The organism is Rheinheimera mesophila (genome assembly GCF_000986865.1).
In the GTDB taxonomy this organism is placed as follows: domain Bacteria; phylum Pseudomonadota; class Gammaproteobacteria; order Enterobacterales; family Alteromonadaceae; genus Pararheinheimera; species Pararheinheimera mesophila.
In genome coordinates, this window is record NZ_LAVS01000098.1 from 1 (window position 1) to 53,452 (window position 53,452).

At 47.9% G+C, this 53,452-nt stretch carries 57 protein-coding genes and 2 tRNA genes; 48 read left to right on the forward strand and 11 right to left on the reverse strand.

The window, feature by feature from the left end; genetic code table 11:
- On the forward strand, positions 1 to 240 hold a 240-nt coding region (locus SD53_RS18825), incomplete at its 5' end, for a hypothetical protein (RefSeq protein WP_046521505.1).
- A 339-nt stretch (positions 241 to 579) separates the two neighbouring features.
- Here SD53_RS18825 and SD53_RS17560 read toward each other — a convergent pair.
- Both SD53_RS17560 and SD53_RS17565 read right to left on the reverse strand, forming a co-directional pair.
- Positions 580 to 656: transfer RNA gene (locus SD53_RS17560), tRNA-Met, on the reverse strand.
- A gap of 91 nt (positions 657 to 747) precedes the next feature.
- Positions 748 to 824 (reverse strand) — tRNA-Met (locus SD53_RS17565).
- Positions 825 to 1,065: 241 nt separating this feature from the next.
- Here SD53_RS17565 and rlmKL point away from each other — a divergent pair.
- From rlmKL to rmf, 5 genes are all read left to right on the forward strand, one after another.
- Complete coding sequence (gene rlmKL, locus SD53_RS17570) at positions 1,066 to 3,198, forward strand: bifunctional 23S rRNA (guanine(2069)-N(7))-methyltransferase RlmK/23S rRNA (guanine(2445)-N(2))-methyltransferase RlmL (protein ID WP_046521506.1); 2,133 nt, start codon at positions 1,066 to 1,068, stop codon at positions 3,196 to 3,198.
- Positions 3,195 to 3,428, forward strand: coding sequence for a glutaredoxin family protein (locus tag SD53_RS17575; protein WP_046521507.1), 234 nt, complete (start codon positions 3,195 to 3,197; stop codon positions 3,426 to 3,428). The genes rlmKL and SD53_RS17575 overlap by 4 nt, the downstream gene beginning before the upstream one ends.
- Before the next feature lie 6 nt (positions 3,429 to 3,434).
- Positions 3,435 to 5,345, forward strand: coding sequence for an ATP-binding cassette ATPase Uup (gene uup / locus SD53_RS17580; protein ID WP_046521508.1), 1,911 nt, complete (start codon positions 3,435 to 3,437; stop codon positions 5,343 to 5,345).
- Between the two features lie 12 nt (positions 5,346 to 5,357).
- Complete coding sequence (locus SD53_RS17585) at positions 5,358 to 7,004, forward strand: DUF3466 family protein (RefSeq protein WP_046521509.1); 1,647 nt, start codon at positions 5,358 to 5,360, stop codon at positions 7,002 to 7,004.
- A 296-nt stretch (positions 7,005 to 7,300) separates the two neighbouring features.
- Positions 7,301 to 7,483 carry a ribosome modulation factor gene (gene rmf / locus SD53_RS17590; protein WP_046521510.1) on the forward strand — a complete coding sequence of 61 codons (183 nt, stop codon included), beginning with the start codon at positions 7,301 to 7,303 and terminating at the stop codon, positions 7,481 to 7,483.
- A 197-nt stretch (positions 7,484 to 7,680) separates the two neighbouring features.
- Here rmf and SD53_RS17595 read toward each other — a convergent pair whose 3' ends face one another.
- Positions 7,681 to 9,990, reverse strand: a complete 2,310-nt coding sequence (locus SD53_RS17595) for a TonB-dependent receptor domain-containing protein (RefSeq protein ID WP_206539974.1) — start codon at positions 9,988 to 9,990, stop codon at positions 7,681 to 7,683.
- A gap of 261 nt (positions 9,991 to 10,251) precedes the next feature.
- Here SD53_RS17595 and SD53_RS17600 point away from each other — a divergent pair, with 261 nt between their 5' ends.
- The 5 genes from SD53_RS17600 to SD53_RS17620 all read left to right on the forward strand — a co-directional run bounded on the left by SD53_RS17600 (position 10,252) and on the right by SD53_RS17620 (position 13,785).
- Positions 10,252 to 10,902 (forward strand): LysE family translocator, encoded by a 651-nt coding sequence (locus tag SD53_RS17600; protein WP_046521512.1) that lies wholly within the window; start codon positions 10,252 to 10,254, stop codon positions 10,900 to 10,902.
- Positions 10,903 to 10,937: 35 nt separating this feature from the next.
- Complete coding sequence (locus SD53_RS17605; protein WP_046521513.1) at positions 10,938 to 11,474, forward strand: YaeQ family protein; 537 nt, start codon at positions 10,938 to 10,940, stop codon at positions 11,472 to 11,474.
- A 99-nt stretch (positions 11,475 to 11,573) separates the two neighbouring features.
- The gene (gene trhO / locus SD53_RS17610) at positions 11,574 to 12,491 is read left to right on the forward strand and encodes an oxygen-dependent tRNA uridine(34) hydroxylase TrhO (RefSeq protein ID WP_046521514.1); all 918 of its coding nucleotides are present in this window, start codon (positions 11,574 to 11,576) and stop codon (positions 12,489 to 12,491) included.
- Between the two features lie 161 nt (positions 12,492 to 12,652).
- Complete coding sequence (locus SD53_RS17615) at positions 12,653 to 13,192, forward strand: cytochrome b (protein ID WP_046521515.1); 540 nt, start codon at positions 12,653 to 12,655, stop codon at positions 13,190 to 13,192.
- Between the two features lie 17 nt (positions 13,193 to 13,209).
- Positions 13,210 to 13,785 carry a YceI family protein gene (locus SD53_RS17620; RefSeq protein WP_046521516.1) on the forward strand — a complete coding sequence of 192 codons (576 nt, stop codon included), beginning with the start codon at positions 13,210 to 13,212 and terminating at the stop codon, positions 13,783 to 13,785.
- Between the two features lie 51 nt (positions 13,786 to 13,836).
- Here the strand turns inward: SD53_RS17620 and yfaE are convergent, their stop codons facing one another.
- The 5 genes from yfaE to ubiG form a co-directional block, all read right to left on the reverse strand.
- A complete protein-coding gene (gene yfaE, locus SD53_RS17625; protein WP_046521517.1) occupies positions 13,837 to 14,091 on the reverse strand; it encodes a class I ribonucleotide reductase maintenance protein YfaE in 255 nt (84 codons plus the stop codon).
- Positions 14,092 to 14,106: 15 nt separating this feature from the next.
- On the reverse strand, positions 14,107 to 15,237 hold the full coding sequence (nrdB, locus tag SD53_RS17630; RefSeq protein ID WP_046521518.1) for a class Ia ribonucleoside-diphosphate reductase subunit beta: 1,131 nt from the start codon (positions 15,235 to 15,237) through the stop codon (positions 14,107 to 14,109).
- A gap of 63 nt (positions 15,238 to 15,300) precedes the next feature.
- The gene (gene nrdA / locus SD53_RS17635; protein WP_046521519.1) at positions 15,301 to 17,586 is read right to left on the reverse strand and encodes a class 1a ribonucleoside-diphosphate reductase subunit alpha; all 2,286 of its coding nucleotides are present in this window, start codon (positions 17,584 to 17,586) and stop codon (positions 15,301 to 15,303) included.
- A gap of 370 nt (positions 17,587 to 17,956) precedes the next feature.
- The gene (locus SD53_RS17640) at positions 17,957 to 18,625 is read right to left on the reverse strand and encodes an HAD-IA family hydrolase (protein WP_046521520.1); all 669 of its coding nucleotides are present in this window, start codon (positions 18,623 to 18,625) and stop codon (positions 17,957 to 17,959) included.
- Positions 18,622 to 19,332, reverse strand: a complete 711-nt coding sequence (gene ubiG / locus SD53_RS17645) for a bifunctional 2-polyprenyl-6-hydroxyphenol methylase/3-demethylubiquinol 3-O-methyltransferase UbiG (RefSeq protein ID WP_046521521.1) — start codon at positions 19,330 to 19,332, stop codon at positions 18,622 to 18,624. Before ubiG ends, SD53_RS17640 begins: the two co-directional genes overlap by 4 nt.
- A gap of 177 nt (positions 19,333 to 19,509) precedes the next feature.
- On the opposite strand from ubiG, the gene gyrA reads away from it, so the two are divergent.
- The 10 genes from gyrA to SD53_RS17695 all read left to right on the forward strand — a co-directional run bounded on the left by gyrA (position 19,510) and on the right by SD53_RS17695 (position 31,570).
- Positions 19,510 to 22,134, forward strand: coding sequence for a DNA topoisomerase (ATP-hydrolyzing) subunit A (gene gyrA, locus SD53_RS17650; protein ID WP_046521522.1), 2,625 nt, complete (start codon positions 19,510 to 19,512; stop codon positions 22,132 to 22,134).
- 258 nt (positions 22,135 to 22,392) lie between these two features.
- Positions 22,393 to 23,472, forward strand: coding sequence for a 3-phosphoserine/phosphohydroxythreonine transaminase (gene serC / locus SD53_RS17655; protein WP_046521523.1), 1,080 nt, complete (start codon positions 22,393 to 22,395; stop codon positions 23,470 to 23,472).
- Complete coding sequence (gene aroA, locus SD53_RS17660; protein WP_046521524.1) at positions 23,472 to 24,758, forward strand: 3-phosphoshikimate 1-carboxyvinyltransferase; 1,287 nt, start codon at positions 23,472 to 23,474, stop codon at positions 24,756 to 24,758. Before serC ends, aroA begins: the two co-directional genes overlap by 1 nt.
- Before the next feature lie 115 nt (positions 24,759 to 24,873).
- On the forward strand, positions 24,874 to 25,554 hold the full coding sequence (gene cmk / locus SD53_RS17665) for a (d)CMP kinase (protein WP_046521525.1): 681 nt from the start codon (positions 24,874 to 24,876) through the stop codon (positions 25,552 to 25,554).
- Between the two features lie 101 nt (positions 25,555 to 25,655).
- On the forward strand, positions 25,656 to 27,332 hold the full coding sequence (rpsA, locus tag SD53_RS17670; RefSeq protein ID WP_046521526.1) for a 30S ribosomal protein S1: 1,677 nt from the start codon (positions 25,656 to 25,658) through the stop codon (positions 27,330 to 27,332).
- A 69-nt stretch (positions 27,333 to 27,401) separates the two neighbouring features.
- On the forward strand, positions 27,402 to 27,686 hold the full coding sequence (ihfB, locus tag SD53_RS17675) for an integration host factor subunit beta (protein WP_046521527.1): 285 nt from the start codon (positions 27,402 to 27,404) through the stop codon (positions 27,684 to 27,686).
- Between the two features lie 35 nt (positions 27,687 to 27,721).
- On the forward strand, positions 27,722 to 27,964 hold the full coding sequence (locus SD53_RS17680; RefSeq protein WP_046521528.1) for a LapA family protein: 243 nt from the start codon (positions 27,722 to 27,724) through the stop codon (positions 27,962 to 27,964).
- Between the two features lie 59 nt (positions 27,965 to 28,023).
- Positions 28,024 to 29,100, forward strand: coding sequence for an N-acetylglucosaminyl transferase (locus SD53_RS17685; protein ID WP_241481859.1), 1,077 nt, complete (start codon positions 28,024 to 28,026; stop codon positions 29,098 to 29,100).
- A 22-nt stretch (positions 29,101 to 29,122) separates the two neighbouring features.
- Positions 29,123 to 29,830, forward strand: coding sequence for an orotidine-5'-phosphate decarboxylase (gene pyrF, locus SD53_RS17690; RefSeq protein WP_046521530.1), 708 nt, complete (start codon positions 29,123 to 29,125; stop codon positions 29,828 to 29,830).
- Positions 29,831 to 29,848: 18 nt separating this feature from the next.
- Positions 29,849 to 31,570: a potassium/proton antiporter gene (locus SD53_RS17695; protein ID WP_046521531.1), complete on the forward strand. Its 1,722-nt coding sequence runs from the start codon at positions 29,849 to 29,851 to the stop codon at positions 31,568 to 31,570.
- Between the two features lie 242 nt (positions 31,571 to 31,812).
- Here the strand turns inward: SD53_RS17695 and SD53_RS17700 are convergent, their stop codons facing one another.
- Positions 31,813 to 32,121, reverse strand: coding sequence for a hypothetical protein (locus SD53_RS17700; RefSeq protein WP_052749459.1), 309 nt, complete (start codon positions 32,119 to 32,121; stop codon positions 31,813 to 31,815).
- Between the two features lie 253 nt (positions 32,122 to 32,374).
- Here SD53_RS17700 and SD53_RS17705 point away from each other — a divergent pair, with 253 nt between their 5' ends.
- From SD53_RS17705 to SD53_RS17760, 12 genes are all read left to right on the forward strand, one after another.
- On the forward strand, positions 32,375 to 32,665 hold the full coding sequence (locus tag SD53_RS17705; RefSeq protein WP_046521532.1) for a hypothetical protein: 291 nt from the start codon (positions 32,375 to 32,377) through the stop codon (positions 32,663 to 32,665).
- The gene (locus SD53_RS17710; RefSeq protein ID WP_046521533.1) at positions 32,662 to 32,904 is read left to right on the forward strand and encodes a hypothetical protein; all 243 of its coding nucleotides are present in this window, start codon (positions 32,662 to 32,664) and stop codon (positions 32,902 to 32,904) included. Before SD53_RS17705 ends, SD53_RS17710 begins: the two co-directional genes overlap by 4 nt.
- Positions 32,901 to 33,293, forward strand: a complete 393-nt coding sequence (locus SD53_RS17715; protein ID WP_046521534.1) for a hypothetical protein — start codon at positions 32,901 to 32,903, stop codon at positions 33,291 to 33,293. The genes SD53_RS17710 and SD53_RS17715 overlap by 4 nt, the downstream gene beginning before the upstream one ends.
- Complete coding sequence (locus SD53_RS17720) at positions 33,290 to 33,937, forward strand: hypothetical protein (protein ID WP_046521535.1); 648 nt, start codon at positions 33,290 to 33,292, stop codon at positions 33,935 to 33,937. The genes SD53_RS17715 and SD53_RS17720 overlap by 4 nt, the downstream gene beginning before the upstream one ends.
- The gene (locus SD53_RS17725; protein ID WP_046521536.1) at positions 33,934 to 34,191 is read left to right on the forward strand and encodes a hypothetical protein; all 258 of its coding nucleotides are present in this window, start codon (positions 33,934 to 33,936) and stop codon (positions 34,189 to 34,191) included. The genes SD53_RS17720 and SD53_RS17725 overlap by 4 nt, the downstream gene beginning before the upstream one ends.
- Entirely contained in the window at positions 34,188 to 35,000 is an 813-nt protein-coding gene (locus SD53_RS17730; RefSeq protein WP_046521537.1) for a Dam family site-specific DNA-(adenine-N6)-methyltransferase, read from the forward strand. The genes SD53_RS17725 and SD53_RS17730 overlap by 4 nt, the downstream gene beginning before the upstream one ends.
- On the forward strand, positions 34,997 to 36,043 hold the full coding sequence (locus SD53_RS17735; protein ID WP_052749460.1) for a DNA sulfur modification protein DndB: 1,047 nt from the start codon (positions 34,997 to 34,999) through the stop codon (positions 36,041 to 36,043). The genes SD53_RS17730 and SD53_RS17735 overlap by 4 nt, the downstream gene beginning before the upstream one ends.
- Complete coding sequence (locus SD53_RS17740; protein WP_046521538.1) at positions 36,040 to 36,423, forward strand: hypothetical protein; 384 nt, start codon at positions 36,040 to 36,042, stop codon at positions 36,421 to 36,423. The genes SD53_RS17735 and SD53_RS17740 overlap by 4 nt, the downstream gene beginning before the upstream one ends.
- Positions 36,420 to 36,632, forward strand: a complete 213-nt coding sequence (locus tag SD53_RS17745) for a hypothetical protein (protein ID WP_046521539.1) — start codon at positions 36,420 to 36,422, stop codon at positions 36,630 to 36,632. Before SD53_RS17740 ends, SD53_RS17745 begins: the two co-directional genes overlap by 4 nt.
- Before the next feature lie 7 nt (positions 36,633 to 36,639).
- On the forward strand, positions 36,640 to 38,616 hold the full coding sequence (locus tag SD53_RS17750) for a replication endonuclease (protein WP_052749461.1): 1,977 nt from the start codon (positions 36,640 to 36,642) through the stop codon (positions 38,614 to 38,616).
- A gap of 132 nt (positions 38,617 to 38,748) precedes the next feature.
- Positions 38,749 to 38,997, forward strand: coding sequence for an ogr/Delta-like zinc finger family protein (locus tag SD53_RS18980; protein WP_046521540.1), 249 nt, complete (start codon positions 38,749 to 38,751; stop codon positions 38,995 to 38,997).
- Between the two features lie 49 nt (positions 38,998 to 39,046).
- A complete protein-coding gene (locus SD53_RS17760) occupies positions 39,047 to 39,793 on the forward strand; it encodes a hypothetical protein (protein ID WP_046521541.1) in 747 nt (248 codons plus the stop codon).
- Positions 39,794 to 39,860: 67 nt separating this feature from the next.
- Here SD53_RS17760 and SD53_RS17765 read toward each other — a convergent pair whose 3' ends face one another.
- Together SD53_RS17765 and SD53_RS17770 are read right to left on the reverse strand one after the other, a co-directional pair.
- Positions 39,861 to 40,901 (reverse strand): phage portal protein, encoded by a 1,041-nt coding sequence (locus SD53_RS17765; protein ID WP_046521542.1) that lies wholly within the window; start codon positions 40,899 to 40,901, stop codon positions 39,861 to 39,863.
- Positions 40,883 to 42,688, reverse strand: a complete 1,806-nt coding sequence (locus SD53_RS17770) for a terminase large subunit domain-containing protein (protein ID WP_046521543.1) — start codon at positions 42,686 to 42,688, stop codon at positions 40,883 to 40,885. The genes SD53_RS17765 and SD53_RS17770 overlap by 19 nt, the downstream gene beginning before the upstream one ends.
- Positions 42,689 to 42,888: 200 nt before the next feature.
- Between SD53_RS17770 and SD53_RS17775 the strand changes: the two genes are divergently transcribed.
- The 15 genes from SD53_RS17775 to SD53_RS17840 all read left to right on the forward strand — a co-directional run.
- On the forward strand, positions 42,889 to 43,821 hold the full coding sequence (locus SD53_RS17775; protein WP_046521544.1) for a GPO family capsid scaffolding protein: 933 nt from the start codon (positions 42,889 to 42,891) through the stop codon (positions 43,819 to 43,821).
- Between the two features lie 54 nt (positions 43,822 to 43,875).
- On the forward strand, positions 43,876 to 44,910 hold the full coding sequence (locus tag SD53_RS17780) for a phage major capsid protein, P2 family (protein ID WP_046521545.1): 1,035 nt from the start codon (positions 43,876 to 43,878) through the stop codon (positions 44,908 to 44,910).
- An 83-nt stretch (positions 44,911 to 44,993) separates the two neighbouring features.
- Positions 44,994 to 45,548 carry a hypothetical protein gene (locus SD53_RS17785; protein WP_046521546.1) on the forward strand — a complete coding sequence of 185 codons (555 nt, stop codon included), beginning with the start codon at positions 44,994 to 44,996 and terminating at the stop codon, positions 45,546 to 45,548.
- A 53-nt stretch (positions 45,549 to 45,601) separates the two neighbouring features.
- Positions 45,602 to 46,246: a phage terminase small subunit gene (gene gpM, locus SD53_RS18440; RefSeq protein WP_082101913.1), complete on the forward strand. Its 645-nt coding sequence runs from the start codon at positions 45,602 to 45,604 to the stop codon at positions 46,244 to 46,246.
- A gap of 181 nt (positions 46,247 to 46,427) precedes the next feature.
- Positions 46,428 to 46,889 (forward strand): head completion/stabilization protein, encoded by a 462-nt coding sequence (locus SD53_RS17795; RefSeq protein ID WP_046521547.1) that lies wholly within the window; start codon positions 46,428 to 46,430, stop codon positions 46,887 to 46,889.
- Entirely contained in the window at positions 46,886 to 47,374 is a 489-nt protein-coding gene (locus SD53_RS17800) for a phage tail protein (protein WP_046521548.1), read from the forward strand. Before SD53_RS17795 ends, SD53_RS17800 begins: the two co-directional genes overlap by 4 nt.
- Positions 47,371 to 48,030, forward strand: a complete 660-nt coding sequence (locus tag SD53_RS17805) for a hypothetical protein (RefSeq protein WP_046521549.1) — start codon at positions 47,371 to 47,373, stop codon at positions 48,028 to 48,030. The genes SD53_RS17800 and SD53_RS17805 overlap by 4 nt, the downstream gene beginning before the upstream one ends.
- A gap of 2 nt (positions 48,031 to 48,032) precedes the next feature.
- The gene (locus SD53_RS17810; RefSeq protein ID WP_046521550.1) at positions 48,033 to 49,136 is read left to right on the forward strand and encodes a DUF2586 domain-containing protein; all 1,104 of its coding nucleotides are present in this window, start codon (positions 48,033 to 48,035) and stop codon (positions 49,134 to 49,136) included.
- A gap of 15 nt (positions 49,137 to 49,151) precedes the next feature.
- A complete protein-coding gene (locus tag SD53_RS17815; RefSeq protein WP_046521551.1) occupies positions 49,152 to 49,601 on the forward strand; it encodes a phage protein in 450 nt (149 codons plus the stop codon).
- Between the two features lie 154 nt (positions 49,602 to 49,755).
- Positions 49,756 to 50,304: a pesticin C-terminus-like muramidase gene (locus tag SD53_RS17820; RefSeq protein WP_046521552.1), complete on the forward strand. Its 549-nt coding sequence runs from the start codon at positions 49,756 to 49,758 to the stop codon at positions 50,302 to 50,304.
- A complete protein-coding gene (locus SD53_RS17825) occupies positions 50,301 to 50,855 on the forward strand; it encodes a hypothetical protein (RefSeq protein ID WP_046521553.1) in 555 nt (184 codons plus the stop codon). The genes SD53_RS17820 and SD53_RS17825 overlap by 4 nt, the downstream gene beginning before the upstream one ends.
- On the forward strand, positions 50,846 to 51,115 hold the full coding sequence (locus tag SD53_RS17830; protein WP_046521554.1) for a hypothetical protein: 270 nt from the start codon (positions 50,846 to 50,848) through the stop codon (positions 51,113 to 51,115). The genes SD53_RS17825 and SD53_RS17830 overlap by 10 nt, the downstream gene beginning before the upstream one ends.
- Positions 51,112 to 51,378 carry a putative phage tail assembly chaperone gene (locus SD53_RS17835; RefSeq protein ID WP_046521555.1) on the forward strand — a complete coding sequence of 89 codons (267 nt, stop codon included), beginning with the start codon at positions 51,112 to 51,114 and terminating at the stop codon, positions 51,376 to 51,378. Before SD53_RS17830 ends, SD53_RS17835 begins: the two co-directional genes overlap by 4 nt.
- Positions 51,379 to 51,419: 41 nt before the next feature.
- On the forward strand, positions 51,420 to 51,563 hold the full coding sequence (locus tag SD53_RS19105) for a DUF6890 family protein (protein WP_436197681.1): 144 nt from the start codon (positions 51,420 to 51,422) through the stop codon (positions 51,561 to 51,563).
- Positions 51,564 to 51,645: 82 nt separating this feature from the next.
- Positions 51,646 to 53,452: phage tail tape measure protein (locus tag SD53_RS17840; protein ID WP_206539975.1), on the forward strand; the 1,807-nt coding region annotated here is incomplete at its 3' end.

Consider the following 53,452-nt stretch of genomic DNA (forward strand, 5'->3'; position numbering starts at 1 on the left):
GTTATAGCCTTATTAACCATTTCGTTTTTTTTAGTTTCATGCGGAAAATCCGAGAAGGACGTAAAAGCAGCTGAAATGCTTTATCACGAATGTGTTAGCAATGGAGTGGAATACTTCAAGGAAATAGGGGCTTATCCCACACTACAATCTGAGCCGAATAAGGGACGACACGCTATTGAAGTGGCCCGTGAGCGATGTGAGCGGGCTCCGGCGACCGCTTTCTCTAGGCCAAATCAATAAATAGAGCGCCATAAAATTACAAAATAACATTCTGCAGGTATAACCTCGTAAGCAAAAGAGGCACAGCGAAGAACCAGAATTGGCTTTGACCGTCATTCGCTCCTTGCAGCCATCACGTATTTCAGAGGGGGGCTTTTGAACGGTCAAACTCCAAATTTCAGACACAAAAAAACCGACTATTAAGTCGGCTTTTTTAAAGTTGGTTGCGGGAGCCGGATTTGAACCGACGACCTTCGCCACGGGGTTATAAAGAGGAGACCGACGGGCTACCAGGCTGCTCCATCCTTTCAAGCCCTAAATTTAAGGCACAAAAAAACCGACATTAAGTCGGTTGATTGTTGGTTGCGGGAGCCGGATTTGAACCGACGACCTTCGGGTTATGAGCCCGACGAGCTACCAGGCTGCTCCATCCCGCGTCCGTAACTTAACACCGAGCAGTGTGTGTTAAGTATCTACTGCATTCACGTTATTCACTTAAATATTCAAACTAAATTTGTTTGCTTAAGTTGGTTGCGGGAGCCGGATTTGAACCGACGACCTTCGGGTTATGAGCCCGACGAGCTACCAGGCTGCTCCATCCCGCGTCCGTGTTTGCGGGGCGCATAGTAGAGCTTTTGCCATGGCAGTGCAAGGCTTAATTCTGGTAAATCTGCAAGAAACTGACTGACTGCGCAATTATTAAACGCATAGAGCATTAAGCATACGATCTGGTTGAGTTCTTAACCGAGTACAACGCAAATCTTTGTTTTTGAGCTGAAAAACATCCCAATGCTTTCGAAAGCGCTTCTGTTATAATGTGCGCCATTTTATTGCAGGGCAGATCATATGTTGGAATTCTGGGCCTTAACATCCAAAGGTGTTGAAGAGCTGTTGGCGGACGAAATCCGTCGTTATCAGGGCGAAGTGATTAAATTAGGCATGGGCGTGGTGCGCTTTAAGGCTGAACTTAAAGATGCGTATCAGCTATGCTTATGGTCGCGTTTAGCAACCCGTATTTTGCGCCTGGAACAATCCATCGACATTGATGCCAATTCAGACCTGTATCAGGTGGCTATGCGCATTAACTGGCCTTCGTTAATGCGGATGGAGCAAAGTTTTGCCGTCGAGTGTGTCGGTAAACACCCCACCATCGACAACACCCAATATGGTGGCATGCGCGTCAAAGACGCCATCGTAGACCAGTTCCGCGAGCGGTATGAGGCACGACCTAATGTCGACCGTATCGACCCGGACGTGCGGTTTCAGGTGCGTTTAGAGCGTCAGCATTTTCATTTCTTGCAGGATTTCTCAGGCCCATCCTTACATCAGCGGGGTTATCGCAAAGAGCAGGGGGACGCGCCATTAAAAGAGCATTTAGCTGCGGCTTTATTAATTCGCTCCGGCTGGAAGGCGGATCAGCCCTTGTACGACCCATTTTGTGGTAGCGGTACTTTATTAATAGAAGCTGCGCTGATGGCACGTCAGTTAGCGCCTGGCTTAAAGCGTGAAAAGTTCGCTTTTGAAAGCTGGGGCGATCATCAGCCAGAACTCTGGCAACAATTACGTGCTGAAGCTTTAGGCGCACGTCAGGCCATAGCCGAAGGCGTGACTTTTGTCGGGAGCGATACCGATGAGCGCACTTTGCAAAAGGCCCGTCAAAACGCGGCCCGTGCTGGTGTAGCGGACTACATTGAATTTATTACCCAGGATGCGACCCAAATTCAGTCGGCCGTCTGCGCCGGTAAAGGCGTGATTATCACTAACCCGCCCTACGGCGAGCGGTTAGGCGACTTGCCACAGCTTATTCCTGTCTATGCGGAATTCTCCTTAGGCCTGAAAAAACATTATCAGGGCTGGCGTTTAGCCATTATTACCTCAAGCCCGGATTTATTGCGGGCGTTGAAGCTCTCCAAAGCCAAAAGTTATAAGTTCACCAACGGTCCACTGGACTGTGAATTTACTATGTTTGATTTGACCGAACAGCAAGTACAGGTCAATGCGAATAGTCAAACTGCAGCTTTGTTTTATGCGGAAAGTGAATCTTTTGGTAATCGGCTGAAGAAAAACGTCAAGCAGCTCGAGAAGTGGGCCAAACGCGAACACATCAGTTGTTATCGAATGTACGATGCTGATATTCCGGAATACAACGTGGCGGTTGACTGGTATGACGGCGAAGTAGTGATCCATGAATACGCCGCGCCTGCTAATGTCGATGAACAAATAGCGCAAAAACGTTTGTTTGATGTGGTGAACTTAGTGCCCAAGGTGCTTGGCATTAGCAGTGACAAACTGGTGTTAAAGGTCCGTGAAAAACAAAAAGGCAAAGAGCAGTATCAGCCGCTAGCCAAGGCCGGGCAGTACAAAGAAGTCACAGAGTACGGCGCTAAGTTTTTAGTCAACCTGCGTGATTATCTCGATACCGGCTTGTTTTTAGACCACCGCGTCACCCGTTTGGCGATTCAACAGCAAGCCAAAGGCAAAAAAGTATTGAATTTATTTGCCTACACAGGCACAGCGTCAGTTCATGCCGCTTTAGGTGGCGCTTTGTCTGTGACTACAGTGGATATGTCCAATACCTATCTGGACTGGGCTAAACGCAATTTCCTGATCAATGGTTTGGAAGGTAAGGCCTATCAGTTTGTGCAGGATAACTGCCTGGATTGGCTAAAAGGCTGTAAAAACCAGTTTGATTTAATTTTTGTCGATCCTCCGACCTTTTCCAACTCCAAACGGATGGAGGATACCTGGGATGTACAACGCGATCATGTTAAGTTGCTGACCATGGTGGGACGTTGTCTGGCACCCAATGGCAAAGTGATTTTCTCCAACAACAAAAGACGGTTTAAGCTGGATAAAGCCGCGCTGGAAGAGGCGGGTTGGACTATTAAAGATATTTCAGCGCAAAGCCTGCCAGAAGATTTTAAGCGTAACCCGCATATTCACGTTTGTTTTGAGCTGTTAAAACGGGTTGAAGCATGAGGTTAACGCTTTACAGCACCTGGGGTTGTCATTTATGCGAACAAGCCGAGCAGCTTTTGCTGCAGGCAGGCCTCGCAGGTGCTGTGGAAATTATTGATATTGTGGACGATCCGGCGGCCTTCGAGCGTTATCGCGTCCATATTCCAGTGTTTAAAGTGAACGAACAGGAACTGTTCTGGCCCTTTGACCTTGTACAGATAAAACAACTGCTTGCGCAGTCTGCAGGATAATACAGAGTGGAATTATTACGTTTTCAGCAAGCCAGCCTGGCTTTTGGTACCCATCCGATTTTAGATAAAGTGGATTTCAGCTTATTCGCTGGAGAACGGGTCTGTTTAGTCGGTCGTAACGGTGCGGGTAAATCGTCCTTTTTAAAAATTCTGACCGGACATCAAAATCTGGATGACGGCCAGGTGGTACGGCAAAATAATTTAGTCATCAGCCGCTTAGAGCAGGACCCGCCAGCCCGGGTGGATATTAAGGTGGCGGATTTTATCCGGGAAGGCGCTGGTGATTTAGCCGAAAAACTGCAGCGTTTTTACCAGTTGGCCGATCATTTTTCTGAGGCGACAGAAGCCGAACAACGTGAATTTACTGCTTTACAGGCGGAGCTTGATACCCGTCAGGGCTGGCAGTTAGAAAGCCGGATTGAAGAGCTGTGCCTGCAGTTTGAAATGGACCCCAATACCACACTTGCTTCATTATCCGGTGGCTGGTTGCGTAAGGCCGCGCTAGCTAAAGCCTTGGTGTCGCAGCCAAACGTGCTACTGCTGGACGAACCGACCAACCATTTGGATGTGGCGGCTATTCAGTGGCTGGAACAGTTTTTTCTGAACTTCAAAGGCGCCATTATTTTTATCTCGCACGACCGGGCTTTTATCCGTGCTTTGGCCAGCCGTATTATCGATTTAGACCGTGGCGAGCTCACTTCGCATCCGGGTAATTACGCCGAGTATCTGGAGCGTAAGCAAAAGATGCTGGAAACCGAGCAGCAGCACAATGCACTCTTTGATAAAAAGCTGGCCGAAGAAGAAGTCTGGATCCGTCAGGGCATTAAAGCCCGCCGCACCCGTAACGAAGGCCGGGTTCGGGCGTTAAAAGCGCTACGGAATGAACGCGCGGCCCGTGTTGAACAAATGGGCAAAGTGGAATTTGCCATTGAGCAATCGCAAAAATCCGGCAAGCTGGTGTTTGAAGCCAAAGGGGTGAATGTCAGCTTCAAAGGCGAAGCGGTGTTAAAAGACTTAAACCTCCTGGTGATGCGGGGCGACCGCATCGCGCTGGTGGGCCCGAATGGTGTAGGTAAATCGACCTTAATCAAAACCTTACTGGGTGAATACCAGGCCGACAGCGGCGAGATTAAGCGCGGCACAAACCTCGAAGTGGCTTATTTTGACCAGCACCGTATTCAGTTGGATTTAGACGCCACAGTGCAGGATAACGTTGCCGATGGCAAACAGGAAATCACCCAAAACGGCCAGACCCGCCATGTGTTAAGTTACTTGCAGGACTTTTTATTTGCACCAGCCCGGGCCAGAACGCCGGTGCGGGCTTTATCGGGTGGTGAGAAAAACCGTTTATTACTGGCACGTTTATTCGCCAAACCCAGTAATTTATTGATCCTTGACGAACCAACCAACGATTTAGATGTAGAAACTCTGGAGCTGCTTGAGGATATTCTGCAGCAGTATCAGGGCACTGTATTATTGGTCAGCCACGACCGCGAATTTGTCAATAATACAGTCACCAGTTCACTGTATTTTGCCGGTCAAGGCAAAGTGGTGGACATAGCAGGTGACTACGAAGATGTGGTCGCTTACCAAAAACGGCAGCAGAACCAGGTAAAAGCTGTTGCAACAGTGCAAAAAAGTGTAAAAGCTGTCGAAGAAAAGCCAGTTGAGCTTTCATCCAACAGCAGTAAGAAGTTATCATACAAAGAGAAACGTGAACTGGAACTATTGCCCGCTTTAATCGAGACGCTTGATGCAGAATTAAGTGCCTTGCAGCAGCAAGTGAATGATCCACAGTTTTTCCGGCAAAGTGCCGAGAGCACCCAAAAAACGTTGAACCTATTGCATGAGACCGAGTCGAAGCTCGCGCACGCTTATGAGCGTTGGGAACAATTAGAAGCATTAAATCAGCAGTAACAGGGGACCTGAATGAGATTATCGCCCGTAGTATTAGCCTTATTACCCGGCCTGGCCGCCAGCTCAGCCTATGCCGCTGTTTATCAGGTTCAGGAGTTGCCGGAAGTCAGCACTGTTCAATCTCAGTTTGCTGCAGCTATCAATGACAATGGTGATGCGGTAGGTAATGGTAGTTTTATCTACAATTTTCCGGTTGATGTCAGCCGCTTAGATTTTGAAGATGCCAGTTTGACCGCCTTGTTAACGGCAGAAGAAATTGAACAGGTCAAATTAGGTAATGTTACTGCTGCTGCATTAACCAAACTGTTAGGCTACCTACGTACTGCCAATAACAACGGCAATTACACTATCCAGCGTTACAGTGATGTTCTGGCCTTAAATTTAACCACAGGCGCACAGGTGAAGATCCGTGAGCAGGCTGCTGTCCCGACCAACAGAGAATACATTTACGATATTAACAACAGCTCAAATGCAATTGCTTTAGCAACCACGCCTTTTACACTGCAAAGTTTTACTCCAGCGGCCACAGAAACAACCCCGTCACCTGAAACTGTCGAGTTATGGGTACCGGATTTAGGCTATATCAAGTCTTACGTCGTCAATGGCAATAGCGTCACGGCCTTACCTATTCCTTATGAGGAATTGGGGGGCGGATTTTCCAATGCGGTAAAAATCAGCGAATCAAATTATATCGCTGGCTCAGGTAGTGTCGGCATGGACGAGACCACCAAAGAAGCGATAGAGACCGCCTGTAAGGGCGAAACAGCACCAGTTAATATCTGCTACTACAGTGCAGCACCCACGGCGTATTATGAAAGAGCCTTAGTCTGGAAGATGAATGAATCAGGCCAAATTTCTGCTCCTGTAGAGTACGGCTTCTTAGGTCCGGTGATCGAGGGCTCCAGTTTGTCTGGCTACATCAGTCGGGCGTTATCTGTCAATGATGATGGCATAGCTGTTGGTTTTTCTACCTACACAGACGCAGAGCGTCGGGTGAGTCCAACCCATGCCACAGTGTTTGATGAGGGCGAAGTGTCTCCCATTATCAATCCACTGGACTGGGATTTCAGTTCGGCAAATGATATCAACAATCAAAACATCATCGTCGGCAGCGCCAATAAGCGCTTTAACGGCATAGCCCGTAACCGGATGTTTATCTTTGATTACAATACCAAAACTGTAACTTATCCCAATGGTTTTTTCAGTAGCTCTGGCACCTTGCCATCTGCTATTAACGAAAATAACCTGGTGGTGGGTGCGGCGGAGATAGTGCCTGAAGACGGTACGACCCGCAGGCAAGTGGCGTTTTTATACAACATACAAGACCAAAGTTTTGTCGATTTAAATACCTTATTGCCCTGTGGCACTAAGTTTAATCTGGTCGAAGCCAAAGACATCAATAACAACAACGAGATTATCGCTAATGCTATTTTCTCCGTTGAGCAGCGCGACAGTAAGGGTGAATTGGTCAAAGACTCTGCTGGCAACCCCGTGATGGAAAACGTGACGCGTCCGGTGAAATTAACACCTGTACCTAACGGCACTATTGAAGACTGTAACGTAGCCGAAGAGGTAACTTATGAACGTCAAGGTGGCTCTTCAGCTTGGTTCAGCCTGTTGCTGTTGCCTTTACTGATGCTCAGAAGACGCTTGAAGTAACGGCTATTGCGTCTGATAAAACCTGCTCCGGCAGGTTTTTTTAACTTTGAATTTCAGCCCCGGCGCCTGATGATCCAGACTCTATGCTGCAAAACGCTGAGCGCATAACGGTTTGCCAGGTAATATTTCAAAAAAAATAAATTATTTTGTCATCAAATCTTAAATAAGTTCAGTTCTTTACTTAATGTCAATAGGGGGCAGCTAAGTTTATTAGTGGAACCTTTTGGGCAACTCAACTATCTATTAAAGTGCAACGCAAGTTGTTTGTTATTTATCAGATCGAGGAAGATTGCCTTATGAAAAGACAGAAAAGAGATCGTTTAGAACGTGCTCATGCTCAAGGTTATCGCGCCGCTGTCACAGGTCGCTCAAAAGAGATTTGTCCTTATCAGAATTTAGACACCAGATCGCAGTGGCTCGGAGGGTACCGGGAAGCGATGGAAGACAAAGGGATTGGCCTGTTTGCCAGAGGTCAATAATTAACGAATTCAGATAACAAGGCCCCGATAACCGGGGCCTTGTGCGTTTTGGCTGCTGAACAGTTCTATTTATACCCAAAGTAATTGGAGTTGCAGCGAGGCGACAAGAGCGTGAGACCCCAGGAGCATAGTAGACCTATGTGGCTGGGGCTATGCTCGCAGTCAACAAAGCTGCGGCTTCAAGTACGAAGGGTATACTAGAAGCGGGCTTTCAGACCTAAAGTAAAAGAGCGGCCCGGCAGAGGCGCATCTTCTTTGATAAAGGAGCTGTGCACAAAACCAAGTTCGTCTGTCAGGTTGTTGGCTTTGGCAAAAGCTGTCAGGTCCAGATCGCTCAGATTAAAGTAATAACTGAAGGCGAAGTCGAGGATCTGATAAGAGCCTGTGCTGCTTTCTCCCTCTGCGATCCGATTTTGTTTCATATAATGAGTCCAATCCAGGCTGGCAGACCAGTCTTGCGCTGAATAACTGTAGCCAATGCCTGTTTTCACAGGTGGGATCCGGGGTAAATTACCGCCGTTGTCCAATTTTGCCCGGACGGAGTCGATAAAGAGCTCCAGCTCCTGCTCAGCGGTCAGTTGATAAGCCATAGCGAATTCAGCGCCATATAGGGTAGCGTCTTGCTGCCGATACTGGAAAATGGCGAATTCTTCGTCCTCATGGGCGTGATCAGGGTCTTCTTCATGACCTTCGTCCTCATGAGCGTCCAGATCAGCCATGGTTAAGCCCGAATCCTGCATATACAGATAATCATCAACTTTGTTGTAGAACAGGTTGTAGGTGAAGGTGAAATCTCCTTCAAACTTACGCAGCGTCAGATCAATGTTATTTGCGACTTCTTTTTTGATATCAGACGCTGATTTGCTGATTTCTCCGTCGTCATCCAACGCATAAGCCAGACCCAGTTCATAGGTTTGAGTAGCAATGTGGGCACCGTTGGAATATAGCTCTGCTGCGCTTGGAGCACGCTCTGAACGACTGACCGATAAGGCCCAGTTGTAACCTGGTTGGAAATTCCAGACTAAACCGGCAGACAGACTGCCAGCGGTAAAATCATTCTTTACGTTTTCAGCGGCGTGTTGTTCTTCTGCTTCGTCGTCATGATGATGTTCAAATTCAATGCCTGAAGCTTTGTATTGCACCTGCTCGATGCGAGCGCCTAACTGAGCAGTGACCTCACCGAAACTGCGTTCTTCCAACACAAATAGTGCATGAGAGTCGGTTTTTGTGTCCGGTGTAAAAGCTTCATCACCTATGGCCTGATAATCACTGTTTTGTAAATGATAACCCACCACACCATGCCAACCCGCGAAGGTTTCATGTTCAGCGGTGAAGCGACTTTCAATGCTGTCATTTTTAAAACTGGTTCCTATCGCGCCATCTTCAATTTCATGATGCTGATAGCGGGTCAGGGCACTGTTAAAAGACAAGGTTTCAACACCTGCGAAAGGTTTGTACAGTTCACCAGCCAGACCGTATCTGTCTTGTTTTACCCGGGCAAACACACCCGCTTCCTGATGACCTTCCTCTTCTTCATGTTCTTCACCTTCATGCTCTTCTTCGTGCTCTGCATGATGGTGATGGCCAGGAATGCCATACTCGCTGTCAATATGACCGATAGAAAAGCCCAGTAAGCCTTTGTCGGTGATCCAGCTTAATCCACCATTGACGGCCGAATTATCCAGCCATGAGTTGGCGAGTTTATCGCTGTTTTCGCCTTCATCATTGGTAAAGTCGGGGACATCATAGTCATTGGTTTTGCGTTTGAATCCATCAAAATGCCAGGCGACCTGCTCCTGCCCACCATCGTGAGCTAAGGCTGCTGTTTTCTCATCAGCACCTGAGCCATAGCGGGTCTCAATTTGCGTATTGGCAGGGCGTAGCTGACGCGGCAGTCTGTTGTCTACCACATTGACAACACCACCCACAGCGCCGCTACCGTATAACAAGGTTGAAGGACCACGCAGCACTTCAATCTGCTCAGTGGTTATGGCATCCGCACTGATCGCATGATCCGGGCCAATACGGGATACATCTGCCGTATCCAAACCGTTGCTTAAAATACGGACTCTCGGGCCATCCAGGCCACGTAAAATAGGGCTTGCCGCGACAGGACCGTAATAGTTGCTGTGAACACCAGGCAAAGACTTCAGTGTTTCGCCTATGGTCGGTTCGGTTTTACGGCTTAGCTCTTCACCAGACAACACAGACACCGGATTTGCCATTTCCAGATCGTAATGATGCAAACCGGAAGCTGCGACGACAATACGCTCAAGACCACCAGCCTGAAGCTGCACGGTAAGCTGGTTAGTTTGTGTTGCGCTGACCTTAATAAATTGATCGCCATAGCCTTTGGCCGAGATATGTAATTCCGAATCAGCCGGCGCCTGAATAGTAAAACGGCCGTCTTTATCGGCGTACACATATTGCTGGCGACCATGCACGTGTACTCTGGCCTGTTCAATGGCTTGTCCATCGCTGTCCAGCACAAGCCCTTGAATGGTCATGTTTTGGGCTTGAACCTGCGTAGAAAAGACGGAGGCGACCAGCAGTGCCACTGGAGAAAGTTGAAAAAGAGAAGGGCGCATCGAAAAACCTTTTTTGCGTTAATTAATCAGTGTGATGTTATAACATTTTTGCGGATTCACCATCGAAGTGCAAGTACTTTTGTGATGAAGTAACATTTTCTCGAGATTTTACTTCGAAACACTTTCGCCTCATGTTTTAATAACCACTGAATAATCCAAGAAAAATCAAAAGGATAAAGCATGGAGTTTTGGCCTGAGTTTATTTTAATCGCCTCTGTGCACTTGGTGGCTGTCGCCAGCCCCGGGCCTGATTTCGCTATTGTTTTACGTTATGCGGTGCGTTATGGACGCCATGTTGCTTTGGCTGCCAGTATGGGTATAGGAATGGCGATTTTTTTACATGTCTGCTATTCATTGCTGGGCTTGGGCTTGTTGATAAAAACTACGCCCTGGCTGTTTACCTTGTTTAGTCTGCTGTCAGCCAGCTATCTGGCTTATATAGGCTGGCAAGCTATTGGTAGTGGAGTGCCAGTCAATTCCACGTCAGAAAGCGTGGCAGAGCCGTTTTGTGAAACGCCATCCATGCTCAAAGCCTTTAGTTCAGGCTTTGTTACTAATGGCCTGAACCCCAAAGCCACTTTGTTCTTTTTATCACTTTTTGCCGTCATTATTTCGCCGCAGACACCAGTTTCGTACAAAGTGATCTACGGCTGTTATATGGCTTTTGCGACAGCAGCCTGGTTCGCTTTTTTATCTGTGATCTTAACCCGCGACAATATAAGAACTTTTTTATTAGCCAAAGGATATTGGTTTGATCGTTTAATGGGTGTTGTATTGCTGGCATTGGCTATGCATCTGATCTACGGCGCAATTCAATCTCAGCTACACTAATCAGAGGTTGTTGCCGATACCAACGAGGTGTCTGTATGCAAGTGGTCAGTAAAGTGATTCGGCTGGATCTGAATTATGCGTCAGAGGTCAGCCATGTGTACCAAAAACGTACCTGTTACATCGCGCCTTACAAAACAGAGCTGGCTGAACATTTTGCCCGTCGCTTGCTGGCTTATCTGTCTTTTTTCGAAGTCTCCCCTCAACTGGCAAAAGCAGAAGGAGCCGGTAAAACACCCGATCTTTATGTCAGTGATGCGACAGATCATATTAAACTCTGGTGTAACGTTGATTTACTCAGTGAAAAGCATATGCAACGGGCCAGCCACCAGGCCGATCAGGTTGTACTGTTTCTGGATGAGGAGGATCAACGTAAAGTAAAAAGTCAGTACAAACAGCACTTTAGTAATGTGCAGTTTCATACCTTGTCGCATCAACAGCTATTGGATTTTTGCAGTATGCTCAAAAGTCATATGCAGTTGGATTTATGGCGTGAAGATGACAAGTTACTGATCACGGATGGCGAGCAAACTTTTGAATTGCCTTTGATCCAATCAACCGTGACTCAGCATTAAGCCAGACTTACCTTGTTATTTCATTTTCTGTAGCTATAATAGCGGCCCGTATTTTTGCCCCGGATTTACGGTCCGGCTTTGCAGAAGGTGAGTCAATAAATGTACGTTGTTGCTGCTTTATATAAATTCGTCGCTTTACCTGATTATGTCGCGTTGCGCGATAACCTTTATCAACACCTGGTACTGAATAAAGTCAAAGGCACTTTGCTGCTGGCCGAAGAAGGCATTAATGGCACTATTTGTGGCCCGCGTGCAGGCATAGACGCCATGTTACAGTGGTTTGCCGCAGATAGCAGGTTTGATGGCATGTCTTATAAAGAGTCTTTTGCTGATGAGCAGGCGTTTTACCGCACTAAGGTCAAGCTGAAAAAAGAAATTGTCACTATGGGCGTGGAAGGCATCAATCCAGCCCACATAGTCGGCACCTATGTCAAAGGCGAAGCCTGGAATCAATTGATTTCCGACCCTGAGACTATTGTCATTGATACCCGCAACGATTACGAAGTGGCCATCGGTACTTTTAAAAATGCCATTAATCCAAATACCAGCAGTTTCCGTGAATTCCCGCAGTGGGCGCAGCAAAATCTGGACAAAACGAAGCACAAAAAAGTGGCTATGTTTTGTACCGGTGGCATTCGCTGTGAAAAATCTACCGCCTTTTTGAAAGAACAAGGCTTTGAGGAAGTGTACCACCTCGATGGCGGTATCCTGAAATACCTGGAAGAAGTACCAGAGCAGAACAGTTTGTGGCAGGGCGAGTGTTTTGTGTTTGATCAGCGTGTAGCGGTCAAACATGGCCTTGAACAAGGCAGTTATGATCAGTGTTACGCCTGTCGTATGCCGTTGTCGCAGGATGAGATGAAATCACCACTTTATGTTCAGGGGCTAAGTTGTCCGCATTGCCACGATAAAATTACGCAAGAGCAAAAAGCGTCATTTGCAGAGCGTCAAAAGCAAATTGCTTTGGCCAAAGAGCGGGGTGAACAACATATCCGCGACGGTAAAGTTGAATTCTAAACTCTGCTATCTTTGAAAAGAGCCTTTACGGCTCTTTTTTTATATCTACAGTTTGGCTATTGCAGACTGATCTTCTATTAAATAGAACAAAATGTGCTTATTTTTGTTATTTTAAACCATCTTCTGGAAAGATAAGCTATTTCTATCAAGAGAGGTGAGTTATGACATCTGAAACGAAAGGATACGATCGCACCAGCAGAGTGTTGCACTGGTCAGTGGCTGCGATAGTGATAGGACTGTTTGCGTCAGGTTTTTGGATGGTGGATTTAAGTTACTACAGTAGCTGGTACAGAACTGCACCTTTTTGGCATAAAAGCGTGGGGGTGTTGTTGTTCCTGATGATGGGATACAGAGTGCTATGGCGGCTTTTGAATGGCACAGCCACACCTTTAGCCAGTCACAGTAAAGCCGTACAACGTGTCAGTCATCTTACCCATTTACTGTTGTATGTACTGATCTTTTTGATTATCTGCAGTGGTTACCTGATTTCTACTGCAGATGGCCGGCCGATAGAGGTGTTTGGTCTGTTTGACTTGCCTTCGGCAGGTGAGCTTTTCGCTGAACAGGCTGACAGGGCAGGTGTAGTGCATAAATTCGCCGCTTATGGCTTGATTGCACTTGCTGTTATACATGCTTTGGCTGCGCTGAAACATCATTTTTTTGACAAAGACGAAACGTTAAAACGTATGCTCAACCCTTAGTGTAAAAGGAGATCGAAATGAAAAAACTATTCATAGCCAGCCTGATGGCATCGATGTTAGCAGCACCAGCTTTACAGGCTGCAGAGTATGAAATTGATACTCAAGGCGCTCATGCTTTTATTCAGTTTAAGATCAGCCATTTGGGTTATAGCTGGTTGTATGGTCGTTTCAATACTTTTAAAGGTAACTTCAGCTACGACGCTGCCAAGTTGGCTGATTCTAAAATTCAGTTAGAAATTGACACCAAAAGCATCGATTCGAATCATGCGGAGCGCGATAAGCACTTGCGCAGCCCGGATTTCCTGAACGTGGATAAACATAGCAAAGCAACTTTTGTTAGCACCAAGATAGTGCCAAAAGCCGGTGCTGATTTTGATGTGGTAGGTAACTTCACGTTAAACGGCGTAACCAAAGAAATCGTCATTAATGCCACTAAGCTGGGTGAGGGCTCAGACCCATGGGGCGGTTACCGTGCCGGTTTTGCTGGCACTACCAGCATCAACTTAGAAGATTTCGCCATTAAAAACATTCTTGGCCCAGCCTCTGCTACAGTGCACTTAGATCTGAGCGTGGAAGGCATTAAAAAGTCTTAATTCCACATTGAGACATTAATGATAAGCTTGCCCTGATCTATCTTACGATGGTCAGGGCAATTCTATTTCTATATCTGTGGTCGGAATACTGCAGCAGGGCAGAATTTCACCCTTACGGACAAAAGCTAAAGGTTCGTTCAAATAACTCACCGTACCTGAGAGCAGTTTACAACGGCACGCGCCGCAATAGCCCTCACGGCATTGGTAATTCACTTGCTGTTGCTGCGCTTCCAGTGCATCAAGCAGGGTGCGCTGCTCAGGCCTGAATTCCAGGCTGAGCACATCTTTCACCACTACTTTAACCATTGCTGTCGACGCAGATCAGAGATCAAAATCGCCGAAGTCAGCGCCATCCATTTCGTTGTCGATTTGACCCACTAAATAAGAGCTGATTTCAGATTCCTGTGGCGCTACCTGCACGTTGTCTGATACCAACCAGGCATTGATCCACGGAATTGGGTTTTGTGTAGTGCCGAAGATGGGTTTTAAGCCAACAGCCTGCATTCTGTTGTTGGTGATGTACTCCACGTATTGGCAGAGAATATCTTTGTTTAAACCAATCATCGAGCCGTCTTTAAACAAGAATTCAGCCCAGTCTTTTTCCTGCTCAGCGGCTTTACGGAAAATAGCGTAAGCTTCTTCTTCGCATTCTTTGGCGATCTCTGCCATTTCGGCATCGTCTTCACCCGCCGCCATAATATTCAACATATGCTGAGTGCCGGTTAAATGCAGCGCTTCGTCGCGGGCAATCAGTTTGATAATTTTTGCATTGCCCTCCATCAGCTCACGCTCAGCAAAGGCAAAACTGCAGGCGAAGCTGACATAAAACCGGATGGCTTCGAGTACGTTCACCGACAGAAGACAAATGTAGAGCTTACGCTTCAGATCGCGCAGGCTGATGCTGTGAGTTTTACCTGCAACCTGATGAGTACCTTCACCAAACAGATGATAGATATTGACGGAGTGTATTAAATCGTCGTAATAGCGGGTTACATCGTCAGCCCGTTCAATAATACGTTGATTCAGCAGAATGTCGTCAAATACCTTATGTGGCTCGTTGGTGATATTACGGACGATATGGGTGTAGCTTCGACTGTGGATGGTTTCACTAAAAGCCCAGGTTTCAATCCAGGTTTCCAGCTCTGGTAACGACACTATTGGCAGGAAAGCCACGTTAGGTGAACGCCCTTGCACAGAATCCAGTAGCGTCTGATATTTTAAGTTACTGATGAAAATGTGTTTTTCATGTTCTGGCAACTGCTGAAAATCGATACGGTCTTTACTGACATCCACTTCTTCCGGACGCCAGAAAAAACTTAGTTGTTTTTCAATCAGCTTTTCAAAGATGCCGTATTTTTGTTGATCATAACGGGACACATTCACCGGATTGCCAAAAAACATCGGCTCTTTCATTTGGTCGTTATTTGTGCGGCTAAAAGTGGTGTAGCTCATCAGCGATATCCAGATTATTATTTGTTATGCATACAAAAAGAGGGCTGCAACGCAGCCCCAGACTTAAATTTTACAGGCGCCACCGGCACAACCATCATCCTCCGGCGCTGCCTTGATATCTTCCTGCATATCGGACGCACCATCGCGGGTATTGTGGTAGTACATGGTTTTGACACCTAATTTATAAGCTGTCAGTAAATCTTTCAGTAAGATCTTCATCGGCACTTTACCGCCTTCGAACTTGCCTGGATCGTAGTTGGTATTGGCCGAAATGGTCTGATCAACAAACTTCTGCATGATAGCCACCAGACTGATATAACCATCGTTGTTTGGCATATCCCATAACAACTCGTATTGGTTCTTCAGGCGTTCGTACTCAGGTACCACCTGCTTCAAAATACCGTCTTTACTGGCTTTTATACTGATATGACCCCGGGGTGGTTCAATACCATTAGTCGCATTTGAAATTTGTGACGAGGTTTCTGATGGCATCAGCGCTGACAAGGTCGAATTACGTAAACCATACTGCACCACGTCTTTACGTAACTGATCCCAGTCGTAATGCAAAGGTTCAGCACAGACTTTATCCAGATCCTTTTTATAGGTATCAATAGGCATAATGCCCTCTGAATAGGTCGTTTCGTTAAATTTAGGGCAAGGACCAAATTCCTGCGCCAGCTTGTTCGAGGCTTTCATCAGGTAATACTGAATCGCTTCAAAAGTGCGGTGCGTTAATGCATTGGCTGATCCATCAGAGTATTTCACGCCATTTTTCGCCAGATAATAGGCATAGTTAATGACGCCTATACCTAAAGTACGACGGTCCATACTGGCGCGTTGCGCCGCAAGGATAGGGTAATCCTGGTAATCCAGCAGACTGTCCAGCGCACGGACCGCTAAGTCAGCCAACTCTTCCAGCTCATCCAAATGCTCAATAGCACCTAAGTTGAAGGCCGATAAAGTACAAAGCGCAATTTCACCATTTGGATCGTTGATGTCATTCAGTGGTTTGGTTGGCAGCGCAATTTCTAGACAGAGGTTGCTCTGACGCACAGCAGCAAATTTAGGATTAAATGGGCTGTGTGTATTGCAGTGGTCAACGTTCTGCAAATAAATACGGCCTGTGCTGGCGCGCTCTTGCATGAAGAGGGTGAACAGCTCTACGGCCTTGATACGTTTTTTACGAATAGAGGTATCGGCCTCGTATTTGACGTACAGCTCTTCAAACTTTTCCTGATCTTCAAAAAACGCATCATACAACCCTGGTACGTCAGAAGGACTGAACAGAGTGATCATTTCATCTTTAATCAGGCGCGTGTACATCAGTCGGTTAAACTGCACACCATAGTCTAAATGACGTACCCGGTTTTCTTCCACACCTCTGTTGTTCTTCAGCACCAGCAGCGATTCGACTTCCAAGTGCCACAATGGATAGAACAACGTAGCGGCACCACCCCGAACTCCGCCTTGAGAGCAGCTTTTTACTGCAGTCTGGAAATGTTTATAAAACGGAATACAGCCGGTATGGAAAGCTTCACCGTTACGGATTGGACTGCCTAAAGCACGGATACGACCAGCGTTAATACCTATACCGGCACGCTGACTCACGTATTTGACGATAGCGCTGCTAGTGGCATTGATTGAATCTAAGCTGTCACCACATTCAATCAACACACAAGAACTGAATTGACGGGTTGGGGTACGTACGCCGGACATAATAGGCGTAGGTAACGAAATCTTAAAGGTAGACACCGCATCGTAAAAACGACGCACATAGCTTAAACGGCTGTCTTTTGGATAGGTAGCGAACAAACAGGCAGCAACCAGCATATAAAGGAACTGAGCGCTTTCATAAATCTGGCCTGTCACCCGGTTTTGTACCAGGTATTTGCCTTCGAGCTGTTTGACCGCAGCGTAACTGAAATCTAAGTCACGGCCGTGAACAATAAAGCTGTCCAGTTGATCCAGTTCTTCTTTGGTGTAATCCGCCAGAATATGAGCGTCATAGCGCTTTTCTTCCACCATCTTGACCACATGGTCGTATAACTTTGGTGGTTCAAACTGGCCATAGGCTTTTTTACGCAAATGGAATACGGCCAGACGGGCAGCCATATATTGATAGTCAGGCGTCTCTTTGGAAATTAAATCGGCAGCGGCTTTGATGATAGTTTCATGAATGTCGGCAGTTTTGATGCCGTCATAAAACTGAATGTGAGAACGTAACTCAACCTGAGACACTGATACGTTTTGTAACCCCTCAGCAGCCCAATCTATCACACGGTGAATTTTGTCTAAGTCTAATGGTTCGCGCTGACCATCTCTTTTGGTTACGTATAATGTTTGAGTCATATTTTTCCGCCGAAAATTCCATCTCAATTGTTATTATTGTGTGCACAGAATTTCTACTGTGCAGCGAATTCACCCGCTTTTGGCTTCATTAGGTCAAACTCAACAGAGCGACACAACATCTAGGGGTGAAAGGAGAACGGATCACAAGATAGAGTGGATCAATAGCAATTGCAACCCCTGCAAAAAGGTGAAAAAAACAGCATGTTAGTGCCTGCTAACGTGCGAAATAGGCGTTTAAAAACCTCTGCAGGGAAGCAAGAGTTTTTCAGTAAAAAATCTATTTTGTCTGTTCGGTTAAAATTTGAAAGGATAAAAAAAATCACCTGACGCGAGGTGATTTTTTAATGCGCAAAATATGAAAAAACTGAACTTAGTCGAGGTATTGGATCAAGTCTGTTAAGTCAGAAATATGCAAATCTGCCCCCCAAAGTTCAGTTTTATCCTCAGGCCCGATATAACCAAAATCGCACATTACGGTATGCATGCCTGCCCGACGTCCTGCTTCTATATCCCGTTCCGCATCGCCGATATACCAACATGAAGTTGCAGACACCTGCATATAATGCGCAGCCATCCACAGTGGTGTAGGGTCAGGTTTACGTTGTGCCAGACTATCACCGCCTAATAATAAACGGCTGTTTAATAAGGCAGGCAACTGACGTTGTACTTTGGCAGCGAGCTTATAAGGTTTATTGGTCACTATGGCCCAGGGGATGTTTCGTGCTTCAAGCACTGCAAATAACTCTGCGGCGCCCGGAAACAATCTGCTGTGTACACCGCTATGCTGGTGGTAGTAGTCCAGTAGACTCTGGCGGGCTTTACCAAAATCAATCTCGTGTATTGCCTCACCAAAACCTAGCTGCAGTAAACCTTTAGCACCGTGCGAGGCCATAGGCCGGTACTCTTCATAGCTTTTTTCTGGCATGCCATGCTGGCGGAGCACAAAATTAAGCGCAGCGCCCAAATCCTGAGCTGTGTCTACCAGCGTGCCGTCCAAATCAAACAAAACGGCTGCTGGCTTGGGCAGTAACTTCTTCATAAAGGCTTTTTCGCCACCACAAAATAATTGACATCAAGGCCAGGGCCAGTGCGGAACGACTGATTTACCGGGTTGTAGTGCAGACCTGTCGCATCGACCACTTGTAAACCTGCATCATCAATAAAACGCATCAGATCAGAAGGACGGATAAACTTCTCAAATTCATGCGTGCCTTTGGGCACCAGCTTAAGGAGCTGCTCAGCGCCGACAATAGCCATCAGATAAGCTTTCCAGGTTTTATTCAAAGTCGAGAACACCAATGTTGCGCCTGGTTTAGCTAAATCAGCACAAGCTTGTACTACAGAAGCGGGTTCTGGCACATGCTCCAGCATTTCCATACAAGTGACCAAATCAAAGCTGTTTTTGTTTGCTGATGCAAAAGCCTCCGCCGTACTTTGCTGGTATTGAACGGAGACCGCAGATTCTAATGCGTGCAATTTAGCCACAGTTAAGGCTTCATCGGCCATATCTATGCCTGTGACGTCGGCGCCGGCTTTGGCCATAGACTCCGCTAAAATACCGCCACCACAGCCCACATCCACCACTTTTTTACCAAACAAACCTTGTACCTGATCGCTGATAAAGGCCAGGCGGCAGGGATTGAGTTGGTGCAAGGGTTTAAATTCACCAGACGGATCCCACCAGCGGGATGCTATTTCATTAAATTTGGCAATTTCGGCCGGATCAACATTGGAAGAAGGGGTCATACGCATATCCACTAAAAATTTTGCCCATTATAAAGCCTTGATCTGTTTGAGCAATCCTGTACAAAGCACGACAGAACTGGCAAGGTATTTTTTCTGTGGTAGAATCCGCCTTTGTCTCGCGACCCATTACAGTAAAAAACGCGGGTATCTTGTTGATTTAAGGGAAAAAAGCTTTTTATGACAAATTTGGCCAAAGAAATTGTTCCCATTAATATCGAAGAAGAATTAAAGAATTCTTATCTCGATTATGCCATGAGCGTTATTGTGGGACGTGCCTTACCTGACGTAAGGGACGGTTTAAAGCCAGTTCACCGTCGCGTTTTGTTTGCGATGAAAGAGTTAGGGAACGACTGGAACAAAGCCTATAAAAAATCTGCCCGTGTGGTTGGTGACGTAATAGGTAAATACCACCCGCACGGTGACAGCGCGGTGTACGATACGATAGTTCGTATGGCCCAGCCTTTCTCCTTACGTTACATGCTGGTAGACGGTCAGGGGAACTTCGGCTCTGTCGATGGAGATTCCGCAGCAGCCATGCGTTATACCGAAGTGCGGATGTCCCGTATTGCCGGTGAGCTGCTAGCCGATTTGGATAAAGAAACAGTGGATTATGTGCCGAACTACGATGGTACTGAAATGATCCCTGCTGTATTGCCGACCAAAATTCCAAACCTGTTGATCAACGGCTCCTCTGGTATAGCTGTTGGTATGGCAACCAATATTCCGCCACACAACTTAAATGAAGTCATTGACGCCTGTCTGGCCCTGATCGCGAATCCTGAAATCAGCATTCCTGAATTAATGGAACTGATGCCGGGGCCAGATTTCCCGACAGCCGCTATTATCAATGGCCGCCGTGGCATCGAAGAGGCTTACCGCACTGGTCGTGGTAAGGTGTATATCCGTGCCAAAACCCATATCGAAACCGACGACAAAACCGGCCGCGAAACCATTGTTGTTGATGAAATCCCTTATCAGGTCAACAAAGCCCGTCTGATTGAAAAAATCGCCGAGCTGGTGAAAGAAAAACGTATTGAAGGCATTTCTGCGTTACGCGACGAGTCTGATAAAGACGGTATGCGTATTGTCATTGAAGTCAAACGTGGCGAATCCTCAGACGTTTTATTAAACCATTTATACACCCAGACCCAAATGCAGACTGTATTTGGTATCAATATGGTGGCGCTGGACCAAGGCCAACCTAAACTGCTGGGTTTAAAAGAAATGCTGCAATGTTTTGTGTTGCACCGCCGCGAAGTGGTGACACGCAGAACAGTGTACGACTTACGTAAAGCCCGTGACCGCGCCCATATCCTGGAAGGCCTGGCCATAGCCTTGGCGAATATCGATGAAATCATTGATTTAATTAAGAACTCTTCAAGCCCGGCTGATGCGAAACAAGGTTTAGTGGCGCGTGGCTGGCAGTTGGGTGATGTCAGCGCCATGTTGGAACGCGCCGGTGAAAACGCCGCCCGTCCTGAGTGGCTGGAAGAGCATTTTGGGATCCGTAATGGCGAGTATTTCCTGACCGAACAACAGGCTCAGGCGATCCTGGATTTACGTTTACACAAACTGACAGGTCTGGAACATGAAAAAATTCTGGACGAATACAAAGAGCTGTTAGTACTGATTGCTGAGTTATTACACATTCTGGCCAGCCCAGAGCGTTTAATGGAAGTGATCTGTGAAGAATTAGAAGCGGCAAAAGCCCAATATGGAGATGCCCGTCGTACCGAAATTCAGGATAATGCGATGGATATCAACATGGAAGACTTGATCACCGAAGAAGACGTGGTCGTGACCTTGTCGCATTTAGGCTATGCCAAATACCAGCCGCTGAGTGATTACGAAGCTCAGCGCCGTGGTGGTCGCGGTAAAGCGGCAACAACGGTCAAAGATGAAGACTTTGTCGATCAGCTACTGATCGCCAGTACCCACGATACCATTTTGTGTTTCTCTAACCGCGGTCGTCTGTACTGGATGAAGGTGTATCAATTACCGCTGGCCTCGCGTCAGGCGCGTGGTAAGCCAATAGTCAACTTACTGCCACTGGAAGAAAACGAGCGGATCACTGCTATTCTGCCGGTTCGTGAATACGAAGAAGGCAAGTATGTGTTTATGGCGACCGCCAACGGTACTGTGAAGAAAACCTCATTAACTGAATACTCGCGTCCACGCAGTAACGGTATTATTGCCGTGAACCTGAACGAAGGCGATCAGTTGATTGGTGTGGATATCACAGACGGTAACAGCCAGATCATGTTGTTCTCAGACGACGGTAAAGTGGTGCGCTTTAACGAAGATCAGGTCCGTCCAATGGGCCGTGGTGCGACTGGTGTTCGTGGTATTAAACTGCGCGAAAACGGCTCTGTAGTGTCGTTGATTGTACCGAAGAGCGACGGCGCCATTCTGACCGTGACTGAAAACGGCTACGGTAAACGTACTGCGCTCCAAGAGTATCCAGAGAAGAGCCGTGCAACTCAGGGCGTGGTCTCGATTAAAGTATCCGAACGTAACGGTTTGGTGGTGGGCGCTGTACAAGTCAATGCACTGGATGAAATCATGCTGATTTCTGATAAAGGCACACTGGTACGGACCCGCGTCAGCGAAGTGTCGCAAGTAGGCCGCAACACGGCGGGTGTCATTCTGATCCGCACCATCGAAGGTGAAAAAGTCGTAGGTGTACAACGCATCGACGAAATTCAGGATCAAGACGAAGTGGCCGCTGCAGAAGCTGCTGCCGCTGCTTTAGCTGCACAAAATCCGACCGAGGATACTGTAGCGGACGGCGAAGAAGAGTAAGACTATGAATAGGGGCCAGATCACATTACTTAAAAAATAATGTGATCTGGCCCCTTTTTTATTTCTGTCTTTTGTAAAGTACGCTACAGTAGCGGCTGTTCAAAAAGAGCCGTCCAGACGTCAGGATTATTGCAGAATAGCTGGATAGGGCCTTTAAAGATAAACCCAGGGCCACAACAACAAAGATCATCCAAAGATGACCAAAGCCATTTTCTAATTTGTTTTTCATTTGATAAAGCGTTGTAACAGGAGCAAGAGATGACCACCTATAACTTTTGTGCTGGCCCGGCTATGTTGCCGGTGGAAGTGATGCAACAGGCACAGGACGAGTTGCTCAACTGGCATGGTCGCGGCTGCTCTATTATGGAGATGAGTCACAGAGGCAAAGATTTTATGCAGGTTGCGGCTCAGGCGGAGCAGGACCTGCGCGATTTACTGCGCATACCGGCGAACTACAAAGTGTTGTTTATGCACGGTGGTGGCCGTGGTCAGTTTTCTGCTGTCCCGCTGAATTTAGCCAAACCTGGTGTTAGTGCCGATTATATTGTTTCAGGCGCCTGGTCTAAGGCCGCTGTTGAAGAAGCTGAAAAATTCACTGCGTTAAAAGCTCAGAACATTCAAATAAAACAAGCTGGCCTTCGCAGTTTAGTGCCAACATCAGACTGGCAACTGAATGACAATGCCAGCTTCGTGCATTTTTGTCCGAATGAAACCGTCGACGGCATGGAATTTATCGACTTACCCACAACCAAAGCACCTTTGGTGGCCGACCTGTCGTCTACTATCTTGTCTCGTTCCATTGATGTCAGCCGTTATGGCGTAATTTACGCCGGAGCGCAGAAGAATATCGGACCTTCAGGTTTAACTTTGGCGATTGTGCGTGAAGACTTGTTACCCGCCAAAGGCAGCAATATTCCAAGCGTATTGGATTATCGTTTGGCCGCTGACAACGACAGTATGTTTAATACGCCTCCAACCTATGCCTGGTATTTGGCGGGTTTGGTGTTCCAGTGGCTGAAGCGTCAGGGAGGTGTGGAGGCCATGCAGCAACGTAATGCGCTCAAAGCACAAAGCTTGTATGGCTATATCGATCAAAGTGATTTCTATCGTAATGACGTAGCGCCACAGTTCCGCTCATCGATGAACGTACCGTTTTTATTGGCTGACGAGAGTCTGAACGACTTGTTTGTCAGCGAAGCCGAAGCCAATGGTTTATTGGCATTAAAAGGCCATCGCATGGTCGGTGGTATGCGTGCCAGCATCTACAATGCGATGCCACTGGAAGGCGTACAAACTTTAGTCACCTTTATGAAAGAATTTGAGCGGGTACACGGCTGATGAAAACTTTAACTTTACAGCCTATCGCCAAAGTCGAAGGCGTGGTGCATTTACCCGGTTCAAAAAGTATCTCCAACCGGGCTTTATTGCTGGCTGCTTTAGCCAAAGGCACAACCCGTATTACCAATTTGCTCGACAGCGATGATGTCAGCCATATGCTGAATGCCTTAACAGCACTGGGCGTCCAGTATTCGTTATCGGATGATAAAACAGTCTGTGACATCACAGGGATAGCGGGTGTATTTCAGCATACTGAGCCGCTAGAGCTGTTTTTAGGCAACGCCGGCACAGCAATGCGGCCCTTAACTGCGGCTCTGGCGGTATCCAATGTCGATGTGACTTTAACAGGCGAGCCGCGGATGTACGAGCGTCCTATTGGTCATTTAGTTGACGCCTTGCAGCAGTGGAATGCCGATGTTGAGTATCTGCAGCAAAAAGACTATCCGCCGCTACGTATTCGCGGTAAAGCGTTGGCTGGCGGCAAAATCAGTATTGATGGTTCTGTCTCCAGTCAGTTTTTAACTGCCGTACTGATGACTGCGCCTTTATTGTCGGGTGACAGCGAAATTGTGATCAGCGGAGAGCTGGTGTCTAAGCCTTATATTGATATTACGCTGGCCCTGATGGCACGTTTTGGTGTGACAGTTCAGAACAACAACTATCAAAGTTTTGTCGTCAAAGGCAATCAGCAATACCAATCACCGGGCGAGTTTCTGGTAGAGGGCGATGCTTCATCCGCTTCTTATTTCCTCGCTGCTGCCGCTATTAAAGGCGGTACGATAAAAGTCACGGGTATTGGCAAAAATGCAGTGCAAGGTGATATTCACTTTGCCGACGCTCTAGAAGCCATGGGCGCGACGGTAGACTGGGGTTATGACTATATTTCGGTTACCCGTAACCAACTAAAGGGCATAGATCGGGATTACAACGCTATTCCTGATGCCGCCATGACTATTGCGACCACAGCCTTATTTGCACAAGGCCCGACAGCTATTCGAAATGTCTACAACTGGCGCGTCAAGGAAACCGATCGTTTAGCGGCTATGGCGACCGAGCTGCGTAAAGTGGGCGCCGAAGTGGAAGAAGGTGAAGATTACATTGTCATCACACCGCCAACGATACTAAAACATGCCAGCATAGCCACCTACAACGATCACCGGATGGCCATGTGCTTCTCTTTGGTCGCACTGAGTGATACCGCCGTGACTATTGAAGATCCGGATTGCACCCGTAAAACATTTCCTCAATACTTTGAAGTGTTTAGTACATTAAGCACTCCAGCTTAGCAAATAACGCGTAACCGAAATGGTTACGCGATCTCCTTGATTAATCCGCGCTTTTTGTCATTTATTTCTGTATAATGCCGCATCTTTTTGTGTGTTCGACTGTTTTGGAGGCAGAATGCAACAAGCGCCGGTAATTACCATTGATGGACCAGGTGGCTCAGGGAAAGGCACCATTTGCCGTTTAGTTTCCCAAAAACTGGGCTGGCATCTGCTGGATAGCGGAGCTATTTATCGGGTGTTAGCGTTAGCTGCTATCCATCATCAGATTGACCCTGCTGACGAAGAAGCCTTACAACCTTTGGCGGCTCACCTTGACGTGCAGTTTACCTGCGACGAACAAGGCTATACCCGGGTCACGCTGGAAGGCGAAAATGTGACTCATACCATACGCACTGAAGAAGTAGGTTCAGTGGCCTCTAAAATTGCCTCTTTACCACGGGTGCGGGAAGCCTTGTTACGCCGTCAACGCGCCTTTAAAGAAGCACCGGGTTTAGTGGCGGATGGCCGGGATATGGGCACTGTGGTATTCCCACAGGCAGAAGTTAAAATCTTTTTAACAGCCGATGCGTCAGAGCGCGCCAGACGGCGTTATTTAGAGTTGAAAGAAAAGGGCCATGATGTTAACATCGGCGACCTTTTAAGCGAAATCCAGGCCCGTGACGAACGGGATATGAATCGCGCCGTAGCGCCTTTAAAGCCTGCAGACGATGCATACATGCTGGATTCGACCAATAAAACTATTGAACAAGTGTTGGACGAGGTTCTCAACGTCTGTAAAAAGTTGAACCAGGCCTAGACCTTCACGTTGGACAGCTTGTCGCAAGGACGATGACAAGTTAACTTAGCAACCCCATGACACAGGACTGTGCGTGGAGCACTTAAACTGAAAAAGTGAATATGACTGAAAATTTTGCACTACTGTTTGAGGAAAGCCTCAAAACTATCGAAACTCGCCCTGGTTCTATTGTTAAAGGAACTATCGTTGCTATCCATAAAGACGTAGTACTGGTTGATGCCGGTCTGAAATCTGAAGCAGCAATCCCGGTTGAACAATTCAAAAACCTGGCTGGCGAGATTGAAGTGAACGTTGGTGACATCATCGACGTAGCTCTGGACGCAGTTGAAGACGGTTTCGGTGAGACTTTACTGTCTCGCGAGAAAGCAAAACGTCACGAGTCCTGGGTTCGCCTGGAAAAAGCCTGTGAGGATAAAGTTACTGTTATCGGTATCATCACTGGTAAAGTTAAAGGCGGTTTCACTGTCGAAGTTGATGGTATCCGTGCATTCCTGCCTGGTTCATTAGTTGACGTGCGTCCGGTACGTGACACATTACACTTAGAACACAAAGAACTTGAGTTCAAAGTCATCAAATTGGATCAGAAGCGTAACAACGTGGTGGTATCACGTCGTGCGGTAATCGAATCTGAAAGCAGTGCTGAGCGCGATACACTGTTACAAAACTTAGAAGAAGGCATGGAAGTTAAAGGTATCGTGAAGAACCTGACTGACTACGGTGCATTCGTAGATTTAGGTGGCGTTGACGGTTTACTGCACATCACTGACATGGCTTGGAAACGTGTTAAACACCCAAGCGAAATCGTCAATGTTGGCGACGAAATCCCAGTGAAGGTTCTGAAGTTTGACCGTGAGAAACAACGTGTTTCTTTAGGTCTGAAGCAAATGGGTGAAGATCCATGGGCCGCTATCGCTTCACGTTACCCAGAAGGTGCTCGCATCACTGGTCGCGTCACTAACCTGACTGATTACGGCTGCTTCGTAGAAATCGAAGAAGGCGTTGAAGGTTTAGTACACGTTTCAGAAATGGACTGGACTAACAAAAACATCCACCCATCTAAAGTGGTTAACTTAGGTGATTCAGTGGAAGTGATGGTTCTGGAAATCGACGAAGAACGTCGTCGTATTTCTTTAGGTCTGAAACAATGTAAAGCCAACCCATGGGAAGAGTTCGCGAAGGGCTTCAACAAGGGTGACCGCGTATCCGGTAAGATCAAGTCAATTACTGACTTCGGTATCTTCATCGGTTTAGACGGTGGCATCGACGGTTTAGTACACCTGTCAGACATCAGCTGGAATTCAACGGGCGAAGACGCTGTACGTGAATTCAAGAAAGGCGACGAAGTACACGCAGTTGTGTTACAAGTTGACCCAGAGCGCGAGCGTATCTCTTTAGGCATCAAGCAATTAGACGAAGATCCGTTCAACGGCTACCTTGCTGATAACAAAAAAGGTGCTATCGTTAAAGGCAACGTAACTGCAGTTGACGCGAAAGGCGCTACTGTAATGCTGGAAGGTGGTGTTGAAGGTTACGTTCGCGTATCTGACATCGCTCGTGAGCGTATCGAAGACGCTACTACAGTATTAAAAGTTGGTGAAGAAGTAGAAGCTCGCCTGATGGGTGTTGACCGCAAAAACCGCGTGATCAGCCTGTCAATCAAAGCGAAATTCGAAGCTGAAGAAAAAGAAGCTATGGACACTATCAAGAAGCAAGATGATGCTGACTTTGGTGGTAACGCTATGGCCGAAGCATTCAAAGCTGCTCAAAAAGCTGACTAATTGATGCTTGTATAGAAGGACCGGAGCTTTTGCTCTGGTCCTTCATTCTACTGATACTGCGGAGGGTCCATGACCAAATCTGAATTGATCGAAAAACTGTCTACTGATTTTTCTCATGTCCAGGTGAAAGACATCGAATCTTCAGTCAAAGAAATTCTGGAGCAAATGGCCAGTTCATTAGCGAATAACGAGCGTATCGAAATTCGTGGTTTCGGTAGTTTTTCTCTGCATTACCGCGCACCTCGTATAGGTCGCAACCCAAAAACCGGTGACAAAGTGGAATTAGATGGCAAATATGTGCCTCACTTTAAACCAGGTAAAGAATTACGTGACCGGGTGAAAGCAAACACCTGATCTGTTTTCAGCTAAAAAACGGGGTTGACGGAGTTTTGACCAGATTTTTTTATGTTGTCTTTATTATAGCCTTGATTATCTTCGGGCTTATTCTGGGTTCCCTCAATCAGCAAGTTGCTGAATTTAATTATCTTATTGCAAAGACAGAACTCAGAGTAGTGGATATCGCTGCTCTGTTTTTGGTGTCCGGTTTCCTGCTTGGCCTGAGTGTGTCTATGGCCTTTATCCTAAAGGCAAAAACCAAAGGTTGGTTTGCTAAATCTGCTGATAAAACCTGACCCCTATGCTGGAACTGTTATTTCTGTTACTTCCCGTCGCCGCCGCTTACGGCTGGTTTATGGGCAGAAACAGTGAAAAGCAAAAAGAGCTTAAGGGCAGGGCTTCTGTTACTAAAAATTTATCCTCTGGCCTTAATTTCCTGCTGACAGACCAGGAAGACAAAGCCATTGAACAATTATTGCAATTGCTTGATGTCGAAGCCGCCACTATAGATACCTACTTGGCGTTAGCCAACCTGTTCCGTCGTCGTGGTGACTGGGATAAGGCCATTCGCATCCACGAAAAATTGCATCAGTTAAAACTGCCAAAACAACAAGCACAAAATATACAATTTGAGTTGGCCAAGGATTACTTTAGTGCGGGCCTGTACGACAGAGCCGAGCCTTTATTAAGCGCATTGGTGCAGGCAGAAAGTATTCGCGAAGCTGTGTTAAAACAATTATTTAGTTTATTTACAGCCACGCACGAATGGCAAAAGGCCATGGACTTCCGGGCTGTAGTAGAGCAAACAGATTCTCGTTCTTTACGCATAGGTATGGCGAATTTTAGTTGTGAAGCCTGGCGTAAAGAGCCGGCACCCAGCGATGCGTATCGCCAGTTGATCCAACGTTATCCAATTTCCCTGCGGCCTAAATACGAGCTGGCGAAAAAACTGATTGCTGAAGAAGAGTTTAGCGAAGCGCGTGAGCTGCTGCTGGCCATTTTGCAACAACGGCCACAATGGGCGGCAGAGTTATTGCCTTTAGTGCAGCAAACCACACCAGAACCAGATAAGTGGCAAACACTTCTGACGGAGCTCAGTCGCAAGCATAAAAATATCAGCGCTACGGCTGAACTGGCGCAGTTTTACGCTGAAGCGGAAAACCTGCAACAGGCTGAACATTTGCTGACAGATAAATTGCGGCAGCAGCCGAATATCCGCTTATTTTTAAAATTTATTCAAATCAGACGGTTGCAAGACCCGTCTGAGCCACATCTGGCTGAAATAGAACAAATGGTACAGGCTTATCTGGATACCAAAGTGCTGTATCATTGCCGCAACTGTGGTTTTAAAACCAAACAACCTTATTGGCTCTGTCCATCTTGCCAGCAGTGGGAAACGGTAGAGCCAATGACCGGCATTGACGGTCGCTGATCTGACAAATAAAGAGAATTTAATGAATAACACCAGTCCTATAGTGGTCGCCTTAGACTTTGAACAAAAATCTGCAGCTTTGAATTTAGTCAGCCAACTTGACCCTGCTTTATGCCGGTTAAAAGTCGGCAAAGAGATGTTTACTCACTTTGGCCCTGATTTTGTCAAAGAGCTGCAGCAGCGCAAGTTTGATGTGTTTTTAGATCTGAAATTTCACGATATTCCAAATACAGTGGCCAAAGCCGTCAAAGCCTCTGCCGATTTAGGCGTGTGGATGGTGAACGTGCATGCCTGCGGCGGTAGCCGGATGATGATCGCCGCCCGAGAAGCCTTAGAAAGCTTTGGCAAAGAAAAACCTCTGCTGATTGCGGTCACCGTATTGACCAGTATGGAGCAAAGTGATTTAGTGGAGCTGGGTATTAATTTAACGCCACAGCAGCAGGTACTTAGACTGGCAGGACTGGTTGATCAATCAGGTTTGGATGGTGTGGTGTGTTCTGCACAAGAAGCTGTTGAATTAAAACAGCAATTTGGTAAAGAATTCTGCTTAGTAACGCCAGGCATTCGGCCAGCTTTTGCCACCGCTGATGATCAAAAGAGGGTGATGACTCCAGCCGATGCGTTGCAGGCTGGTGTGGACTATATGGTGATAGGGCGCCCTATTACCAAAGCTGCCGATCCGTTGTCTGCGTTACAACAAATCTATCGGGAGATTTACCCCGCGCATTAAGAAAAAAGGAGCTTTTATTTGGATGCAGTAAATTTAACAATCCTGGTAGCAGGGGCTCTGTTTTTCTCCAGTATAGTTGCGACTTTGATTTCAGCGCGCTTAGGCGCGCCTTTGTTATTGATTTTCCTCGTCATTGGCATGTTGGCTGGTGAAGACGGCTTGCTTGGCATCAAGTTTGGTAATCCTGATGTTGCTCTGCTGATTGGCTCTATAGCGCTTGTGATTATTCTGTTTGATGGCGGTATGCGTACTCATCCGGACAGAGTTCGTGTGGTCTTAGCACCTTCTGCCGTATTAGCGACATTAGGGGTCGTACTGACCTGCGGTATTTTAGGTGTTGCAGCGTCCTATTTGTTTGATTTGACCTTGCTCGAAGGCTTACTGTTAGGTGCAATCTTAAGCTCAACAGACGCCGCTGCGGTATTTTCAATCTTCCAATCTGCTGGCCTGAATATCAAAGAGCGGGTTGCATCGACACTGGAAATAGAATCGGGTAGTAACGACCCTATGGCGGTGATGCTGACCTTTACTTTAGTTGGGGTTTTGGCGGGTCAAAGCGAATTAAATTGGTCTTTGTCGACCGTATTCTTTCAGCAGGCTGTAGTGGGCGCGGCAGTAGGGTATGGAGCAGGGCGCCTCTTTATTTTGCTTTGCCGCAAACTGCCATTAAGCGCTGCCTTTTTCCCTTTACTGGCCGTATCTTATGCGCTGCTGATTTATGGCTTAACCAACCAATTTGGTGGTAGCGGCTTTCTGGCCGTGTATTTAATGGGCTTTTTAATAGGCAACGCCCGTTTACCACAAATTCAGCAGATTTTACGCATGCACGACGGTTTAGCCTGGCTCAGTCAAATCATCATGTTTTTGATGTTGGGTTTGCTGGTGACGCCAAGCAAACTGGTTGACTATGCTATTCCGGCTTTGTTATTGGCCTTAGTGATGATTTTTATCGCCCGGCCCATCGCCGTATTTTTAAGCTTGGTGCCATTTCATTTTCCAAAGAAAGATCAGGTATTTATCAGCTGGGTAGGGCTTCGTGGAGCAGTGCCTATTATTCTGGCGTTATTCCCATGGTTAGCCGGTGTGCCAAATAAAGATTTGTACTTTAACGTGGCATTTTTCGTGGTGATTGTGTCCTTGTTGATTCAGGGCTGGTCTATAGCGCCGGTCGCACGCTGGCTGAAATTGGAAGTACCACCGGAGCCAGGCCCGGATCATTCCATGACACTTGACAGTGTTGCCAGTAATGATTTATTGCAAGTCTTGTCCTTTAAAGTCGGCAAAGGTTCACCTATTGTAGACAGCGACTGGCAACAACTGAATATGTCTCCGGATGTCAGCTACTTAGGCGTGCTGCGTAAAGGTGAATGGATCAAAGCCGAGCAAAGCCCAAGCTTTCAACTAAACGATATGCTGCTGGTATTAAGCAAAGCCAAAGATGTCAAAGCAGTCAGTGACAAAGTGTCCACCAGTGCTGAGCAAACCTCGTTGGATAAACTTGACTTCTTCGGTGACTTCGTATTGAACGGCGAAATCACCTTAAACGAACTGGATGGCTTCTACAGCATTCAATTCGCTGAAGACCAGGACCCAAGCCAAAGCTTGTCCGAATACATCAGCGAAAAATTCCACAGACGTGTTGTGGTTGGCGACCAGGTGCAGTTAGATCAATTAGTACTGACAGTACGTCAAATAGACGACCACGACCAGATACTGCAGGTGGGTATTAAGTCGGCGTAATCTTCTGAAATACGCCTTATGTCAGATACATAAGTTGAACCCGACATAAGGCGTTACAGGTTAAATAAAGCAATTAGGGCGGCAAGTTAAGGTTAATAATTCATGCATAACATTCAATTTAACATAATAATAATTATTTTTAGCGCATATGATAAAAACTGCAATAAAACAAGTTATTTAGCGGGAGTGAGTAGGGGCCTTTGTGGACAAAATGCCCAAGTGCGGGCCCCAAAAACCGCACCTTAAGCAACCATTTTAGACAGAACTTTCACATCCATTTTGCCGGATCGCTTCACTTCTTCCCAAAAAATTACCATCGAATCATTGCCAAGTTTCATTTCGCGCTCAATGTGCGCGTCAGCCAGCACCGCTAAAGGATTTAAGTCAAGAAGATAGGAAATCTTGATTGCAAGATCGTCATTCATAACAGTGCCGTTAGTCCTGTACATGCTAATTCTTGAAGTGTTTTCATTCATTTTCTTAGCGAGCTGGTAGTCAGAACCCAATGAATACGCGGTTTTTACCGCATCGAGATATTCGACGGTTTTCATGTTTTGTTCCCCCAAGAACACTATTTACACAAGCGCAGTGTAGGCGTCTATTCCAACACCTACAACTAATCCAATGCGTTGAACTATCCAATGGCTTGGAATAGTCTTTGTCCGTCTTCGCAGTTCCCCAAGAACACAGAGACAAATCCCTACGGGCGGCCAGTCAGAACTCCAATTTCCTGACTGGCTTAGCCCGACCGACTGTAGGGGTCGGGGACTAGGGCGGTCAAATATATACAGTGGAGTATCCAGCATGGATATAAATACAGTACATTCCGAAAATGAACACAAACTTAAAGCCCCCATGGAGCTTTTTACGTTTTTGGCAGCACATGCCAGCAACGACAAAGAAGCCGCTGCCAGCATTAAATCAGCAATTGACAACCTTGAGGGTTGCGCAAAGCTGAACGCCATCACCCCGGAGCAAGCCCAGCGCAACGCCTCCTACCTCGACAAAATCAAAGCCATTCTAAAACCAGCCAAAGCCGTTACGCAGTCAGCTAAGCCTGTTTACCAAAACCGTTTAATGGGGCTGCCGCTTTGAAAAACCGTCATTACCAACAAAAAACAGCCTTGGCGCTGTTATTCGTGCAGTCCTGTTTTATTGCCGGAGCCAAGTTTATGGGTGGTGAGGAAGGCAAAAAGCGGGTTTTGTTATCAGAAGTAACAATGCGAGCCAGCTTCTTCGTTAGTCCAAAGTGCGCCACGGTTGCACGCCGCATAGCAAGCGCCAGAATAGAACGCGCCTTGCGTCAATTAAATGGACGGAGGCTGCCAGCATGAGCAACGTCACCAGCCTTGAAAAATTACGCCGCGAAACATCAGCCATAGCTTTGGAAAACGAGGCTAACAATTTGATGTGTTCGGTGCAGAAAGAAGACGCCGATTATTTCCTGACAGCCAGAATGGCCAAACGCTTAAAAGAGCGGGCGCAAAAAATGCGCGACGGTTTGCTGCCGATGTTTTTGATTTGCCCGGGTTGCGGCCTGCAGTTAACCGAAGAACTCAAAGGCGGCTACCTGTGTTTTTGCCGTCATTGCGTTGCAGCATTTCCGCAAGCGCCAGACGCCAACGGTTTTATTTTGGTCGGCAAGTATCCAGATTTTCAGTGGAAGCCAGTCACACAAAACGCTGTTGCCTACGTGCAGAACGGCGGGAAGGTGGCGCTATGAAAGATTTCAAAGATAAATCCTTCAAGCTTTCGCCGCCAACTGGGCGTGGCACTGGATTCAATATAAATCGTAGCAATACACACGGCGGCCAGTATACGTACAGAGAAACCCGCGGCTTAGTTGAAACCATTCACGGTTTTGTTGTCGCATACAGCCATTTTTATAGCAAAAGCCAATATCAAGGCAGTTGCCTGAGTATCATCAAAAACGGTGTTCAGTATCACCGCTTCTTTGAAAAAGAATTCAAACAAAAAACGCTGGTTACACTGGCTAAAAAGTTTGCTGCAGATGTGTTTAGCAACGAATCAGCCAAGTTATTGGCCCACGATATAGAACTAGCAGAGAAGGCTTACTCTGCAGGTTTTCTTGATGGGTATCACCAAGAAGAAGTGTTAAACAACCCTGATGCGGCTGCCGCAGAAGGTGCCTCGCAATACACCACATTTTTTGCCAGCAAAGCGGGTGCCAATACTTCCGTTGAAGCATTAGCCAGCTTAGCGGCCCATGATGCTGAAGTGGCAAAAAATGCTGTTACTGAGTTTGTTAGATGGGCAACAGTCAATGTCGACCCTGAATTCGCTGAATGGCAGGACTTTGCTGAAAAGTACGCAGCCAGCCTTAGCGTTAAGGCAGGTGCAGCATGACTATTGGTTCATACGATATTCCATGCTCTGGCTGCGGCGTGAATTTAACGCAAGAAAATATCGGCGGTTATCGCTGCTACTGCGAAACCTGCGTTGCTGCTATACCACCATTGCCAGATGCACCGAAAGGAGCTGGCTTTATCCTCAGCGGCAGATACCCAAACTTTGAATGGCATGCCGCCCCGCAAATGGTGGTTAAGCAGCCAACGCTTAACCAGTGGCCAAAATTCACGGATGAGGATATCCCACAATGAATAAGCCATTTTTAAAATGGGCTGGCGGCAAGTCGAAACTGGCTGCCCGTATCAGCGCTGTGTTGCCAAAGGCTAAGTGCCTGGTCGAGCCGTTTGTGGGTGCCGGCTCAATTTTCCTGAACACGGATTATGAAGCCTATGTGTTATGCGACATAAACCCAGACCTGATCAACACCTTCACGCAGCTTAAACGGCATCCGACGTTATTTATAGCCGATGCAAGGGAGCTGTTTGTATCAGCCAACAACACAGACGCCATGTTTCGCCAACTGAAAGCCCGGTTTAATTCCACTGCGGATCAGTACGAAAAGGCGCTGTTGTTCGTGTACCTGAACCGCTTTTGCTTTAACGGCCTGTGCAGGTACAACAAATCAGGCCAGTTCAATGTGGCGTTTGGAAAATACAAAGAACCGTATTTCCCATGCGAAGAAATGATCGCTTTCGCCAGCCGCTTAGATCGCGCCGAACTGCATTGCCGCAGCTTTGAAGAAACATTCAAACACCTGCCAGCAGACAGCGTGGTTTATTGCGATCCGCCTTATGTGCCGCTATCCGGCACCGCCAACTTTACAGCCTACAGCGCTGGTGGTTTCGGCACAGTCGAACAGCGCTATTTGGCCTATCTGGCGAAAAGCTGCCAAGTGCCTGTGGTGATATCCAACCACGACACAGCCGAAAGCCGCGCCATGTATTCAGGCGCAGACCTGCAGTGCTTTGAAGTACAGCGCAGCATATCAACCGACATTGAAAACAGAGGCAAAGCCCAAGAGCTGATCGCCTTGTTTATGCCACAGGAGAAGGCAGCATGAGCACTCAATCATTAGACAAAAATTTCAATTTCAGAATACCAGCAGTAATCGGTCAGCAGTCTGGCAGACCTTATTACATAGCTACGGTGCCTTTCAGAATGCTAAGCCGTTTAATTGATTTCGACACCGGATCAGTGCTTGAACGTTCGCAACGAAAAACAGACCCGGGCAGGGCAAATGCGATTATCAGATACTTACTTGAAAACCAGAAAAACGGCTTTGTTCTGCCGCCACTGGTAGGCAATGTTGATTCTGAAGAAATGTATTTTGAAAACAGTGAAGACAGAAGCGTCACCGGATATTTGAACATACCTATGGACGCTCAAATAAAACTGATGGACGGTCAGCACAGAGCAACCGCCATTATAGCGGCCATTAAAGAAAGCCCAGCGTTAGCTCAGGAAACAATCGCTATTCAACTGTTTAAATGGATGTCAGTTAAAGAAAGACAACAGGCGTTCAGCGATATAAACAGCAATGCAAAATCTGTTAGTCGTTCATTAAACCTCGCTTATAACCACCGCGACTCACAGCTTGCTGTTTTGGCAAAAGAAATCGGGTATGTGCATGCCTGGTCGGGAAAAATAGACCGTGACAGAAACGCGGCAAATCCAAAACTAGGTAGCTTATTCAGTTACAAGCATGTAGTCGCAGCAAGCACTCTTTTGTTAGGCCTGAAAAAAGCTGAGCTACCAGCGGAGTCGTCAATAAACTTCGTTTCAAGATGGTGGAACGCAATTGCAGGCGCCGTCGGCTGGGAAGAACAGACGATAGACCCTGAAAAAGTATCAAACACAGCAGTTGGCCTAATGTCGCTTTCAAGACTGGGTTTTATGGTTTTTCAGGCAGAGCAATCAGGAACTAGCGTTGATCTGTATCAGATTGCGGAAAAACTGAGAGAAATCGACTGGAACAAAAGCTCAAGCTTTTGGCAGGACGTGTTAGTCAGCAACGAAAAGATGATAGTCGGGAAAAATGCCGAACAATCAGCAGCGGCAGCAATGGCTGATTTGTTATCTATCACTAAAGGAGCTGAAGCATGAGCCAGCAATCAAATACAGCCGCAGCAGCGGGAATCACAAATTTTCGTGTTCCGGCTGGTCGTGCTGTAGCAGTTTTAAAAGACAAGCTGCAGGGGTTAATGGCTATTGCACCTGTCGGCTATTCCAATAGCGGCGCAGAAGTGCATGAGCGAATCGGTTTTATTCAGCAGATAAAACCGGATCCAACCTGCGAACACGCGGCTTTTGATTTTCTGTACACCGACGAAGAAGGCACCGCAGAAACCACAATCGTGGACGACGAAGAAATAACCCTGTGCCTGCTGCCAAACCAGATGCATTTGCTGGCGAAGTTTCACAGAAACGCCTCTGCATCATGGGTTTTTGAAGCCTATGAAAAAGGCGAGGGGTTGCAGTCATGAAATACCCACAGATATGCACTGCTATTGGAATTATTGGGATTCTGGCAATCACCTTTATCGGTATTTACCCCAACAAAACCACAAGCCACGCGGAGTACTGCGCCGAAGAACTGGTATCACGCAAGCCAGTAAACGGCCGCCTGGTTGAGTCGCGCACCTGCAAAAGCTGGGTAGGCTGGCCGATTGAAATCCGCGAAGTAAAGCAGTGATCAGGTCATGCACTTAAACCCAGCCCTTAACCGCGACCAGCAGCGCTTTGTTGACAACATGCTGCAGGGCCTGCCGAAGTCTTTCACGGCAGGCCTTTGGCCGTTGGCGCAGGCGGCAAAAGACAATCCAACGCCGGAAAACAACAAAGCCTTTCGCAAGGCAGCAATTAAAAAGCGGCAGCAGTACGGCCGCAAACTGCGCTACCTGCAACAGTTCAAAATACCCGCCAAGGTGATCAACCACAAAGAAACCACTAAAAAGCTGGCCGACGAACTGGCCCAGCAGTGTTATGCCGACATGGTAGAAGCCGCCGAAGGGCTGGGGCCGGAATACACGGAACACGAAGACAGAGTAAAAGCAGTGTATGACATTGTTTGTCAGCTTAGTGTGCAGCGCCTGCCGCAAGTGCAGCCGCCGCTGTGGGGCATGGAAACCGACACTTTAGCGATGGAATGCGCTTTACTGCGGATCCAGTGCGCTAAGTGGTGGCGCCGTAAGCTGTTAAAGCTGCGCCGTCAGCACCTTGAAACGTTGGAAATAATGCAGGGCAATGTTGGTAAAGGTGCCAGTCCATACGCCAGCAAACGCGCTGTGGCAGAGTTTGTAAGGGATAAAGCAGCACAACGCCGCTGGGCTGAGTCGTTAACACTGGTCAATGAATGCGGCGACGAAATAGCCCTGATTAACGCCATTGAAGCCAGTACCGCCAACCCTGAAAACGCCCGGGCTGAGCTGATGAAACGCATTCGCGGCCTTGAAGAGTGGGCCGAAGAAATAGGCTTTGGTGCGGTGTTTGTCACAGTGACAGCGCCTTCGTACTATCACACAACCAGCAACAACTGGAACGGCAGCACGCCAAAAGACACCAATCGTTACATGGTAGACACCTGGGCAAAAGCACGCGCCAAGTTAAAAAGGGCAGGTGCTGAATATTTTGGTGTACGGGTAGCCGAACCGCATCAAGACGGCACGCCACACTGGCACATGATGCTGTTTGCACCAAAAGCCGACCTTAAGGCCATTTGCCGCTGCATTCGCTGGTACTTCTGCAAAGAAAACAAAGCCGAGCTGTTAGCCCGTTTTAAAAACCGTAAAAAGTTACGCAAGCTTTACCGCAAGGCACGCCAACATTGGGGCTATCAAAAGTCGAGAGGCATAAAAGCCAGCGAACCACGCAAGTTTCATTACCCGTTCCAGCCGCGTTTTGATGCCGAATACATCGACCCAAGCAAAGGCAGCGCATCGGCCTATATCGCCAAATACATCAGCAAAAATATCAACGGTTTTGAAGTGGACGACCTGATAGACGCCGAAACAGGTAAAACCCTGGGCGATGGCGTGATGAATGTAAAAACTTGGTCCAGCGGTTGGAGCATCCGGCAGTTCCAGTTTCAGGGCTGCGACCCAATCACCGCATACCGCGAAATTCGTCGTGTGCGCGAAGCCTTCACCGAAGAACACATGAAAGAACTGGAGCAATTGAGACAGGCTGCGGAAAGCAACGACTTTGTAAATTTCATCAGGGCTCTACGCACCATAAAGGTGGAAATTCAGTACGAAGTTACCCCATACGGCAATGAGTACGGAGAGGCGGTAAAGCGGGTAAAGGGCATCGGCACCCGGGCAGTGGCGGTTTTGACGCGGCCGCATAAGTGGGAAATGCGCCGGAGCGCTTTAAAGTCGGGCGACGCCCGACAATCTTGGACTTGTGGCGCTAACTGTACGGATAGATCTGGCAGGGGATCAGAGGATCGGGGTTCAGGTCGAAATTCATCAAACCACACAGCGCCAACCATAAAGCCGCCAGAAAAGGCCAATCTTCACGGACTTGACGCCGAGGCCATGACTCTGTTGCAGCGGGGCTATACGGTAAACGTTGCAGGCCAGCGCTGGAAAATACGCCACGGCACCTTAGAACAGGTGCCGGAACCGCCAAACTTAAGCCAAAGGGTGAATTATGTTGTTGTCCGTGGTCGACTATAGTCGGCAATGTCTGTGCCCGAGGGCACCGGCACCAATAGACAGGGCCAAGGACTTTGCCAAACTACCGCAGCCAGAACAGCAAGCAATACTGGCCGCTTTGTTAGCTGCTGGTCAGTAAAGAGAGGTAAATTTATGCGGATACTATGCCCAACGTGTTCAGCGAAAGCGGTGATCGGAAAAACCGACAGAATCAGTGTTGCTTACGCGAACCTGTACTGTTCCTGCACTGATCCAGAATGCGGTCACACCTTTGTTAGCACGGTGTCCTATAGCCACACCTTAAGCCCGTCGGCAAAAACCGCATCTGATTTAGTAACGGCGCTGTTTAAGGCGTTGCCGCCAGCAGAACGTAAAAAGCTGCAGCAGGAACTGGCTTTTTGAGCTATAAAGTAAAAAGTTTAGGGACAGAGATAGTTACAAGGGGAAATGAATGTCTGACGGTTTAAGTAGCTCAAAAGAATTGCTAGCAGATGCAAAAAATGCATTAGGTGAATTGAAAGTCATTATTCAGAATTTTTTTAGTTCAAATCCCTACCATGTTGTCATCGAAAAAAATGAGGAGTATGAGAGTAGCCTCCACAAAATAAAACTTAAACGGGATATGCCTAGAGATTTAAGGACAAAAACTCGCCACATAGCATTAGATATCAGAGGGGCTCTTGATCACGTTGGATATGCCGCAGCATTGTCTGACGGGAAGACTAAACCAAAGAAAACCATGTTTCCATTTGCCAAGTCTGAAAGCGAAAAAACTAATGTTAAAAATAAGAACTGTAAAGATTTACCACAAGACATTTTTGAGCTTTTTTGGAGCTTTAAGCCTTTTATTGGTGGAGATGATATCTTATGGTCACTAAATGAAGTAGCAAACTGCAGCAAACATAGAATAATAGTGCCTGTCGGGAATGCTTTACATGGAAGGCAGATTATTAATAACTTTTCTTGCGATGGATGGTTTGATGTAGATTTTCCTGTGTATTGGGATGCAAAAAAGGATGAGGCAATAATTTGTCTTGTACATAGCCGAGCTAAAACGTCTTACGACATAGAGCTGGGATTTAACTTAAACTTTGGTGAAGTAGATATAATAGAGGGTAAACCAGTAATAGAAACCCTGGAGTATATTTTAAAAAAGGCTGATGAGATTATAAATTGCGCAGAGCCTCTAATCAGGTAGTAAGAAGTAATTTAAGTCTTAAAAATTAAAGAAAAAGGCTGAAAAACAGCCTATTTCACGAATAGCACTAAATCGAATTAGAATTTTCCTTAGCTTCCATATCAAACACCAGCCGTAAACTGGCTGGAACTTCCGGATCACGCGCCACCGCATCCACCATTATTTTAATCAGCGGCTTGGTTTCACTTTTAAAATACACTTCATCGTATTTAGTCGGGTCGCCAAGGCCTGCGGTGTTGGTTGGGATCATGCCACCCAAACCAGCGGGGAAGCGGTGCGCGTTAAACACGTCCTGCGCGCTGACAGACTTCACCTGACTAAATTCGTCCTTACTTTCAAAGTTGCCCACAGGAATAATCTGTATGCCTTTTTCCTTGCCACCGGGGATATTTACAAACAGAGAATTAAAGTTGCCAACGCCTTTGCTTTCCTGAATCTTTTTCTTCAGCTCAACTTCAACTTGGGGGTCAAGGTTCGGGTCGGTGGCATACAGAATAAAGCCCATGTGAGCGCCGTTAATGTAGTATTTGCGCCGGAACATGGTGGCATCTTCACTCAGCATGGCCGACTGTAAACCGCCCAGGTAATCAGGGCAGCCATACACCTGTTGCACCGGGTCGTAAATCTGGCACCAGATGATGTCGGCCGCTTTATAGCGTTTGATCTGGTTATCACGTTCCAGCACTGCACAGCCACCGTCACCGGTTACGCGGCTTCGATAGCTTGGCAGCGGAAAAAGCCGGATGACTTTATTAAAGCCATTGCGGATTTTTAGCAGCGGCACGTCACCAAACTGGATCAGGTTCAAAAATGCTGAACCCATTTGCTGTGCACTCATGCCGCCAGACTGATAACGGGCCGCAGCCATATTGGCGCGGCTTTGCAAAATACCACCGTGCTGGGCATTACGCCGGGGCAGGTTGGCAAGCAAGTGGCGGTCTATCGGTGGCTCCCAGTAATCGTCGTTTTGGTTGTAATACAACGAATCGTAGTCAGTCAGCCACATTTTAGGCATCACGGTTTCAGGCATGCTGAAAACCACTGTACTGGGTTTTGTCTCTGCTTCAGCGCTTTGCTGATCAGTGGTTGTCAGTTCGGTATCGACCATGATGATTTCCTTTGGTGTAGGTAGTTAATTGGTTCGTTAATGATGGCGTGGCTAAGCGCCCAAAAGCCGTCGGCGTGGCCCACTTTTTCAGAGCGGTCAGCCTTAAAGGTCATCATGCCGCCGCCGTTGCTCATGCCGCGTTTAATGGCCATAAAGGCAGCGGGTAAATCTTTCATATCCTGATCAAGCTGCAGCCGGTTGGCCTCGACTACATCAATCATCTTCATCACCAGGCGGTTTTTGTTTTCGTTGCTGTAGTGAATGGCAACAGCTTCGCGGGGGTGCAGGGTGTGAACAATGTCCCAAACGCCAGCGCCAATCCCTGTGGTATCAATCCCCAGGTAAGTGACGTTATAGCGCTTAAACACTTTTTCTATTTCGCTGACGTGGTGCTGAAAGTTCAGGCCGCGCCAGTAGTGCCGTTCAAGGCAGCGGAATTTCTCTATTGCAACAATGGGCGGGGCCACCACCACTAAACAAGCGTTGTCGCGGGTACGGGACGGATCATAACCCAGCCACACTTCACGATTGCCAAAGGGCCGCGCTTCGCCAGGCTTAAAGTCCTGCCATTTAGTGGCATCAATCATCAGTTTAGAAAGCGCATCAAACTTGAACACAGAGGCGCTATCGTCAACGAATACGCACAAGTACAGGTTGGCGTAAACCTCTGGGCTGTATTCTTCTTTCAGTTCTGCCGGGTCAATCAGATGGCAGCCCATAGCAACAGCGGTTTCAACGTCAATGATGTAACGCCACTGCTTATCAGGGCAAACACGGCCGCCGTCTTTTAATTCAGCATCCGTTGGGAAATCAATAAATTCGCGGGTTTTGTTGTCGCCTTTCCAATCGTCACCCGTCCAAAACGGGTAAGCAGGGTGGTTCTTCGCACTGGGTGTTGAAAAGTAGGTTTTATGAAAACGGGTTTGGGTAGCACAGGCGGTTACAACAGCACTGACCTTTTTAAAATCCTTGATCCAAAAGTATTCGTCCACATACACGTTGCCAGAACGCGACTGGGCAGAACTGGCACTGGTGGCCAGAAAGTGCAGCTCTGCACCATTGCTTAAAACAATGGGGTTGCCTTTGAGTTCAATCTCAAAGAATTCCCATGCTGTTTTTACAATGTATGAGCGGAAAACTTCAGCCTGGGCGCGTGTTGCTGATATGAAAATCTGGTTTTCGCCAGTCAGTACTGCATCCTCAAACGCTTCACCAGCACAGCCGTAGGTAAAACCGATTTGGCGCGACTTCAACACGTTGCGGGTTCGGGGCTTGGTTGGGTCGTTTTTTACGTCCCGCATCAGCTTTTGGTAATCGAATAAGCTGTCTACCCACGCCTCAAAATCTTCTGGCTTAAGCTGGCTGATATCGTTTTTCGCCTTGCGGCTACCTTTGCCTTTTCCGCCGCCTTTACTGCCTGAACCACCATCACCGGCAGCGACCTTGCTGCTTTGCTCTGAATGGTGTTCGCCGCTGGCTTCGGCTGCAGCCTTGCGTTCTGCATCCACCCGTTGCTTTTTAAGCCGCACATGCTGGTTAATCAGCATTTCCAGTTCTTTGATCTGGTTATTTGACTTGTCCGGCACATCGACCAGAATAGCTATCCGGCGTGCAATGGCGTCGTCGACTTCTTCTTCACGTAGCAGGTCACGCCAGCTATGTTTATCGGCCCAGTAGTAGATTATCCGGTTGTTGGGTAAACCCAGGTCGTCGCGTATTTCGTCAGGCGTCCAGCGCTTTAAATAAAGACGTTTTGCGGCTTCGCGGATTTCGGGAGAGTAGGCCATAAATGCGGTGCGGTTGCCCGGTTAACTATCACAATATCCTCAGTGTATTGTCTCGATGCCAAGCATTAACTAACTAATTTTCTTAGGAATTCCGTTTTATCAAAAATCGGAATTGCACAGAACGAAGCCCCGTGATTAACCATTTACAACTGCTTAAGCTGTCTGCATCAACGCATATTTTCAGAGCAAAGAGCGGACAAATGCCAAAACAAACTGGATGGGTAATAGCAGCAACCGAAGGCGCAACAGTAGACGGCCGCATTATCAGTGCTCAGTGGATCAATGACATGGCGGCCCAGTATTCACCGGACGAATACACCGCTCTGATCTGGCCTGAGCATTTCCGTTCATCCTGGGGGCCTTATGAAGGCAAAAACTGGGGCACAGTAGATGAAGTAAAAGCAGCTAAAGAAGGCGGAAAACTGCGCCTGTTCGTCAAACTCACCGCCAATGATTACCTGTTAGAGGCCAACAAAGACGGGCAAAAGCTCTTTATGTCCATAGAGCCAAATGTCGACTACAAAGGCACGGGCAAAGCTTACTTACAGGGTATAGCTGTTACTGATTCACCAGCCAGCACTGGCACAACCCGCCTTAAGTTTTCAGTTGGTGACACCAAGCACGACTACGAAGTAAGCCAGTTGGAAGTACTGCTAAACACCGACTTCATCAAAGACCAATCAGAACCAACCGACAAAAACTATTCAGCCAAGGAAAAAGGCCTGTTTGCCGTTCTTGCCGACTATTTCAAAACATTCAAAACGCCTGATCCGGCAACAGACCCAACCGAGGACGAAGAAATGAAACAAGAACAATTTGACGCGCTGATGCAGAAGGTCGGCGGCATTGAAACGAAAGTGAATGAGCTGGAAACCAAATTCAGCAAAGGGCCGGAAGGTGACAAGCCAAAGGGCAAAGAAGGCGAATCAACTGCTGAAAACGAAGATGATAAAGGCGGCGATAAATCAGGCGCTGGTTTCAATGCCGACCAGTTCAACAAGCTGAACGAAAGCATTACAGGTCTGGTGCAAAAGGTAGAAGGCCTTGAAACCAAGTTCGCAAAAATGAGCGCAGAAGTGCCAGGACAAGAGCCGGATCCAGCAGGCGCAGGCGAAACAGTACAGGTCGTTTAATCGCTGCATGTCAGCACTTAAACCTTAGTTAAAACTTAGCAGCGAGAAAAACAGATGAACTTAAGCACAATCGCATTAGCCTGTATTGCAGCGTACAGCAGCAACTTAGCAAAGGCCTACGACACAACAGACGTAAGCAAACAATTTGCTGTCACTGGCCCGATGGAAACCAAATTAAAAGCCGCGATGCTGGAATCAGTCGAGTTTTTGCGACTGATCACCACCATGGACGTGGACCAAATCAAAGGCCAGGTTGTAAAGGTAGGTAACTATGGCATTGCAACAGGTCGCAAAGTAAACGGCCGTTTTGTAACAACAAATGGCGTTGACGGCCATGGTTATGAGCTGGTCGAAACAGACTCATGCGCGGCAGTTCCATGGTCTACGTTGGCGGTATGGGCTAATGCAGGTTCAACCAACCAGTTTATGCAGTTAATGAGTCAGAACGCCACTTTGCGCTTTGCTCTGGACATGCTGCGCGTTGGTTTTAACGGTGTATCAGTTGCCGCAGACTCTGACCCAGTGGCAAACCCAATGGGCGAAGACGTGAACAAAGGTTGGCACAAAATTGTGTCAGAAAAAGCCCCTGATCAAATCGTCATGGACCCTATCTACTTTAACCCTGATGCAGTGGGCGAACTGAAAGACGGCGAATACAAAACGCTGGACGCCATTGTCACCGAACTTAAAAACACCCTGATCCATCCATCGTTACGCAACGACCCGCGACTGGTGGTTCTGGTGGGCAGTGACTTAACTGCCGCAGCACAAACCAAGCTGATGAATCAGGCTGATAAACCTACTGAACGTGTCGCTGCCCAGCAGATGGATAAAACCATCGGTGGTCTTGCTGCTTATACGCCGCCATTCTTCCCGGGCAAACGCATCACAGTGACCATGCTGTCGAATTTGCACATCTATACGCAAAAAGGCACTCGCTCACGGAAATCCGAAAACTCGGAAGACCGAAAACAGCATGAAGACAAATACTGGCGCATGGAAGGTTACGCGGTTGAGGAGTTTGAAGGTTATGCCTCAATTGACGAATCAGCTATGACCATCGGGCCAGCTCCAGAACCGGCACCTTAAGCCACAACGAGCCAGGCACTGAAAAGGTGCCTGGTTATTCAGCCACCGGATTTTAGTAAACCGAACAACAGCAGGAAAAAGCCATGGGTGCAATTGCCAATTATCAAAAACGCCGTGCCGCAGAACGCGCACTGAAAGCCAATGTTGCAGAAGCAAAAGAGCAGGTTAGCGAAACCAAAGCGCCTGAAAACGAAGCTCTGGCACTACTGGCCGCACTGCTGGGCTGTGATGTTGATGAAGCCATTGAACAAGCAAAAGAGCTTGTCGAAAAAGGCGCCTACATTGCCGGGTTAACTGAAGAACAGTTAGACGCAGTGCAACAGCAAAGCGGCGTCGACTTAGGCCGTAGCGAAGCGAAAACCGCCACTGATCTGGAACAAAGCGCCGGTGCAGTGGAAGGCGCAGCAGACGCGGTGACAGGTGCCGCTGAACAGGTTGAAAGTGCCGCTGAGCAAGTGGGTGGCGCCGCTGCTGATCTGGAAGATACAGCAAGCCAGTTGGCATACACGGCAGACGATATCGGCCAGGCTACCGCTGAACTGAAAGAAGCGACTGCCGAATTAAAAAAGCCGTTGGCGGGGCAAAAATCCTCCAGTGGAAAGAAAGCCGACGCGCAGAAAAACAACTCGAAAAAGTAAGGCTAACAGGTAACGCGGAACACGCGCCAAGCCTGCACCTTCAGCTTATAGAGCTGGACGCAGACTTAAAACGCCTGAAAGCCTTTGAACGCAGGGCCGACAAAATAGCCCACAAACGCGAAGTGTTGCTGCCCAAGTGGCTGCCAATAGTCGAAGCCTACTTAACCGAACGCAAGGAAAAGGCACATGAAAAAACAGTTAGTGATCATCCTATTTTCGCTTATTGCACTGTGTGGCTGTTTGACTCCGGCGACTTCGCCAGAGGCCTTGAGTTCGCCTTTGCTGCAATCGAATACGGCCAGCCAATGGCAGGGGAAATCCGCCGTAAGTGGCCAGGCTTTATTGCAGACACTGTATTCGACTGGGCAGAAGTACAAGCCGAACAGGGCCACAGCATTGAACCTTATTTTGGCACTGTGTTTAAACATGTGGTTAACGACTGGAAACTGCCGGAAGTGGTCACAGCCAAGTTTTACAAATTCGCCGGGCTGGCGTTACTGCGCACAAAAAATGGCGAAGTTAAACCAAGCCACGTTGGCGACATTGAGAGGCTTAAGCAGGCAGATCAGTTATTGGAAAAAGCAGCCAGCTTACACCGCCATGCCCAGGTTAAAACAGTAAGAAACAAAATAGAAATGCGGATCAGGGCCATTGAGGAACTGACCAGCCAAGGCAAGGAAGTGCCGGAAGAAAAGTAACAAAGGATTTGCTGCAGTGTAGTTAGTGCCGTCTATCCGGTACCAACACGGAAAATGCAGCAGGGGAAAGACTCCCAACCCTCCAGTGCACTAGCGGAGTGTTTAACAGGCGACTGTTAAAAACCACTGTGAAGCTAACTGCACTGAACCTAATTCAACGAGTGAGGCAGAAGGTACAGTTATGAGCGGTTTCGGTTTTCAATCACCAGCACAGGAAAGCATCGTTATAGATGCCGGTAGCGGCTGGCCGGAACTGTCAACGGCAGAATTTCGCAAGCACCGCCGAATTCCAGAAATCTTTGAAGAGGCAGCACTTGCCGACTCACTCAACAGAAGCGTGGCTGAAATTCAGCAGCAACTGATCAGTTTTGCACTACAGGCAAGCAATGACACGGACGTCCCTTTTACCCTGGGCGAAAGCTTGGCACCTAATTTTAGTGTGCAGCAAATTAGCATTTACCGGGGCGCTGTGTATGCACGTTCCCACGCCGATTTGCTGGGTTATTTTTCTGCTGTCGACCAAAAAGAGGCAGGAAACAACAAGGCACAAGATACACCGCAGCAGGACGCAATACTTGCCCAGTCCAACCGCTCAGTGCGGTTGCTGCTGGGCCTTGGCCGTGTGGGGGTACATTCAGCATGAGCCAGACCGTTACACAACTTCAACAAGTTACCGCCTTTTTACTGGCCAGCCTGAAGCCTTACGTTACGGCTAACACCATAGACGCATGGCAAGAAGGCGGCAGCCTGATTTTAAGCGGGGAAGACCTTGGCACTGGTGGCTATCAGGTAGCGAAGTGGAAGCACCGCGCCACCATAGCGTTTGAAAAATTCCCGCATCACCGGGTTAATCCTTACAACCTGCTTGCCATGCTGGCGGCGTTTTTAATAGATAGCGGCTGGCCGCGTGACGAATACCAGTTAAGCGATCCAGAGCTGGATATCGACCCAGTGAGCAAAGACAACGCCACGGTGCTGATAGAACTGGAACTGATGGACGATATCGACCTGATCCCGGATGCAGCAGGGCCAGTGATGTTTAACGGCCAGCGCTATCGTGTGGCATTGGTGCCGGTGAATGTAGCCGAAGAAGTGGACGTGCAAACGCAGCCAGGCGGTGCGTCATGAGCCTGATCATAAAGCCAAACAAGCAACAGGCCTTAAACGCCAGCATGCAATTGGCGCTGTTAAAAATGCCAGCCAATAAGCGCACCCGCATTTTAAAAACGCTGGGCCGTTACGAAAAAGCCTTAGCCAGAAAACGCATCAGCAGCCAAACCACAGTGGAAGGCACCGCATTTAAACCCAGAGCCAACGGCAAGAAAGGCCGCATGCTGAAGAACGTGGCAAAAACATTAGAGCCCTATGTCAAGGGCGCCAACCTGTTAGAGCTAAAGCACAAAGCCACCTTAACGGGCCGAATTGCTGCACTGCATCAAGAAGGCGGCCGCGAACGCATGACAGCCAGCCGCATGGCCAGAATTCACGGCGCGCCAGACTACGACGCACCCTGCAGCCGCAGCATGGCAAAAGCATTAGTGGCCGAAGGCTACAAAGTGCGTAAGGCCAAAGGCAAAGGCTACCGCAAAGCCACCATCAGTGAAATAAGCGACACCTTAAGTCAGGGGCAGGCGGGTTTAATACTGCGCGAACTTAGGGGCAACCAGAACAAGAAAAGCTGGGATATCCCAGTAGACGGCCGTCCGTTCCTTGGCGATACCACGCCAAACGTGCAGCGCCAGTTAATTAGCATCATTGAAAAAATCAACCAGAAAAGGGGCTGAAAATGTCACTAGGTAAAGTACAGGTAAATAATCTCAATCAAGGCCAGGGTGACATTCGGGCCATTGAACGCCACTTCTTATTTGTCGGCCGCGCCGGTAAACCAGAAGAGGAAAGCCAGCTTTTTAGCGTAGGCGACAAAACGGATCTGGAAGATAACTTCGCCGCCAGTAACTTGCGTACTCAGCTCATTGCAGCACAGTTAAACGCCGGTCAAAACTGGACAGCCGCAGTCTACCCACTGGCCGCAGATGAAGACGTTTTCGACGCCATTACCGCAGCGAACGAAGTACAAAGCTTTGAAATGGTGGTGTTCTGCGACTTAAGCACTTTGGCAGTCGATATCACATCAAAGTACGACTATCTGGAAAGCCTCAAAGCTTCCCACGGCCGCTTTGTGTCGGGCCTTGTTGCGTTGCCTGGTATTGATGATGCAACCCAAACATGGGCCCAGTACGAAGCCGCAATGGTTGCACTGCAAAACGGCATTGCCGCGCCTTTAGTGGTGCCAGTGCAGCAACTGCATGGCAACAACATCGGCGTGTTAGCAGGCCGCCTCTGTAACCGTTCTGTCAGTATTGCCGACAGCCCTATGCGTGTTGCTACAGGTCCGGTCATGGGCTTAGGCCCTGCACCAGTGGACAGCGCCGATAAACCGCTGACACTCGCCACACTGGAAACCTTAGCTAATACCCGTTTTAGCGTGCCGCAGTGGTATCCGGATTTAGAAGGCGTGTACTGGAGCGACGGCACCACGCTGGACGAAAACGGCGGTGACTATCAATACATTGAGCATTTGCGCCCAGTGCATAAGGCCAGCCGAGAAGTGCGTATTTTGGCAATCCGCCGCATTGCTAACCGCCAGCTTAATTCCACACCTGCCAGCATTGAAGTAAACAAAGCCTATTTCATGAAGCCACTGCGCAATATGAGCAAAAGTACAGTGATAGCGGGTGTCCAGTTCCCAGGCGATATTCAGCCGCCGCAGGATGGGGACATCACCATTGAGTGGACCAGCAACAAGGCTGTGGTCATTTACATGGTGATCAGGCCTTACAACTCACCGAAAGAAATTACCGTCAACATTCTGCTGGATTTAAACAGCTAACAAGGGGCAGCAGCTATGCGCTTATCAGGAATGAATTTTAACGTCAACTTGGGCGACATCATGATCCACGTTGACACCGCCACCCTGTCAATCACCGACAACAGCGCACCAAGCCAAACCTCTGGCGTGCCAGACGGTTACGTCGACGGTGATGTCTCGGCCAATGGCGAGCTTAACGTAAACGCCAGCCAGTTTTCGCTGATCTCAGACGCAGCAAAAGCAGCGGGTGCATGGCGAGCCATGGAAACGTTCGACATCATGTTTTACGCCAAAACAGCCAAAGATGAAATGAAAGTAGAGGCCTTCGGCTGCCGCATCAAGCTGTCGGACATTCTGGACATAGACAAAAAAGGCGGCCAAGCCAGCCTGTTCAAAATCCCGTTTGACGTCACCAGCCCGGACTTTGTGCATATCAACGGTGTGCCATACCTGCGGCCGGAAGAAATAGAAAATATTAAGCAGTAACGCTGAAGCACAGTCAGCCTTGACTGTGCCACCAGGTTAAAACGTGACAGTCCGGATTAAGAAAGACGTGACTGCACCAGGACAAACAAACGTGACCGAGCTGGCCGCAAAAGTGACCAGCAGGCACTTAAAAAGTGTGACAAGGCAGTAAGTAATGACAACAGTAAATTTTGGCTTTATTTCGGAATTAGAAGGCGGCCCAGCATTAAAGGGCTATGTGCCTGATCCGAAAAATTCAAACTCAGGCGTAACAATCGCCACTGGTTTTGATATCGGCCAACGTTCACTGAACGAGCTTTACAAACTGTTCTCACCAGAATTAGCAAAAAAATTAGCGCCATATTACGGCCTGAAAAAACAAAAGGCTGTTGCAGCACTGCAAAAAACGCCACTGCGGATCACAGCAGAACAAGCTGAGGAAATCGACAAAGTAACGAAAAGCCAGTTACTGAACCAATTAGCCCAGCGCTACAGCACAGCGGCAAAAGCGCCATTTGCTGATCTGCCTGAGTGCATGCAAACCGTTATTGCATCAGTGGCATTTCAGTACGGCGACTTAAGCAAAAAGTGCCCTAAATTCTGGCTGGCAGCTACCAGCGCAGACATTAAAGCAATGGCAAACGAACTGAATAACTTTGGTGATCGTTACCCAACGCGCCGCCGCCGTGAAGTCGACTATTTACTCAAAGGTGAAGCCGTATGAACTGGAAAGACATAGCAAGCACAGTCGGCGGCATAGCTGGCGCAGTAGCCCCGTTATTAACTGGCCCTGTTGGTTTAGCGGTCAGCATTGGCAGCCAAATCGCTGGCGCACTGGGCACAGAAAACACACCTGAAGCCGTGGCAGCAGCACTGAAAAACGACCCAAACGCTGCCTTAAAGCTGCAGGAGTGGGCCCACGAAGAACGCGAACAAATACGCAACAACCATGTGCAGCTTCAGGAGATTGAGCTGGATCGGGAAAAGGCATTACTTTTTGACCGCCAACACTCAAGAGTGCAGCACAAAGACCACTGGATGCCAGCGGTGCTTACACTGGCATTGCTGGCAATGTTGTTCGTTCAAATGATGATGCTGTTTTTTCTGCCAATTCCGGCAGACAACAGAGATTTGATTGTGTACCTGCTGGGTAACTACCTGCCGTTTGTAGCGGCTGCGGTGTACTACTGGGTTAGCTCAACCAAAGACGCAAAAGACCGAGAAAAATTACTAAGCGGAACAGGCCAACAACAGGGGCAGCAGCCATGGAAGTAAAACCAGATGTAAGCAACTGGATCTTAGTATTTATCGGATTTATTGGGCTGGCTCTGACCATCATTGTACCAATGGTAGCCAGCATCTACAGGGCACAAAAGGCCACGGATAAAGACTTGAGCAAACACCAAATTCACGTTGCTGAAACCTATGCAACCAAGCACGACATTCGCGAGCTGGGTGAACGTATGGAACGGCAGATGAAAGACGGCTTTGAAAATTTAAAACAACTATTAACCAGAAATAAGGACGCAGCATGAAACAAGTAATCACTTTAGGCATCGGCACCACAGACTTTGCTTTCAACGTTACAGCGCAGGACCACAACGACTTTGTGGACGCAGCCGCCCGCGGTGGCTCTATGACCGCAGCAGCCAAAAATTTTGTGGTTCGGGTAATAGACCCAGCTCAAAAAGAAGACTTTAAAAAGCTGTTAGACAGTTCACCAGGTGCAGAGCTGCAAATTGCCGGAGCCCTTAAAGAAGAGTTTTCGCCAGTACTGGAAATCACTGTAAAAAAATAAATGGGCTGATCGAGTCTATCGACTCGAATCAGCTTGAGCAGATGTTCATTTTGCGGCGGCATCTGCTGCCGCATGAAGACGATAGCGAACAAAGTTTGGCCCGTGCGTCGTGGCTGATGAAGCGCCGTAATGAAGACCTTGAAGCCATTGTCAACAACGCCATATGCAAGGCGTTTGGTGGTTAGTAAGGCGAAGTAAAAAGCAAAAACGCGCTGCAGTATCGTCACCAATGACTACGCTGGCCAGCGCAATAGCGAAAGGGCGAAAATGAGCTTACCAGCACCGCTAATGTTCACAGTGGGTTTGATAGACCAGATAACGAAGCCGATTGCTAAAATCAGCGGCCAGTTAAATGGGTTATCAGCCAACTACCAAACCGGAACCATGCAAATGGCGTCCGGTATTGGCGGCGTTGTGGCCAGTGGTTACGCTCTTCAAAATGCCCTGATGCCAGCAATTGAAATGAGCCGAGCCTTAGGTGAAGTGAAATCGCTGGGTGTGCAGGAAAGCGCACTTAAAAAGCTGTCGCAAAGCTCGTACCAATACGCCCTGCAATATGGCGAATCGGCCACTGAGTTTGTGCGGTCCAGCTACGACATTCAATCCGCCATTGCCGGGTTAAGTGACACCGACTTATCACGGTTCACTATGGCGTCTAACGTGTTGGCCAAAGGAACCAAGTCAGACGCCGCAACCATCACCAGCTACATGGGCACCATGTACGGCATCTTTAAAAACGACGCTATGCAAATGGGTGAGGGCGCCTGGGTTGAGCGTTTAACAGGCATGACAGCAACAGCGGTGCAGGCCTTTAAAACCGACGGTAAAAAAATGGCAGACGCCTTCGGTGCCTTGGGTGCTTCGGCTGGTCTTGCACCACTTGAAGAACAAATGGCGATCATGGGCACATTGCAGGCCACTATGCAGGGCAGTGAGTCGGCCACCAAATACAAAGCGTTTTTAGCAGGTGTGGGCAAAGCACAGAAGGCGCTTAACCTGCAGTTCTCAGACGCTAACGGCAACATGCTGCCAATTGTAGACATCCTGAACAAAATTAAAGGCAAATATGGCGACGTGATAAGCGTTGCCGAAAGTGACGCATTAGCCACGGCTTTTGGCTCACAAGAAGCGGTTAGCCTGGTTAAGTTGCTGATGAACGATATCAACGGTCTAAGCGGTTCAATCAACACGCTTGGCCAGGTCAGCGGCATGGAGCAAGCCACAAAAATGGCCGCTGCCATGACTGACCAAAGCGAAAGGCTAAGCCAAAGCTGGTACGTGATCAGGGCTGCCATAGGTGCGGCAGTCCTGCCAGCATTTAACAGCTTTGTCGGAAAAGTTGCCGACATGGGCACTTCAGTGATCTGGTTTACCGATATGTTCCCGAACATAACCCGCTGGCTAGGCTATATCGCCGTTGGTTTTATGGTGGCAGTTGCCGCAGGTGGTTTATTCACCCTGATGATGGGCGCCGGAAAAATGGCAATGACAACATGGGGCTTAGGCGTCATGTTATGGACCAGCGCAGGCGCGCTATTCACCAGCGGTTTAACTGCAATGCGTGGCGTAATGCTGGCGTTAAATATAGCCATGTACGCCAACCCAATTGGTCTGATTGTGGCAGGCATAGCCGCGGCCGTGGTAGCAGTGGGCGCCATTATTTACTACTGGGACGAACTAAAAGCCACGATGTCAGAGTGGGGCTGGTTAACCGCCTTAGGCGGAATGTTCAGCGCAGTTTGGGAAGGTATTAGAAGCGTATTCACTTCAACCATAGATTGGATCATCAAAAAGCTGAACATGATTCCAGGTGTAGACATTAAAACCAATGTAGAACCTTTCGATATTCCAAAAGTGGACACTATAGCGCCAGTGAATAGCGCCAGCTTTGGTATGGAAAATACTAAGGGAATGACACAGGTTCAGCAAGGTCAAGCCAACGCAGGAATGCCAAAAGTTGAAGTCATAGCGCCAGTACAAAACCAAAACTTTGGTGCAGAAAAAGTAAATAACATTGTGCCGTTTCAGCAGGACCAAGCACGTGCAGGAGTGCCAAAAGTTGAAGTCATAGCGC

Bases quoted from the DNA above. Each gene is read 5' to 3' on its own strand.
- SD53_RS17805 (WP_046521549.1), top strand. From the start codon at position 47,371: ATGAGCCTGATCATAAAGCCAAACAAGCAACAGGCCTTAAACGCCAGC.
- SD53_RS17735 (WP_052749460.1), top strand. From the start codon at position 34,997: ATGAGCACTCAATCATTAGACAAAAATTTCAATTTCAGAATACCAGCA.
- SD53_RS17575 (WP_046521507.1), top strand. From the start codon at position 3,195: ATGAGGTTAACGCTTTACAGCACCTGGGGTTGTCATTTATGCGAACAA.
- SD53_RS17725 (WP_046521536.1), top strand. From the start codon at position 33,934: ATGACTATTGGTTCATACGATATTCCATGCTCTGGCTGCGGCGTGAAT.
- SD53_RS17615 (WP_046521515.1), top strand. From the start codon at position 12,653: ATGACATCTGAAACGAAAGGATACGATCGCACCAGCAGAGTGTTGCAC.
- SD53_RS17605 (WP_046521513.1), top strand. From the start codon at position 10,938: ATGCAAGTGGTCAGTAAAGTGATTCGGCTGGATCTGAATTATGCGTCA.
- rmf (WP_046521510.1), top strand. From the start codon at position 7,301: ATGAAAAGACAGAAAAGAGATCGTTTAGAACGTGCTCATGCTCAAGGT.
- SD53_RS17835 (WP_046521555.1), top strand. From the start codon at position 51,112: ATGAAACAAGTAATCACTTTAGGCATCGGCACCACAGACTTTGCTTTC.
- SD53_RS17765 (WP_046521542.1), bottom strand. From the start codon at position 40,901: ATGGTCGATACCGAACTGACAACCACTGATCAGCAAAGCGCTGAAGCA.
- aroA (WP_046521524.1), top strand. From the start codon at position 23,472: ATGAAAACTTTAACTTTACAGCCTATCGCCAAAGTCGAAGGCGTGGTG.
- cmk (WP_046521525.1), top strand. From the start codon at position 24,874: ATGCAACAAGCGCCGGTAATTACCATTGATGGACCAGGTGGCTCAGGG.
- SD53_RS17780 (WP_046521545.1), top strand. From the start codon at position 43,876: ATGAACTTAAGCACAATCGCATTAGCCTGTATTGCAGCGTACAGCAGC.
- SD53_RS17740 (WP_046521538.1), top strand. From the start codon at position 36,040: ATGAGCCAGCAATCAAATACAGCCGCAGCAGCGGGAATCACAAATTTT.
- SD53_RS17595 (WP_206539974.1), bottom strand. From the start codon at position 9,990: ATGACCATTCAAGGGCTTGTGCTGGACAGCGATGGACAAGCCATTGAA.
- yfaE (WP_046521517.1), bottom strand. From the start codon at position 14,091: ATGGTTAAAGTAGTGGTGAAAGATGTGCTCAGCCTGGAATTCAGGCCT.
- SD53_RS17700 (WP_052749459.1), bottom strand. From the start codon at position 32,121: ATGAAAACCGTCGAATATCTCGATGCGGTAAAAACCGCGTATTCATTG.
- SD53_RS17815 (WP_046521551.1), top strand. From the start codon at position 49,152: ATGCGCTTATCAGGAATGAATTTTAACGTCAACTTGGGCGACATCATG.
- trhO (WP_046521514.1), top strand. From the start codon at position 11,574: ATGTACGTTGTTGCTGCTTTATATAAATTCGTCGCTTTACCTGATTAT.
- SD53_RS17810 (WP_046521550.1), top strand. From the start codon at position 48,033: ATGTCACTAGGTAAAGTACAGGTAAATAATCTCAATCAAGGCCAGGGT.
- pyrF (WP_046521530.1), top strand. From the start codon at position 29,123: ATGAATAACACCAGTCCTATAGTGGTCGCCTTAGACTTTGAACAAAAA.
- SD53_RS17620 (WP_046521516.1), top strand. From the start codon at position 13,210: ATGAAAAAACTATTCATAGCCAGCCTGATGGCATCGATGTTAGCAGCA.
- SD53_RS17830 (WP_046521554.1), top strand. From the start codon at position 50,846: ATGGAAGTAAAACCAGATGTAAGCAACTGGATCTTAGTATTTATCGGA.
- SD53_RS17715 (WP_046521534.1), top strand. From the start codon at position 32,901: ATGAGCAACGTCACCAGCCTTGAAAAATTACGCCGCGAAACATCAGCC.
- SD53_RS17585 (WP_046521509.1), top strand. From the start codon at position 5,358: ATGAGATTATCGCCCGTAGTATTAGCCTTATTACCCGGCCTGGCCGCC.
- SD53_RS17760 (WP_046521541.1), top strand. From the start codon at position 39,047: ATGTCTGACGGTTTAAGTAGCTCAAAAGAATTGCTAGCAGATGCAAAA.
- SD53_RS17745 (WP_046521539.1), top strand. From the start codon at position 36,420: ATGAAATACCCACAGATATGCACTGCTATTGGAATTATTGGGATTCTG.
- SD53_RS17750 (WP_052749461.1), top strand. From the start codon at position 36,640: ATGCACTTAAACCCAGCCCTTAACCGCGACCAGCAGCGCTTTGTTGAC.
- SD53_RS17820 (WP_046521552.1), top strand. From the start codon at position 49,756: ATGACAACAGTAAATTTTGGCTTTATTTCGGAATTAGAAGGCGGCCCA.
- ubiG (WP_046521521.1), bottom strand. From the start codon at position 19,332: ATGACCCCTTCTTCCAATGTTGATCCGGCCGAAATTGCCAAATTTAAT.
- SD53_RS17720 (WP_046521535.1), top strand. From the start codon at position 33,290: ATGAAAGATTTCAAAGATAAATCCTTCAAGCTTTCGCCGCCAACTGGG.
- nrdA (WP_046521519.1), bottom strand. From the start codon at position 17,586: ATGACTCAAACATTATACGTAACCAAAAGAGATGGTCAGCGCGAACCA.
- rpsA (WP_046521526.1), top strand. From the start codon at position 25,656: ATGACTGAAAATTTTGCACTACTGTTTGAGGAAAGCCTCAAAACTATC.
- nrdB (WP_046521518.1), bottom strand. From the start codon at position 15,237: ATGAGCTACACCACTTTTAGCCGCACAAATAACGACCAAATGAAAGAG.
- SD53_RS17600 (WP_046521512.1), top strand. From the start codon at position 10,252: ATGGAGTTTTGGCCTGAGTTTATTTTAATCGCCTCTGTGCACTTGGTG.
- SD53_RS17800 (WP_046521548.1), top strand. From the start codon at position 46,886: ATGAGCCAGACCGTTACACAACTTCAACAAGTTACCGCCTTTTTACTG.
- SD53_RS19105 (WP_436197681.1), top strand. From the start codon at position 51,420: ATGTTCATTTTGCGGCGGCATCTGCTGCCGCATGAAGACGATAGCGAA.
- SD53_RS17730 (WP_046521537.1), top strand. From the start codon at position 34,188: ATGAATAAGCCATTTTTAAAATGGGCTGGCGGCAAGTCGAAACTGGCT.
- SD53_RS17705 (WP_046521532.1), top strand. From the start codon at position 32,375: ATGGATATAAATACAGTACATTCCGAAAATGAACACAAACTTAAAGCC.
- rlmKL (WP_046521506.1), top strand. From the start codon at position 1,066: ATGTTGGAATTCTGGGCCTTAACATCCAAAGGTGTTGAAGAGCTGTTG.
- SD53_RS17685 (WP_241481859.1), top strand. From the start codon at position 28,024: ATGGGCAGAAACAGTGAAAAGCAAAAAGAGCTTAAGGGCAGGGCTTCT.
- gyrA (WP_046521522.1), top strand. From the start codon at position 19,510: ATGACAAATTTGGCCAAAGAAATTGTTCCCATTAATATCGAAGAAGAA.
- SD53_RS18980 (WP_046521540.1), top strand. From the start codon at position 38,749: ATGCGGATACTATGCCCAACGTGTTCAGCGAAAGCGGTGATCGGAAAA.
- serC (WP_046521523.1), top strand. From the start codon at position 22,393: ATGACCACCTATAACTTTTGTGCTGGCCCGGCTATGTTGCCGGTGGAA.
- SD53_RS17785 (WP_046521546.1), top strand. From the start codon at position 44,994: ATGGGTGCAATTGCCAATTATCAAAAACGCCGTGCCGCAGAACGCGCA.
- SD53_RS17825 (WP_046521553.1), top strand. From the start codon at position 50,301: ATGAACTGGAAAGACATAGCAAGCACAGTCGGCGGCATAGCTGGCGCA.
- SD53_RS17775 (WP_046521544.1), top strand. From the start codon at position 42,889: ATGCCAAAACAAACTGGATGGGTAATAGCAGCAACCGAAGGCGCAACA.
- ihfB (WP_046521527.1), top strand. From the start codon at position 27,402: ATGACCAAATCTGAATTGATCGAAAAACTGTCTACTGATTTTTCTCAT.
- SD53_RS17770 (WP_046521543.1), bottom strand. From the start codon at position 42,688: ATGGCCTACTCTCCCGAAATCCGCGAAGCCGCAAAACGTCTTTATTTA.
- SD53_RS17640 (WP_046521520.1), bottom strand. From the start codon at position 18,625: ATGAAGAAGTTACTGCCCAAGCCAGCAGCCGTTTTGTTTGATTTGGAC.
- SD53_RS17795 (WP_046521547.1), top strand. From the start codon at position 46,428: ATGAGCGGTTTCGGTTTTCAATCACCAGCACAGGAAAGCATCGTTATA.